This is a genomic window from Niabella aquatica (genome assembly GCF_054779315.1).
Map to the genome: position 1 here is coordinate 1 of NZ_BAAGYM010000018.1, position 57,671 is coordinate 57,671.

The following is a 57,671-nucleotide window of genomic DNA, read 5'->3' on the forward strand; positions in this document are numbered from 1 at the left end:
GTAAAAATACTCACCCAACAAACAAATGATGAATTTGACACCCTCTCTTAATGTACGAAAATAATCGTACAATGACTATCTTTTAATTTTCGGGAACACCCTATTGAAAAGCCCGAATAGGAAAAGCCTGTGCCATTTGATTTTATAAAGTGCAATAAAAGTTCCTGCCGTTGCAATGATTCCAAAAAAGGAAGCAATATTTGTTACCCCGTCATGGTTCATATTAGTAAAAAGAAAAAGTGCTGTTATCATAGATAGTGTTCCTGAAATTTGAATGATACGTTTCAGTTTCTTGTGAATGCATATGTGCTCAGGAAGCAAAAACCAGAAAAATGTAAGTGTTAAACAAAGAATGAACATTCCTGTAATGGCAATGGGTTTTGCAGGATTGTATTGACCATTAATTGCATTTTTATTTAGCAGGTTGCACCAGTAATTATTCATCCAGCTAAAACCTGCTGAGTTTTTGTCAACCTGTGAACCCCCCGGATAAAAAAGTGTCGCAACTATATACAGCACAACAAAAAGAATAGTACCGAAAAGCGGTGCCAATACCCAAATACTGTTTTGTTTCTTCAATTGCTATATCAGGATTTTGTTTCCTGTTCCTACTATTTTTACTTCATACTGGTAATCCACCATACATTCCCGAAAGGATCTTCTATGCCTCCGCTGCGTCCGTAATCCTGGTCTGCAAGCTCGTTAATGATCTTAGCACCGTTTTGTAATGCTATTGCGGCTGTTTCATCGGCATCTTCTACATATATAAAAAGATTGGCATTAGCTACTCCATAAAATTCGTTCACGTCTGCAACCATAATATTACAGCCGTTTATCTGTACTTCGGCGTGCATAATAAATTTATTGTCATTGTCGCGGTAGCTTTTAAACATTTCGGTAGCGCCAAATACATTTTTGGTAAACTCAAGGAAGCCGTCTGCATTTTTTAAAATGAGATAAGGCATTAGCGGCTGGTGCCCTTTAGCTATTTTCATAATGATTAATATTTATTTTTAATACAAAATTTGGACATATTACCGGTTGCAGATAACCCTTTCCCTCCTTTGCGGAGGAAGGTCTGAAGCACTTTTCAAGCACAATTTGCCAAGATTAAGACCAGGCAACAAATACCAGATGCCGCTATAAAGGTAGGCTTTATCGCACTAAGTATTTAAGGAGCAGGAATTCTATATTGAAAAGCCAGGGCAGTGCCAGCGCTGCTGCCCAAATAATAACAGTGAGTATTTTACCATTTAATGAAATATCCAATAAAAGATTCCTTTGTAAGGTATTATCGACCTCTGCGGCTATTTTGTCTTCTTTTTCGTGATAGTGATACGGTGCGCTAACAGGTATGTGCTGAAGCGCTGGTGTATGACGTACTACAACAGATCGTATATCCCAGTAATCTTTATCGCTTAACTCTTGGTAGGTTTTGTTGATATTGATGCCTGACTCTTCGATCTCTTTTTCAAGCCTGCCGGAGCTTCTGCCTGCAAAGAACCTGTAAATAAGCATTACAGGTAAGATCAGTAAAATATAAAACCTGCTGATGAAGGCAATAAACGCAGTAATCGCAGCAGATATGAAAATAAAAATATTGCTCAAAATACCTTCTTCCTTCAGAAATACACGATTGAATAGTTGGCCTCCATCTAAAGGATAAACAGGTAAAAGATTCAACAGGTTCGCCCAGATCAGTAACTGTGCAATCAATTGCAGCGGTACACCGTCTATATACCAGGATGGATGATCTTTTGATATAAAGTGAATAACGACACCCAGCAAGACGCCGGGTAAAGGCCCGGCCAGTAATATTACGGCGCTTTGCCGTTGGCTTATTTCTTTTTTGCTTCCTTTTACAAAAGCACCAATAAAAGGCAGGAACAGCATACTGACATCAGCATAGCGATAGTATTTCATTGCAATAAAATGGCCTGCTTCGTGCAACAGCACTACTCCAAAAATAACCAGCAACAGGTCCCACCTGCGCAAAAGTAAGTAGCCTATACCGAGGTACAGGATAATACTGTATAATCCCTTTAGAAATACGGTCCTGTTTTCTGTTGGATTTAAAGGAAATTTAGGCGGATAGCCGGCAGTTCCCTCCGGCGCTATACGCTCATGTTCCTGTTCTGACATATTACACAAAGAGCGGTTTTATTTTTTGATAGAGTGTGTCTGGCATCCGGGACCGCTGCATTGTTTTTGCTGTCATGAAAAACAGTAATACACTTCCTGTGGCCAGCAGCTCTTTTTTTTCATTATATACTTCCTGCAGAAATAATATTTTATGATCTTCAGGGAGTGTATTCAAAATCACCTTTATGGTTAGCAGGTCATCATACACAGCGGGTCGCAGGTATTTGCAGTTTACTTCCACTACAGGCATAATGATCCCTTCCCGCTCTATGTCGGCATAGCTGAATCCTAAGCTCCTGATCCATTCGGCCCTGGCTGCTTCAAAGTATTGGAAATAATGACTATGATACACCACGCCCATCTGGTCGGTTTCGGCATAGCGCACCCTTATTTTAGTTTCATATTGATACATAGAACTATTTGCCTATCTTTTTATCTAAACTATACCTGCCGGGCCCTGTAAGGAAAATAACAATAAAAACCGTTAAGAAAATTCCCGACAGTTCCCCTTCTCCATACAGTTCTCCGCTATGAGCAAAAAACAAAGCAACAACCATGGCTATAATTAGTGGTAAAGTGGCGAGCCTTGTTAATAAACCGATAATGATGAGGCCGGCACAAAATACCTCGGCAAAAACAGTAAGTCCTAAAGACGCTTTTGCACCGATATGAAAAGGATCGGCAAAACCTTTAGCCACTATAGCATTGAAGTTGGTGATCTTTTTTAAGCCGTGGTTCATTAACATAGCAGAGCCTGATATTACCCGCAGCAGCAAAAAGGCGATACTTACTGATGGCTCGGAATATTTACTGGTCATTAACTTCATAATTGTTTATTTTGAATAAAACAAACTTAGGGAATTTTAGCAGGATTCCTGTTCTTCTACCAGGACAGACGCACAAATTTAATCTGACAGATTGAGGTCTTTATAATATGGAGCGTGGTACGCCACGAATACGCGAATTAATATAGAAGATGGTTTTTAGTTAAAATAATATTAAATAATGCGCTTTTAACACCTGTTTCGTGTCCGATTAATATCAGGGTGGCCAAAATTCTGCAGGTTGATGCGTCCACCCTTTTAGAACAAAACTCAAAGGGCAATAAAAATTGAATTGCTATATTCGTTTTCAAATTGAGATGGAAAATGTTTGACCTTCTTACAAAATATTTATTTGAGTATAACAAATTGCGTGTTCCACAGGCAGGTTTTTTTGAGCTGGAAAAAAAAGAGGCGGATGCCAACTTATCCGCTGAAACGATTGCAGCTCCTGCATGGGAGGTAAAGTTTATTGCAGATAGTGATACGGCTGGTCCTGTTCCTGATGGCTTATGTAATTGGCTGGCAGTAAATAAAAATGTTACCAAAGAAGAGGCAGCCCGTTTATTTGAAGCGTTTGCAAATAACCTTAATGAGCGGTTGAAAAATGGAGAAAATGTTCGGTGGGAGGGACTGGGAGCATTGCAGGAAGTGGATGGAGCAGTACAGTTTACACCTTCGGCAGCTCATTTTTCTCCCTTTACCAATGTGACAGCCAAAAAAATTATCAGAGAAAATACCAGTCATGCCACATTGGTGGGCGATAAAGAAACCACCACTGCCCAAATGCGGGAACAGCTTCTCTTGCAAGATGAACGGAAGGGGAAGGGTACAACAATAATGTGGGTATTGCTTGCCGCTGCTTTAGCTGCCGCCGCATGGTATTTTTCGCAAAGCGGGTGCAATAAACCGGCTACAGGTAACAGGCAGAAAGTAGAAAGCATCAAACCAGAAGATACTTATAAGCTTCAGTAGCTGGTGCTAACCAGCAATATTGTTAAGTCTATTTTGTTATTTGGAAATCTTATCATGTGGACAGATTGATGTAAATCATCAGTTGAAGAGTAAGGGGCAAGGCCATACGAGTATAGGCGGAACGTTCACAAGGCCGGGGATGACGTACTTTATTCAATTATTCCGTTTGAAATAATTTATTTCGTCACCATTCCTGCTCTGCAATGGTATGGATCAGTTTTTTTTCACCTACGATCCACACCATATCGCCTTCTTCAAAGATCCAGGCAGATTCGGGATTCAAATATCTTTCCCCGTTGCGCTCTATACCTACTACCAGCCCGTGTGTAATATTCCGGATATCGCTTTCGCGGATGCTTTTGTTAACGAGGGGAGAACCCGCTTCTATGATCAGCTGCTCCAGCCGCATTTCTATTTCCCGGGTGTTTTGAATAACCTTTTTATCGGGCCTCAGCAGGGCATTCATTCTTCTTTCCTGGCTATCGGTGCAAATAATATATAGCTTATCATGCGGATAGATTTTTTCATCGCGCTCGGGCGGAATGATCGTATGAGCTCCACGCCTGATCATGGCCACGTTTATACCAATACGCTCACGCCATTGAAGGGCTTCAAGCGTTTGTCCTATTACGTTCACTGCTTCCGGGGAAACTTCGAACGTGGTAAGGTGCGCATCCCAGGGGGCAAGGCTCTGGTTCCTTTTCTGGGCGGCCTGCTCTGCTATTACCTTTTGCTGCTCAATTTCCCGGTTGTTAAGGTTTTTCACAAAGCGGTCCTCGATATTGTCATACATTTCCTGCAATCGTTTCCTGAAAATGAGTATCGATATTAAAAGTGCGATACCGAAATACAGGGCAATATCCAGAGAGTAAATGCTTCTTAACAGGAGAACGGTAAAGAATAAAGCCAGCAATACTTTTATAATACGCATGATCCATATAGGACCGTGATATTTTTGCTGCGTATAAATGCGGGCAAAAGGCTCTGTTTTCTCATTTCTAATCATTAACGCCCATATAAACGGTCCCATTGCTGCGGCAGTAAGCACAGCAGAGAAAAAACGCCCGAAATTATAGCTCAGCTCTTTTAGCCAGGGTAAAAGGAAGGTATTGTTAAGGGCTATAAGGGCAATAACAACCGCAGAGTAAACAATAGTGTTAATGATAAAAAATTTAAGCACATGGTTCCAGTCATTTATAGCTCTTAAAGCCGTAGCCTCTGAGCTATACCGGTTAAGCCTGGCCTGCCATTTGGGTGAAAGGTGGCTGTTGATCCAGTTGTATATTTTGGTGCTTGACAAAGTAAGCGATGGCGCAATAAAAATAGTGAGCGCCGAAACAGTAATAATAATCGGGTAGAGCTCGCTGCTGACTACATTATACTTCTGGCCCAGAGAGGCAATAATAAAAGAGAACTCACCAATCAGTGCAAGGCTCATCCCGGTTTGAATGGATACCCTGAGGCTGTTCCCTGATATAAAAGCTCCTAAAGATATAACAATACTTTTGCCGGCAATTACTGCTGCGGTTATAAGTAATATAGGCAGCCAGTGGTCTTTGATTACATGCAGATCGATCAGCATACCTACCGAAACAAAAAAGATCGCGCCAAACAGGTCCCTTACCGGAATAACAAGATGCTCAATCCTTTCTGCTTTAGTAGTTTCTGCCAGCAGCGATCCCATAATGAAAGCTCCCAATGCGGCAGAGAACCCGGCTTGTGAAGAAAGATACACCATCAGGAAACACATGGCTACGGCAACAATCAGCAGTATTTCGTCTGATAGAAAATTCTTGGCCCTTTTTAAAAGGGAGGGTATAAAAAGAATACCGCCTACAAACCATACAATAAGAAAAAACACCAGTTTTAAGACAGACATGCCCAGCTGCCCTGCATCAAAAGTATGGGTAGCTGCAAAAGTACCCAGCAATACAAGCAACACGACCGCAATCAGATCCTCGACCACTAAAATGCCGTACACCAGCTGTGCAAAATTCCGTTGTTTTAAGCCCAGGTCGGCAAAGCTTTTAACGATCACAGATGATGACGAAATAGTTAAGCAGGCACCCAGGAAAATGCAATCCATCAGGGGCCAATGCATCAGCTTGCCCAATCCAAAACCAATAATAGCCATACCTATGGCTTCAAAACCGGCTGCCGTTGTAGCCGAGCTGCCCATTTTAGCCAGCTTTTTAAAGCTGAACTCAAGTCCCAGGCTAAACAGCAGGAATATAACCCCGATCTCACCCCACACCTGCACATCAGTCATTTCATATACCTGGGGAGGAAAAATTTTGAAGTTGGGGCTTATGAGTATACCCGAAACAAGATAACCCAGAATAAGGGGCAGCTGTAATCTTTTAAAAATAATGGTTATAACAGAGGCCACGCCCAATATCAGGGCCAGGTCTGTAATTAAATGAGGTAAATGGTTCATAAAATTTATAATGTCGGCTTCAGTGCTACTATCATCTTCCTTGTGTCACTCTCTTGTGCTTTACAGCATCTATCATCCATAAAATATTCGAATAAAAAATAGTCAGCATTGACTGTTTGGTTTCCGGCGGAATATAATATTTTTTTTTGAAATGCTATGTGATTTTTAAAACACAGAGCAAATGCCGCTTACATGCAAGCCCGGAACCATTCATTGATCACTAATATTCCCTTTCCATCTGCCCGGAGATCACAACAATATTTCTGTGTATTTTAGTAAACCCTGTAAATTCCTTATGTTTAAAAAGTGTTAGGAATTCTCAAAACCAGGTCGTTATTTTTGCCACGTTTTAACAACCACATACAACAGAAAACATTAATGGGCAAGCCGCATTACGAGGCGCTGGATGGCCTGAGAGGCATAGCCGCCATAGCAGTGGTGATTTTTCATTGCTATGAAATCCTGACTCCTGATTTAACTCAAAACCCTATAGCGCATGGCTTTCTTGCTGTTGATTTTTTCTTTTGCCTTTCGGGTTTTGTAATAGGCTATGCTTATGATAGCCGCATATACCAGATTGGCGTAAAAAGGTTTTTTATCAACCGGTTAATCCGGCTGCAGCCATTGGTTGTGCTGGGCACGGCTTTAGGTTTGGCAGGATTATTTTCAGATCCCTTTACCATATCGCCTGTGCAGGAGTTTGGATGGTGGAAAATAATCATAGCAACGGTTTGCTCTGTATTGATGCTTCCATGTCCTGTATTGGGCAGGTACGGGAATGTATTTCCGTTAAACGCGCCGGCCTGGTCCTTATCAATGGAATATTTTATAAATCTTGTATATGCGCTAGTGCTGGTTCGCCTCACGAAAAAACTATTATTGATTTTTTTAATCATTGCAATAGCATTTATTATTTGGACAGGCTGGCACAGGGGAAACCTGCTGGGGGGATGGAATGATATTACTTTTGCAGATGGTTATGCAAGGGTAGTATTTTCTTTTATCGCAGGGCTGGTGGTATACCGTTTCAGGCTCACCATAAAAAATAAACTGCATTTTTTCTTTTACGCTGTTGTATTAGCTGCTGTTTTCTTGGTTCCGCATGTTGAAAACGATTGGATTACAGAAGTATTTCTGGTAATCCTGCTATTTCCACTGCTGGTAGCCTGTGGCGCCGGTTCGCATGTTTCGGGCAGGGTTAAGAAAATCTGTACTTTTTTAGGGGCTATTTCTTACCCCTTGTATATGACACATTACTGGATGATATGGATATTAGGCAACTATGCTGCTACTGATCCCGGTGAGCGTAACCTGTATTTATTTTCAGGGATTATATTGATACTTGCGCTGATCCTGGCATGGGCAACGTTAAAATTCTTTGATGAGCCTGCTCGCAAGTGGCTGACAATGAGATCTAAAGGAAAAATATCGAATCCGGAATCTTAAATCCGGAATTTATCTTACCTTTGCAATCCGTTAAAAAAAAGCGGATATTTCCTGAAGAGGCCCGAAAAGGGTTCCGCCGGTGCGGGAACGCCTCAAAGGTGTAACAATTAAATTAAACATTTACCATGCCTAAGGTAAAAACAAACTCAAGCGCAAAAAAGCGTTTTAAAGTAACAGCTACTGGCAAGATCACTCACCAAAAGAGTTTCAAACGTCACATCTTAACAAAAAAATCTACCAAACGTAAACGCCACATGCGTATTGACGGTGTAGTCGCTAAGCCCAACTTAGATTTTGTAAAACGTTTATTAAGGCTGAAATAAGCTCAGGCTTTCAGCTTTTAACTCTTTAACATTTAAACTTATTTAGATATGCCACGTTCAGTAAATGCAGTTGCTTCTAAAGCCCGCAGGAAAAAAATATTAAAACAGGCCAAAGGTTTTTACGGTAAACGTAAAAACGTATACACCGTTGCTAAAAACGTTGTAGAAAAAGGTATGACTTACATGTATGTAGGTCGTAAGTTAAAGAAAAGGGAATACCGCACTTTGTGGATCGCTCGTATTAACGCTGCTGTTCGCGAAGAAGGGCTGACCTACTCTCAATTCATCAACAAATTACAAACCAAAGGTATTGAGCTGGACAGGAAGGTGCTGGCCGATCTGGCTATGAACAATTCTGAGTCTTTCAAAGCTTTGGTAGCTTCGGTGAAATAACCGGTGCATATATTATTGCAGGAATTTTAAAATGGGTGGTGCTGTTGCGCCACCTTTTTTTTACTAAACCTGGTCAGATCGGGACGATCAGACCAGGTTTGTCCGGATGATGCCAGGTGCGACATTTTGAAATGCATCCAAGTTTAACGGCAGGCAATGTTGCTGTGCGAAGTCCGTCCCCCGCCAGAATGACCTTGTCGGGCTGGCGTACCGATCCGGGTGGATGGTCTTCGCTTCGCAACTCTATTCTGTCGCCTGTGGCTGCCTTTTTGAGCCGAAAAGGTTCCACATGCGCCCTTATTTGTATATAAATCATAACCTGTCCTGCCCATAGCGGGAGTTCAGACATATTTCCCTAATTTAGCGGTCAATTTTGTAAACCAATAAGTGCCGGAGCAGCCGGTGTTATGGCTAATGAATAACTCTTATTTAGGGCTGGTAGAACAGACCTTTAACTTTCCGCAGGAGGGAATTGACGTTAAAAAAGGCGACCTTATTTTTAACGGCATAGATTATAAGGCTTTAGTGAAGAAATACGGCACCCCGCTAAAAGTGAGCTACCTGCCTAAGATCGGAATCAATATTAACAAGGCCAAACAATACTTTGCCAATGCCATGAAGAAGTACAAGTATGAAGGCAAGTACTTTTATACTTATTGTACCAAAAGCTCCCATTTTTCGTTTGTGGTAGGCGAAGCGCTTAAGCATAATATACACCTCGAAACATCGTACGCTTATGATATTGATATTATCAACCAGCTGTATAAACGCCGCAAAATAACCAAGGATATTAATATTGTATGTAACGGATTTAAGCAAAAAAATTATACGTCGCGCATAGCAAAGCTGATCAACAGCGGGTTTAAAAATGTGATTCCTGTGCTGGATAATAAGGAAGAGCTGAATTTGTACAAACGCAGTATAAAAAGCAAAGAACCTTTTAAAATAGGTATCCGTATTGCTGCGGAAGAAGAGCCTACTTTTCCTTTTTACACATCAAGACTGGGTATTCGCGCCAAAGATGTACTGGAGTTTTACGTGGATGAGATAGAGGGAAATGAAAATAAGTTCCAGTTGAAAATGCTGCATATTTTTTTGAACAAAGGGATTAAAGACGATATTTATTACTGGAGTGAGCTGCGTAAAAGCATCAACCTGTATTGCCAGCTAAGGAAAATATGCCCGGAGCTGGATTCACTGAATATTGGCGGAGGATTTCCTATTAAGCACAGCCTGGCTTTTGAGTACGATTACCAGTTTATGATCAATGAGATCATCAGCAATATCAAATCTGCCTGCAAAAAAGCCAAGGTGCCTGTGCCTAATATTTACACGGAATTTGGCAGTTACACAGTAGGCGAAAGCATGGCCCATATTTACAGCGTGATAGGGGAGAAACGCCAGAACGACCGTGAAACCTGGTATATGATCGATTCTTCTTTTATCACCACGTTGCCCGATACCTGGGGAATCGGTGAAAGATTTTTAATGCTGCCTATTAATAAATGGGACAATGAATACCAGCGTGTGGTGCTGGGTGGCATCACCTGTGATGGTCACGACTACTATGACAGTGAGGAGCATATTAACGAGGTGTTTCTGCCCAAGATTAAAAACGACAATGGGGTAGGCAACTCGCCGGTAAGGCCTGTGGATGCGCTGGACCTTGAAAAGAAAGAAAGCACTGAAAACGATGAACCATTATATGTAGGCTTTTTCCATACCGGCGCTTACCAGGACCAGATAAGCGGTTATGGAGGTATTAAGCACTGCCTCATTCCTTCTCCCAAACACGTGATTATCGAATACGATAAAAACGGGGAGCTGGAAGAATGGGTGTATGCCAAAGAGCAGTCAGCTCAAAGTATGCTGAAGATACTGGGGTATTTGAGATAAATTTCTATTGCAGGCTGAACGTGCTTCTTCGGTACTCGCTGTTTATTGCTTGTTTGAAATTTCATATTTAATATTGTCGGTTTACTGGTTCACAATTTAAATCAGCTATGATTCACACGAAATCACTTTTAATATTGGCAGCTATTGTCTTTCTTTCCTGTAACAGAAATGCGGCGCCACTTGTAAGCACCATGCACACCGAGGGCCTGCATCACAAATGGGAAATAACAAAAATGAAGGATCGGGAGCAGGGACTAACGGCGTACATAGATCTGAGGGATGTGTATAGAGCAGGCGCAAGCGCCGGATGCCGCTATTTTTCTTTCACACCAAAATTTGGTCACGGCAACAGAATAAAGGTAGATAATATATCTGTCCATCTTTCCCGATGCATAGATAATAATACAGATCATCTGTTTCAACACCATCTTGAAAAAATATATTCTTTTGCTGTTTCGGGAGACCGGCTAAAGCTCTTTGCAAAAAACGGAGCGTTGCTTTTTGACGCTGAAAAAGCAATGGATGATGAAAACAGTTCCGTTACACGTAAATGGTATATTCAGCAAATGATCAACGGTGATAATGAACAGATGCTGAAAGATAAGGCCTATCTGGATCTCAGAGATCCGGACAAAGCTTCTGCCAGCGCAGGTTGTAACCGGTTTTCTTTCAGTGCTGCGGCCGACAGTACTTATCGTATCAGCATCAGTACAGCCATAAGTACCCGAATGTTTTGTAAAGATGCGGCTATGAATGAAGCCGTATTAACAAAAGTTCTGCCATTGGTGAATAAATACCAGGTGATCGGCAACAAACTAAAATTGTTTGATAAGGAAGATGTACTGTTGATCGAGGCAGTGGCAGAACCCGGGCAGCCGCTATAATTTCGAACATCTTCCTGCTTTGGTAAGCTATAGCGTTTTTTTGTTTGCAGGCTGTACTTTTATAAATCAAAAGCTACGGGCCGACTGTGACAGAAAAGCCGGATTATCCCATGTAAAAAGATCTACAGGATACAGCGCCTCTAAAAAACGAGAGGCTGTTCTGTAAAGATAGCCGCCTCTCAAACCAATTCTGCGATTACAGCTGTTATCTTATTGTTGCTTTGATTGCCTGCGATGCTGATGTTTGCCCGTCGATATCCACCTGTACAATTCGTACAAATATTTTTTGATCATTTGATATTTCTATAGCAGCGTCTGATTTGCTGCAGGAAAATAAGGTAGCGCTGATTAGTATAACAAAAAGCCTTGTTACTATCCTGTACCTGTTCCTTTTATAATACATGATGCTTCCTCCTGCCAGTAACGCAAGTGCAAGCCCGCCAGCTATAGCTTTAGCAGGAAGCATGTAGGAAAAATCATAGCTCAGTTCTCTGGTCGAGTTGCCATTAACAGCTGTGCTTTTTACTTCACCGATCTTTGTAAAATTCCTGCCATCGTCAGATACTTCAATGTTGAAGTGATGATTATTAGTTTCAGAAAGAGTAGACCATTGTACTACCAGGGTATTATTAACAATTTTGGAGCTGATTGCACCAAAAGTAACGGGCAGGGACTGGATGTCCTGTTTTAAAACGGGATTGCTGCCAGCACATGGAGAGGAAGTGCCTAAAGTAGCCTGGCCAGTTTTTTTATTAGAGATAGAACCATTACCGGCATCGGGGGCATTTAAAGAAATACCGGTGCTTTCTGTAAGCGCATTCGAGCTCTGAAATGTACCTGTTACTTTAATATACCCGCTTCCTTCTACTACGTTACGCTCACTATAATTATAAAAATCCCTGGTATAGATTGCTCCCGGACAGGCCATTGTATTAGGCCTGTTATGAAATTCAACCCTTCCCAAAGCATTAATAAATCCTTTGATGCTATTATTGGGATTTTGAAATTTAAAATCTGTGGTATTTACTATTCCTCCCTCATTTAGTGTAAAGTTGCCGCCATTGCTGATAATACTATTCACAACATTTAAGGTACCGTTTACGGTCAGTTTTCCGCTGGTTACAACATCTGCAGCCGAAACAACGCTGTTTTCGTTTATAATAAAACCTGCCTGCCCGGGATTCAGGGCTAATTTACCCACCCGGAATGATGCTGTACGGTCAATTGTTACCACAGGTGCAGGGGCAGACCAGCCATTCATTTCATAGGTGCCGGTAATTTGTATAGCCGAGTTATAAGGATAGGTAATGCTTGTCTGGGTTTTGAATGAGCCATTTATGGTAAGTTTAGCGCCTTCAGCAAGTACAAGGTTCCCGTCTAACTGAAAGGAAGTGGAATTAATGCTAAGCTCACCCTTAACGATTAAGTTACCCCCGGCATAAGAAGCATTACTAAACGTTACAACAGCGCCTGGTTCAATAGTTACAGTTTTTCCGGCAGGCCATTGAATGCTATTCGCTGTATGTGTTCCCGGTCCGAAAGTATAACCTTCTGCCTGCCATCCGTTTTGGGCATGGGAGAACATAAATAAGTGCACAATGTTTAACAGCAAAAATATTTTTTTCATTTGAAAATGTTTTGAGGACTGGTTCTTTAAAAGGGTTTAGTGCTTAAGCAATGCGAAACTATACAGGGGAAGAAAGGGGTAGAAGTGGTATTCGATGAACCGGCTGTTTTATTAGCCGGGCCCTTTATTTTTTTCGATGAGGCATTTTAGCTTTTTCTCATAACGATATATATGCTGGTGTTTCCAGGTATTTATAATGGCGCCGGGGATGGTTAAACTTATAGTATCAATGGCGGCTGATCTTAAAAGGCGTACGACAAATCGCTCTTTTTGATACAAACTTTTATTATGGCAGGAATTCTGCTCCCTCTGCTTTGAAGAGGGGTCGGGGGTGAGGTCTGACTAAACAGGTTTAAAATATGTGAATTTGTCGTACACCCATCTTAAATTAGCAAATCTCAAATCTCATATTTTCCTTACCTTTGCACCCTTAAATTCAAGGCTTATAATGCTTTATTCGTAAGTCATTGTAAATCATTTGTTTTTAGAAAGTAAAAGTTTATAATTCAATTAAGAATAATCATGGCAGATTTAAAATTTCAAAGAAACTTTGGTATTGCCGCTCATATTGACGCTGGTAAAACCACTACAACAGAACGTATTTTACGTTACACCGGTATGATTCACCGTATTGGTGAGGTGCACGATGGTGGTGCTACTACAGACTGGATGGAGCAGGAAAAGGAGCGTGGTATTACCATTACTTCTGCTGCCGTAAGCTGTAAATGGAACTTCCCTACAGATAAAGGGAAAGCTGTTGCAGGAACTACTAAAGAATATTCTTTTAACATTATCGATACTCCCGGCCACGTAGATTTTACTGTAGAGGTAGAACGTTCTATGCGGGTACTGGATGGCCTGATCGCGCTGTTCTCTGCGGTAGATGGCGTAGAACCGCAATCTGAAACAGTATGGCGCCAGGCTAACCGTTACAGGGTTCCCCGTATTGGTTTCGTAAATAAAATGGATCGCCAGGGTGCTGATTTCCTGAACGTGGTAAAACAGGTTCGCGAAATGCTGGGCTCAAAAGCGGTGCCTTTACAATTACCTATTGGAGCAGAAGATAACTTCCAGGGAGTAGTAGATCTTATTCGAATGAAAGGTATTATCTGGGATGTGGAAACAGAAGGGATGACTTACCAGGAGATTGACATCCCTGCCGACATGATTGAGGATGCAGAAGAATGGAGAGCCCATCTGGTTGAAGCGGTTGCTGAATATGATGATGCCCTGATGGAGAAATTTTTTGATGATCCTAACAGCATTTCTGAAGATGAAATACATACTGCCATCCGTAAGGCTACGATCGACCTGAGCATTGTACCGATGATGTGCGGTTCTTCCTTTAAAAATAAAGGGGTACAAACTGCCCTGGACGCGGTTTGCCGTTACCTGCCTTCTCCGGTAGATGTTGAGGCTATTGAAGGAACAGATCCTAACGATCCTGAAAAGAAATTAATACGCAAGCCTGATGCAAAAGAGCCTTTTGCAGCGCTGGCTTTCAAAATCATGACAGACCCCTTCGTAGGGCGCCTGGCATTTTTCCGTTGCTACAGCGGTCATTTAGACGCGGGTTCTTATGTATTGAATGTACGCAGCGGTAAAAAAGAGCGTATCAGCCGTATCATGAAAATGTTCGCTAACAAACAAAACCCCATCGATTTTATCGAGGCTGGTGATATTGGTGCAGCAGTAGGTTTCAAAGAAATTAAAACCGGTGATACCCTTTGTGATGAGAACCACCCGATCACTTTAGAGAATATGTTCATTCCTGAGCCGGTGATCTCTGTGGCAGTAGAGCCTAAAACACAAGCAGACGTTGATAAAATGGGTATGGCTATTGCCAAGCTGGTGGAAGAAGATCCTACCCTGCGTGTAAAAACAGATGAAGATACGGGTCAAACCATTCTAAGCGGTATGGGTGAGCTTCACCTGGAAATCATCGTAGACCGTATGCGCCGCGAGTTTAAGGTAGAAGTAAACCAGGGCGCTCCGCAGGTGGCTTATAAAGAAGCATTCAACACCACTATTGAGCACCGGGAAACTTTGAAAAAACAAACCGGTGGTCGCGGTAAGTTTGCCGATATCCAGTTCAGCATTGGTCCTGTTGATGAAGAATGGCAAAAAGAAAACCCTGATAAAAGCTACCAGTTTGTAAACGATATTTTTGGTGGTGCTATTCCGCGTGAATTTGTACCGGCTATCCAGAAGGGTTTTGAGTCTGCCATGACAAGTGGTGTACTGGCTAACTATCCGGTTGATAATATGAAGATCCGTGTATTTGATGGTAGCTTCCACCCCGTGGATTCTGATTCTATGTCTTTCGAACTTTGTGCCAAACAAGGGTTCCGTGAGGCAGGCAGAAAGGCTAAGCCGATCCTGTTAGAGCCAATTATGAAAGTAGAAGTACTGACTCCTGAACAATATATGGGTGATGTAACTGGTGACCTGAACCGTCGTCGTGGTATGATGGAAGGTATGGATACACGCGCAGGTGTGCAGGTAATTAAGGCGAAAGTTCCGTTGAGCGAAATGTTTGGTTATGTAACTCAATTACGTTCTTTATCTTCTGGCCGTGCCTCTTCTACTATGGAGTTCTCGCACTATGCACCAGCTCCTAACAATATTGCGGAGGAAGTGATTGCGAAAGCAAAAGGTAAAGTAACGGCATAGTGGGTGAATAGTGAGTAGGAAATAGGTAGTTACTAATTATAAAATAATAAACCCCGGCTGATGGCTGGGGTTTATTGTATTTTAGGAAGTTCTATTGAGTACATGATGAAAATCTATCATTTGCTGTTGCGTTTTACTGGATGCTTTCGTCTAAAGATGAACAAAACTTTCAGAATCTTAATATTTGCATATGAAAAATATAATACTATTTATAGGTGTTTGCATAATGGCCCTGTCAGCATGCAGCAAAAAAGGGGTTAATAAACAGTATTCTTATGAAGGTGACTCCTATTTGCCGATGGAAGTGGGAAACTACTGGCGCACAAACGATGAAAATTACATCAAAATAACCGATACGAAAATGATAGACAATGGACTGTTCTATGAATTTTCATCCCGTATTGGCGGAGATGTCTTTGGCAAAAATTACTATCGGATAGATAAAGACAACAATCTTATCGAAAAGTTTCCTGATCACCCGGGCAGTGTCTATACCCATGCAAAATTTGGAGCAAAAGTTGGTGATGTGTTTTATACTACCGGAAAAAAAGATTGGAACGACCTCTATGTAAAGATAACTTATAAGGGCGATGAACAGATAACCTTTGAATACGATATGATCAATCACCCAAATTTGAAAGGGCAAAAAAGCTATAGGAGCTTTAAAAGAGGGTTCGGATTTGCCCAGAACTGGAAGGAAGTGAAAATTGGCGACAAAGTGTATAAATTCTGATTAGCTTGGTGTTGCTATACATCTGAATAATAAAAAAGGTATCAACCCTGGTTCACACGCCGGGGTTTTTTGTGTTAGATATATCTATTGTATATTGTATTCGACATTTTTTATATAATTTTGTATTTTTAAATCGACATTTATGGAACCTTTATTTGTTTTTCAGGAAAATATATTAAAAGGTGTCACAAATAATTTCAGGAGATCATTGTTTTCAGAAATAAACTGGGAGCAGCGTATGATAGGAATAAAAGGTTCACGTGGCGCAGGTAAAACTACCTTAATGTTGCAGCATTTTAAGTTTGATCTGAAAATGCCTGAAAATGCCCTTTATGTGACTGCCGATCATACCTGGTTTTACAATCACAGCCTTTTGGATACGGCAATGGACTGGTACCGGCAGGGTGGAAGGTTGTTAGTAATAGATGAAGTTCATAAATATCCTAATTGGTCGCGGGAATTAAAAAATATATATGATGGAATTCCGGAAATGAAGATTATTTTCTCGGCCTCTTCTGCATTAGATATTTATCGTGGCGAAGCAGATTTAAGCAGACGGATAATCAGTTATCTGCTACCGGGGCTGTCTTTCAGGGAATATCTTTCTTTTTCTGAAGGATACTCTTTTGAACGGATTGGTTTTGCTGACTTATCTGTAAAACACCGGGATTTTGGCAGGTCGGTTCTGGAAAGAATACAACCATTGCCCTATTTTAAAAAATATCTTAATAACGGCTATCTGCCTATTATAGCTGAGGGGGAAAACGAATATCTGTTAAAACTTTCACAGGTAATTAATACCATAGTAGATACTGACCTTGCGTATATCGCTTCTTATAATAGCGGCACAGCTATTAAAGTAAAAAAGCTACTTTCTGTAATAGCCGAATCCACACCTTTTAAGCCCAACATTTCGGCACTTGCCAGAAAATTGGATTTAAGCCGGGATAGTGTTTATCAGTATCTCTACCAGTTAGTAGATGCCCGTCTTTTAAATGTCTTATCAGCTGCCGGTAAGGGAGTGTCTCAATTACAAAAACCAGATAAAATATATCTCGAAAATACCAATCTTATATATGCTCTTACAGAAAAACCTGAAATCGGAAATATCAGGGAAACCTTTGTGCTAAACCAGTTGCTCAATGCAGGGTTCCTGGTAACAGCGCCTCTATCAGGTGATTTTTTAGTAAATGACACGGCAATAGAAGTTGGTGGAAAAGGGAAAACGGCCACACAGGTTAAAGAAAATAAGCATTACATTATTGCTGCCGATAACATTGAAATAGGTATAGGCACTAAAATACCTTTATGGATTTTTGGTTTTTTATATTGATGCCTAGCCCTTTCTTATTTCATATTTAGCACAGCAGAACGCTGTAAATGGCAGCAGCACGATCATGGCCCATCCCCATAAGAGTGTAAACTGCCCTGCAATTATTGAAAGCAACGCTGCATAAAAGGGATAGCTCAGCAATAAAACGCCAAACATTACAGAGTCGTAATGATCTGTTTTGCCGAAGAAAAGCTTAACAACCAGTTTGGCAAACCAGTATAAGGGCGCGTGCAGCAGAGCTCCGGTTAAAGCCGGCGATGCTAAAAGCAGCTTTACCGTGATTGGTGTGCTGCCGAATGTACTTTCCAATGCAGTCTTATCGTTTTTACCGATCTCAAAAACCAGCGGCTGTAATTGTTCCCTTAATGTTTTATTAAATAATGCGTTCCGCTCTCCATCAGTGATTGGTGCTGCAAACTGCCCGGCTTCTAAAAAATTGCCAAAGTGTACAATCACTTTTTTCCCGTATTTCCTGAAAGAGCTGTAATTAATTCCGGCAGGCAATACTTTTAGCGGAATTCCTTCATCCCATGCCTTAAATGCCAATCTTGCGGTCCCTTTTTTAAGCGGTCTTAGATGCCATTCGTTTATACAAAGTCCTTCGCTGAATATCAGCACAGCTTCTTTTTGTTTAAATAGCTCAATACAGGTATTAAAAGTTTCATAGTTGATGTTCAGATTTTCTGAGCCTTCTCTTATGCGGTACACGGGCAGCATTTTAAGGGAACGCAGCAAACGAAATATACCTTTATTTTTAAATGCATCTCCCCGTGCCAGTGATGTAACAGGAATATCAAAAAGAATATCAAAAATAATAGCATCTAAAAAAGAATTAGGGTGGTTACTTGCTATAAGCAACGGCCCACCGGTTTTTAGCAGTTCTTTTTTATCAACATTTATAGAATGAAAAAATAAATGAATGATGAAGCGAACATATATTTTAAGCGCATGATAAATCAAAGTTGAACCTGTTAAATGTCAGCAATTTATATAAATAACAAGAAATGTTTTCATTTTCTTAAATTTTTTGAAAATTAAAACGAATCATGACAGTACATGACAGTTACAGGTATTTCATTACTTACTTTCGGTTTGTAAAGGATTTTTGCTTACTATATCGAAAATAATCATTCATGAACGCTTTACTGGGAGTTATTTTTCATTTTATCGGTGGTTTTGCATCGGGCAGTTTTTATATACCTTATAAAAAAGTAAAGGGCTGGGCCTGGGAATCTTACTGGCTTATAGGCGGATTGTTTTCATGGTTAATAGTGCCCCCCATTGCTGCATGGCTTACTATTCCCAATTTTACAGAGATCATCAGCCACGCTAACAGCGCTACACTGGGTTTTGCATTTCTGTTTGGTTTGCTTTGGGGCATTGGAGGACTAACCTATGGTCTTGGCGTAAGGTACCTGGGTGTATCGCTGGGCAGCAGCATTATTCTGGGGCTCTGTATGGTTTTTGGGGCGCTTATTCCTGCTGTTTATTACCAGTTCTCACCTGAAACAGGAAAAGATACAATAGGTTTGTTAACCGGTACCACGTGGGGTATAGCCGTTTTGTCGGGATTGCTGGTTTGTATAGTGGGGATCATCGTTTGCGGAAAAGCCGGTATGATGAAGGAAAAGGAACTGGCGGGAACCGGTGTTACCAACTCAGATCCTCATGCAGTAGGAAATGCGGACAGTGAGGCACATCTCTCTGGTAAAGACGAATATAAATTTGGCTTGGGAATAGTAGTGGCTATTATTTCAGGTGTTTTAAGCGCCTGTTTTAATTTTGGTATAGAAGCTGCCAAACCCATGGCAGAGGTAGCTAATGAATTGTGGAAAGCGGCTCATCCCGGACAGGGCGAGTTTCTTTATCAGAATAATGTTTCCTATATCATCATTCTTTGGGGAGGGCTTACTACTAACCTGATATGGTGCCTTATTTTAAATGCACGTAATAAAACTTTTGGAGATTATACCAATAGCAGAACACCTCTTCTCCGTAATATCATTTTTTGTGCTTTGGCCGGTACTACCTGGTTCCTGCAGTTTTTCTTCTATGGTATGGGTGAAAGTAAAATGGGGAACGGCCCAAGCTCATGGATATTGCACATGGCATTCATTATACTTATTGCCAATATATGGGGATTGATATTAAAAGAATGGAAAGGCGTGAGCAAAAAAACACTGAGAACCGTGGTATTAGGTATTATTATTATCCTGGCATCGGTATTGTTAGTAGGCTGGGGTAATTCATTGAGATAGTGCTTTTTTTCTGATGGCTCTATGTATAGGTTTGTCGGTAATCCATCCCCTGTTTAAATGGAATCTTAACTTCTATCTATAAAAAATAATGAGGATTATAAAGGCAATCGCTTTCCGGTGAGCCTCAACAACAACTTGAATTATGGCAACAGACACTAAGACTTTTAAACATGTTAGTTATTTATGGGATGAAGCAAAAGCTGCCGAGCTCGCAGGCGATGAAGTAGCATTGCTGATCTATCGCTCAAATTTGCTGGGTGCCGATTTACGGCTTACCAACTATGGTGGAGGAAACACGTCTTGTAAAGCAATAGCGAAAGACCCGCTTACCGGCCAGGAAACTGAAATTATGTGGGTAAAAGGCAGTGGAGGCGACCTGGGCACATTAAGAAGAAGCGGCCTTGCCGCTTTATATGTAGACAAGCTGCGCAGTCTTAGAAATGTGTATCGCGGTCTGGAATATGAAGATGAAATGGTAGAGCTGTTCAATCATTGTATTTATGATCTGAATTCCAAAGCTCCTTCTATTGATACGCCGCTGCATGGCTTTCTCCCTTTTAAGCATATAGATCATTTACACCCCGATGCTGCTATTGCAATTGCTGCAGCAAAAGATGGTAAAAAAATTACCGAAGAATTATTCGGAGGTACTATTGGCTGGGTGCCCTGGCAAAAACCAGGCTTCGAGTTAGGCTTAATGCTGAAGCAATGTCTGGATGAAAATCCTGGTATCCGCGGCATTATGTTAGGCTCTCACGGTTTGTTTACCTGGGGCAATACAGCTTATGAAAGCTATATCAATACTTTGGAAGTAATTGAGAAATGCGCAGCATATATTGATCAGAACCTTGGCAAAAAAGGCCCTGTTTTTGGTGGTGAAAAAATACAGGCTTTACCTAAAGCAGAACGCCTGGCGAAAGCTGCTGCCCTGGCGCCTTTACTGCGTGGCTTTTGTTCTTCCCATATAAAAATGATCGGACATTTCACCGATGATGACCGTGTTTTGCAATATATTAATTCTAATGATCTGGAAAGGTTGGCGCCGTTAGGGACTTCCTGCCCCGATCACTTCCTGCGTACCAAGATCAGCCCGTTGGTATTAAATCTTTCTACAGGTGAGAACCTGGACGACATAGCTGCGGTAAAGGAAAAAATTGCTCCTTTGTTTGAGGATTACCGCAAAATGTACGCCGACTATTATAATACCTGCAAACATTCCGACAGCCCTGCCATGCGCGACCCTAACCCGGTTATTATTATTTATCCCGGCGTAGGTATGTTTGCTTTTGCAAAAGATAAACAAACGGCAAGGGTAGCCGCTGAGTTTTATGCCAATGCGATTAATGTGATGCGCGGTGCCGAAGCGATTTCTGAATACACTTCTTTGCCGAGGCAGGAAGCCTTTAATATTGAATACTGGTTACTGGAAGAGGCCAAACTACAACGTATGCCCCGGCCAAAACCATTAAGCGGGCGTATTGCTTTAATCACCGGCAGCGGTGGTGGCATAGGAAAAGCTATAGCCCGGAGGTTTGCGCAGGAAGGAGCATGTGTGATTATTAACGATATTAACCAGGAAAGAATAGACGCTACTACGCTGGAGTTTCAGAAGGCTTTTGGAAAAGATGCTACAGCTTCAGTAACCCTGAATGTGACAGATGCAGAATCCATTGCTGCAGCGTTGGATGCCACTGTGCTGGCTTTTGGAGGTGTGGATATAGTAGTGAACAATGCCGGTATCAGCATTTCAAAAAGTATAACAGAACATTCGGTTGAAGAGTGGGACAGGCTATACGATATATTGGTGAAAGGGCAGTTTATGGTTTCAAAAGCTGCCGTGGCTGTTATGCGTAAGCAAAACTTATCTGCAGGACAGGAGGGTATTGGCGGAGATATCATCAATATCGTTTCTAAAAATTCGATTGTAGCAGGCCCTAATAATGCAGGCTATGGTTCTGCCAAAGCGGCCCAGGCGCATCTTTCCAGACTATTGGCAGCGGAGCTGGGCAGTGATAGGATACGTGTGAACACAGTGAATCCCGATGCGGTTATTTCTGATTCCAATATCTGGGCAGGAGGTTGGGCCGAAGGTCGTGCCAAAGCCTATGGTATTACTGTAGAAGAGCTGCCCGCTTATTATGCTAAGCGCACTTTAATGAATGAAATTATTTTACCTGATGATATCGCTAATGCCTGCTTCGTATTTGTAAGCGGCCTGCTCAATAAATCTACAGGTAATATACTAAACGTAGATGGTGGCGTGGCACAGGCGTTTGTAAGGTAAGCAAGATCTATAAGCTTTTTTAGACCTATAGATCTGAAAGGGTGGTTAAAGAATCTTCATATAGCAAAGCAATAAGGGTTGGTGATTGTCCAGTCAGCTAACCCGTTTTTTGAGTAAAAGGAAAGAGGCGGATATAATGGTATATGCCGGGTTATTAAAAAACGTATAAATTGAACTGATTAAATATTTTGAATTATGATTTTAAATAAATCGCAGATTGATGCACATAATGAGAAAGGGCTGGCCCGGCACAAAAAAAGCTTTGATTACATATCGGGTGAGTTGGCTGATACCGAAGGGGTTATTAAAAAGCTGACAGATTTCCAGGTAGCAATACCATCGTGGGCTTTAGGTAATGGTGGCACACGTTTTGGCCGCTTCAGCGGTGGCGGTGAGCCGGCTACCCTTGAAGAAAAGATGGAAGATATAGGATTACTACATCAGCTTAACCGGAGCAGCGGGGCTGTTTCCCTGCATATTCCATGGGATATTCCTAAAGATGCAAAAGCAATCAAAAGCCTGGCCGCCGATTTTGATTTGAAATTTGACGCCATGAACTCCAATACTTTCCAGGATCAGAAAGATCAGGTGCTGAGCTATAAGTTCGGGTCTATGCAGCATGTGGATAAAGCGGTACGCCAGCAGGCCATTGATCATAATATCGAAGTGATTAAATACGGGGAGGAGCTGGGTTCGAGTTCGCTTACTATATGGCTGGCAGATGGTTCCTGCTTCCCGGGCCAGCTCAATTTCAGGAATGCCTTTAATAATACCCTGGAAAGCCTGCAGGCAGTATATGCCGCGTTGCCTGAGAATTGGAAAGTATTTGTAGAATATAAGGCATTTGAGCCTAATTTTTATTCTACTACCGTTGGCGACTGGGGCCAATCCCTCCTGTATACCTCGAAGCTGGGCAATAAGGCTTATACTTTGGTGGATTTAGGTCATCATTTGCCCAATGCCAATATAGAACAGATTGTTGCTTTATTGTTGAACGAGAAAAAGCTGGGCGGGTTCCATTTTAATGATAGTAAGTACGGCGACGATGATCTGACAGTGGGCAGTATTAAACCTTACCAGTTGTTTTTAATTTTCAGAGAGCTGGTAGATGGAATGGACGCGCGTGGTATGAACCATGCTACGGATCTGGGCTGGATGATTGATGCCAGCCACAATGTAAAAGATCCGCTGGAAGATTTATTGCAAAGCGTGGAAGCCATCCTGCTGGCGTATGCCCAGGCATTACTGGTTGATGCAAAAGCTTTAGGCCAGGCACAGCTGAATAATGATGTAGCGCTTGCCCAGGAAATTTTACAAACGGCTTACAGAACAGATCTACGTCCCTTGCTGGCGGAAGCAAGATTAAGAGCCGGCGGAGCGTTGCAGCCATTGCAGTTATACCGCGATGCCAATGTGAGAAAGGAATTGATCAACAAAAGGGGTGCCGTTACTGTTGCAACAGGGTTATAAAGAAGCCTCTGGGCCGGGCCAAAAGGCTCCTTGATGTCATATTGAGACTGATGACATATAACAATCAAGGGTTTAACCTTCGTCAGGCTCAGGCTGACAGCCCTTTTAAGACTGCATATTGTTTTTGATAAACAAAAACATTTATGTGCTATATAAATTTGTTTATAATTAATTACTAATTATCCTTGATTCCTGTAATTGCCATATTCGATATAGGTAAAACAAATAAAAAGTTTTTCCTTTTTAATGAAGATTATAAAATTGTAGAAGAGCTGTCTGCCAATTTTGATGAGATCGAAGATGAAGACGGGTTTGCCTGTGAAGATATCAGGGCGCTTAGCAAGTGGGTGATTGATACACTCCACCAATACCTGGTCAACGATACGTATGATATAAAGGCGATTAACTTCTCAACCTATGGTGCCAGCTTTGTGCATTTGGATGAACAGGATAACCTGGTTACACCGTTATACAATTATCTTAAGCCATACCCGGATCGTATCGCGGAAAAATTTTATAACACTTACGGAACCAGAGAAACCATAGCATTAAGCACGGCTTCCCCGGCTTTAGGGAACCTCAACTCCGGGTTGCAATTATATTCATTGAAGCATTATAAACCCCTGCTATATAATAGAACTACCGTTTCGCTTCACTTTCCGCAGTACCTGGGCTTCCTTGTAAGCGGTCAGAAATATTCTGACATCACCAGTCTGGGATGCCATACCGCTTTATGGGACTTTGCAAAAAACGGCTATCATCATTGGGTAACCGCAGAAAGCATTGATAAAAAACTGGCTCCTTTGTTTTCTTCTTCCACAGCTAGGAATGTGGTATATAATGGCAGGCCGCTGAAATGTGGGGTAGGACTGCACGATAGCTCTGCGGCCTTTATTCCTTATATTCAGAATATTGATGAGCCTTTCCTGCTGATTTCTACGGGTACCTGGTGTATTAGCATGAATGCCTTTAATGACACTCCTTTAACAAAAGCAGAATTAGAACAGGATTGTCTGTGCTATATGACTTTTGAAGGGAATACGGTGAAATCTTCCAGGCTATTTGCCGGTTATGCGCATGAGCAGGCTGCAAAAAAGCTGGCGCAGCATTTTAATGTGGTTCCTAATTATTTTGAAAAAATAGCTTACGATAAAGAGCTGATAAAAGAAGAGCCGGAGCTAAACGATCTGCTGGATTTTGATCCTTCCTCCTACAGTACTTATGAAGAATCCTATCTCAATTATATCAGACATACGGTAAACGCTCAGGTACGATCCACTAACCTGGTGCTGAATAGCCAAGTAAAAAAGATGTTTGTAGATGGCGGATTTGCCAAAAACGAAACCTACATGCAATTGTTAGCCGATGCCTATCCGCAGATAGAAGTATATGCTGCTTCGGTGTCGCAGGCCACGGCAATGGGGGCCGCCATGGCTATTCATAAAGACTGGAACCATCTGGAGCTTCCTGCCAATGTGGTAAGTACGAGGAGGTATTATGCGTTGGATGGACAGGAGTAAATTGTAAAGACATTGTTGTCCTGCTCTGTATTGTCAGGTTTATTCGTCGTTCCTGATTTTTCATTGTTTAATAATTTTCCAATGTCCGCCTTTATCGCTACCAATGCGTTCAATCTTACCTTCGGTTTTTAGTTTTTGAATGTGTTTTTGAATGGCAGAAGAATTTATCCCCAATATTTCGGAAAGCTCGTTTCTCGTTATTTTTGGATTTCCTTTTATAAGTTCCAGAACTTCTGACCACCTTTTCTGACCACCTTTTCTGACCACCTTTTTCTGACCACTTTTTTTCCCGGGGCCTTCATTTATAGTGTTAATGTATTGAACGTGCATTTCTCTGTTTTTCAGGATATTGTTTTCGCCAAGCAATAGGTTTCCGAAAAAATGCAGTAAAAATTTATCGGTAGCGTGAATGTTCTTTGTGAGGTTGCTGTAATTGGCTCGTACCAGGGCATTGCGGAAATACCAAGAATGTTGCTCAAATAATTCGTTATTTACTTTAAAGCCAAATGTACGCAGGTATTTTATCAGGAAAATGGCCGTTGTTCGGGTATTGCCTTCTCCAAAAATGTGTATTTGCCACAGGTATGAAATAAAATGCGCTATGTGCTCTATAATTTCCTGCTGACTTAGTCCTTTGTAACTAAATTGTTTCTCTTGCTGAAAATCATACTCCAACGTGGCTTTTAAACTGTCTGCGCTTGCGTATAAAACCGTTTCGCCATTTAAGACCCATTCCTGTTTTGTGATGTTGTAATCACGGATTTTACCTGCGTATTTATAAATTCCCTGAAACAACCTGCGATGAATAGTAAGATATTCGGCAGGCGAGAACGTAAAGGTCTGCTCGCCCAAAATTTCGGCAATACGGGCAGAAACCTTGTCGGCTTCTTCGGTACGGTCCCGGTTTCTATTGGGATCATTTTTTACGGGGTGCTGTTTATAATAACTGTCTATTCGCTGTTTTACTTCTTCAATGGTAATATGGCCTTCAATGTTTTGCCTGGCAGCTTCTATGAGATAATCAGAGGGTTTTAGCCCATCCACTTGCTGCAAGCCGATAGCTGCTTTCCAAACTTTTGCTTTTTCAGCTTTGTTGGGCTCGCCCTGCCGTAAGTATTCTTCAAAATTATCCATTTCCTGAGCTATGAATTTCTAATTGAGCTGTTTATTATGTGTTATGCTTTTGGATGTATTACCTATTTGATCGTTTACAAAATTACTTTTAAAATAACCATATTCATTATCTATGATCAATTTTCTATCAGGGTATAAATTGGAGAATTCGCAGGTGGTTTTATCCTTTATTGGTATTGTATTACCTACCCGTCGCGCAGGAGGGATCTTTCGTGTATTTTTTCATTCAATAACTCTTCTGTTGCTTGTTTTGCGCTGCGGTCGTTAATCTTACTCCTAACGTTTTGGGGCTTGGCGTTCGGGCGTGAAAGTCTGCAGGAACTTTCACGGTTGAACGTCAGCCCGCCTGACGCCAAACCCTTGTTGGCGGTTCGTTTTTTATGTTTTCGCAACTAAGAAAAATTCTCCGCTTGCTGGAACAAAATTGTCGGTTCTGTCTTTAAAATATTTTTCTGTCATATCTTTTGTTGAAATGGTTTGGATTTCTTTCAAACCTACTTCCTGTGCAAGTTCTACAATCTCGTCAACACAGAAAAAACTTACAAAAGGTGTTCCAGAAGCTGCTGCTCCTTTTATTGCAATTTCTTGCATTGGCTTGTCTTCTTGGTCAAGTTGTTCCAATGGTAAATAAAATGCTATTGCAATTGTTGAACCTGATGCAAGTGAAGTCATTTTTCTTAGTGTGTCTGTAATTGCTTCTTTGGTAAGATAAAGCGTAACTCCCGTGCAAGAAACAAAAGTCGTTTGTTTAGTGTCAAAACCTTTGTTTAAAAGCGCTGCCCACCAAGACGATGTTTCAAAGTCAACAGGAACGAAATGAAGATTGTAGGAGATTTTGTAACCGTTTTCAATTAGTTTTTCTTCTTTCCAAGCTAATGTGTCGGGTTGGTCAATTTCATAAATGTCAACCTGCGAACTGATTTTAGTATTTCGTTGAGCAAAACTGTCAAGTCCCGCACCAAGCAAAACATATTGCTTTACGCCTTTTGCAATTTGTTCTTTGGCTAAGTCCTCAACAAATCTGGCACGAGCAACAATAGAAGCCCGAAGTCGCTTGGTATATTTCATATCGGGACGTTCCTGCCAATCTTTTTCGGGTTTGATTAAGTCATATCCAACTTTGTCCTCAATGATGTAGGGCTTGTCGTCTGTCAAAACGTGTAATGCTCGCCATAAAGCTGTCCGCAATGCTGTATTGTCTGGTTGTTTTATTGTCATAGAATTTGTCTTACGCACGGTGTCCGTAAAATGACCGCCAATGCTCAAATATACAAAACACCTTCCGTTAATCACACCAACTCCCGGCAGACAGGTGTACGACAAATCGCCCTTTTTGATACAAACTTTATTATGTTAGGAATGCTGCTACCCTCTCCTTTGGAGAGGGGTCGGGGGTGAGGTCTGGCTAAACAGGTTTAAAATAGGTGAATTTGTCGTACACCCCGACAGACTTACGTAATAGCCGCACGTCTTGTAAAAAGGCCTCCTAAAAAATATTTGTTTGTTTTTTAATACTGCATTATCTTGCAGGCGTTCATGTATATCAATCATACACATATTAGCGAACTTACTCCTGTAGCCGTGGCTACAACTACAACTATTATTACAACCCGTTAAGGGTTGTACTTTGCCATATCACCACCTGGGCCTTTCGGGCCGCTTCTGAGAAAAAATCATATATCATTTCATTTTAATTATTATAAACCATGCAGGTTTTGAAATTTGGCGGCAGTTCTGTAGCCAATGCAGAAAATATAAATAAAGTTGTAGCTATTGTAAAGCATGCAATGGAAAAAGGCAACACCATTGTAGTGGTTTCTGCTCTCGGAGGTGTTACAGACCTACTGCTGAATGCAGCGGTTACCGCAGCAAAAGGTGACGAAGAGTACAGGCAGTTCATTTCCGAAATTGAAAAGAGGCATTTTGATGTAGTAAAAAATCTGATACCGGTGGCTCATCAAAGCCACTTGTTAAGTCTTGTAAAAACGGCTATCAATGAAATTGAAGACATCTGCAATGGTATTTATTTACTCAGCGAGATAACCCCGCGCACAAAAGACAGGCTGGCCAGTTATGGGGAGTGGCTTTCATCGCAGATCATTGGGGCAAAGCTGCAGTTCGATGGAGTGGAGTTGCAATGGAAAGATGCTAGAGAGCTGATTAAAACCAACAGTAATTATACGCATGCTCAGGTCAATACCGATGTTACAAAAGCCAATATAATTGCTTATTTTAAAGAAGCGCAAAACAATGCGTTTATTCTTCCCGGGTTTATTGCATCCGATGCCGAAGGCGTCACCACAACAATTGGCCGTGGCGGATCTGATTATACAGCTGCTATTATTGCTGCTGCTTTGGATGCGGATGTGCTGGAAATATGGACCGATGTGAGCGGTATGATGACAGCCGATCCCCGCCTGGCTGCTAATGCAAAGGTGATTGAAAAAATAACTTACGGAGAAGCGATGGAGCTTTCTCATTTCGGTGCAAAAGTGATCTATCCGCCTACCTTGCAACCGGTAATGAACAAAAATATTCCTGTATGGATCAAAAATACTTTTGTTCCAGGAGATGCGGGTACCCTTGTTTTAAATCATGAGCGGCCTGGCGATAGCAGTTCCGGCGGGAATATTATCAGGGGTATTTCAAGCATCAATAACCTGGCTTTGCTAAGCCTTGAAGGTAGCGGTATGATAGGTATTCCCGGTTTTTCAAAAAGGCTGTTCGAAGCATTAAGCGCCGAACAGATCAATGTAATATTAATAACACAAAGCTCATCCGAACATTCTATATGCGTTGCTGTTGATGCGGCTAAAGCCAACATAGCTAAATTGGCTGTGGACCGGGCATTTGCCGGGGAGCTGGCCTTACGCCAGGTAGAGCCTTTGAGAGTTGAAACAGGCTTGTCTATAGTAGCATTGGTAGGTGAGCAAATGAAAAGCCATCCGGGTGTAAGTGGAAAAATGTTCAGTGCCCTTGGAAGAAACGGTATTAACGTACGGGCGATAGCACAGGGCTCATCAGAAAAAAACATCAGCGCAGTGATATCCACTGCCGATGTTCGCGAAGCCATCAATGTTTTGCATGAAGACTTTTTTGAAACTACTTACAAGCAGGTGCATTTATTTATTGCAGGAGTTGGAAATGTAGGGGCTAAATTATTGCAGCAAATAAATAAACAGTTAGACGCTCTGCAAAAACACCTCAAAATAAAGATCAATGTTATTGGTATCAGCAGTAGCAGGAAAATGCTGCTGAATGACAAAGGAATTGATCTGAAGAACTGGGAGCAGGAGTTGGAGCAGGGCGAAAAAGCTTCATTGCCCGTATTTATTGGTGAAGCGGCAGAAAAGAACCTGCGTAACTCCATTTTTGTGGATATTACAGCAAATGCTGAAGTGGCAGGCGTTTATGAAAAGTTATTGCAAAAAAGTATTTCTGTGGTAGCCTGCAATAAAATTGCCGCTTCTTCCGATTACAGGAATTACAGGAAACTAAAGGAGCTGGCACAGGAGTATAACTGCAAATTTTTATTCGAAACCAATGTAGGCGCAGGATTACCGGTTATTGGTACATTGAATGATCTGGTACATAGTGGAGATGAAGTGTGTAAGATAGAAGCCGTATTAAGTGGCACATTAAATTATGTTTTTAATAATTATGACGGATCCCAGACATTCTCAGCAGTAGTGCGCCAGGCACAGGAAGAGGGATACACAGAGCCTGATCCAAGACTTGATTTAAGCGGCACCGATGTAATGCGTAAGATACTCATCCTTGCCCGGGAAGCAGGCTATGAAATGGAAATAGAAAATATCAGCAACAATAGCTTTATGCCCGAAGCATGCATGCAGGGCAGCGTGGAAGCATTTTACGAATGTATGCTGAGCTACGAGGCGCATTTTAAGAAGTTATATGATGATGCAAAAGCAAAGGGCTGCAAGTTGAAATTTGTTGCTACATTTAACGGGGGAAAAGCATCTGTAGGCCTGCAGCACATAGCTCCTGAAAATGATTTGTACCATTTATACGGAAAGGATAATGTGGTGTTGTTTTATACATCCCGCTATACCGATCAGCCGCTGGTAATAAAAGGTGCCGGTGCCGGCGCTGATGTTACGGCAAGCGGTGTATTTGCAGATATTGTAAGAGCGGCAGTATAAAAAGGTGTACGATGTATGGAATACGGCGTACGAATCAAAACGGCCATACATCGTATACCGTACATTAATAATAAATTATGCGTATAAAAATAAAATCTCCCGGAACAATAGCCAACCTGGTGTGCGGCTTCGATATATTGGGCCTGGCCATTAACGAGCCTTACGACATTATGGAGTTTGAGATAATAGACGAGCCAGGTGTGATTATTGAAAATAAAGATGATTTTAATTTGCCTACCGATCCTGAGAAGAATGTTGCCGGTGTTGTTTTGCTCGCTGCACTGGAAAAAGCAGGTGTGAATAAAGGTATAAAGGTATCTATAGAAAAGCATATAAAGCCAGGCAGCGGTTTAGGATCCAGCGCGGCAAGTGCAGCCGGCGCAGCCGTTGGAGCTAACAAAGTGCTGGGTAATATTTTTTCGCAGGAAGACCTGATACAGCTGGCTATGATCGGCGAAAAGCTGGCAACAGGAGTAAAACACGCAGACAATATTACACCCTGTATTTTAGGCGGTGTTACGTTGATACGTTCCATTCACCCGTTAGATATCGTGCCGCTTGCCAGCCCCGACCTGTTTGTAACAGTGGTGCATCCTCAAATAGAGGTACGTACCTCCGATGCCCGCCAGATATTACGTAAACAGGTTTTCCTGAAAGATGCCATCAAACAATGGGGTAATATAGCCGGTCTGGTTGCAGGCTTTATGAGCAATGATAAAGCGCTCATTGGCCGTTCGCTGGAAGATGTCATCATAGAGCCGGTTCGCAGCATTTTAATTCCGGCATTCGATGAGGTAAAGGCGAAGTGCAAAGAAGCGGGCGCATTAGGAGGGGGTATATCCGGTTCCGGCCCTTCTGTATTTATGCTTAGCGAAACCGAAGATATTGCCAGGGAAGTGGGAACCATCATGAAGGCGGAATATGATAAGATCGGTATAGAAAATTATGTATATGTAACTACTATTAATAAAAACGGGGTAGAGGTGGAAATGTAGAATATTGAATGTAAAATGTAGAAGTGATTAAACTATCTTCATCTTCAACTACTTTTCAACTTTCCTCCTGTCATCCGTCAACTATCAACTAAAAATGAACTACTATAGTCTTAATCATCAATCACCGATTGTTTCATTTAAAGAGGCAGCCATACAGGGGCAGGCGCCCGATAAGGGCCTGTACTTTCCTGAGCAACTGCCTGTTGTGAGCAAAGCATTTATCAACAGTATCGAAAGCGTTTCAGATGCGGATATCGCTTTTGAAGTAATGAAACCTTATGTTGCCGGTTCTATTGAGGATGAAGACCTGTACCATATTGTAAAAGAAGCAGTGAATTTCCCGGTCCCTTTGCAACCTATAAATGCGGGCATCTCATCTTTAGAACTTTTCCACGGCCCCACGTTGGCGTTTAAAGATGTAGGTGCAAGATTTATGAGCCGATGCCTGGGTCATTTTTTAAAGAACGAAGATCGCGAGGTTACGGTACTGGTAGCTACTTCGGGCGATACTGGAGGAGCTGTAGCCAATGGTTTTTATGGAGTAGAGAATGTGAATGTGGTGATACTGTATCCTAAAGGCCGGGTAAGTCCGGTGCAGGAAAAGCAGCTTACAACACTGGGTAAAAATATTACGGCGCTTGAAATAGAAGGTACTTTTGATGATTGCCAGCGCCTGGTAAAAGAGGCATTTGCTGATAAAGATATTAATGAAAAGAAATTTTTGACCTCGGCTAACTCGATCAACGTGGCACGCTGGTTGCCACAGCAGGTGTATTACTTTCTCGCTTATAAGCAATGGAAGCAAAAAGATATTCAACCTGTGGTTTGTGTGCCCAGTGGTAATTTCGGGAATATTTGCGCGGGTCTTTTGGCAAAAGTTACCGGCCTTCCTTTAGGGCATTTTATTGCGGCCTGCAATGTAAACGATATCGTATCTCATTATCTGCAAACACAGGAGCTAAAGCCTAAAGAAACAACAGCTACCTTGTCCAATGCAATGGATGTAGGCAACCCCAGCAATTTTGTAAGAATTATTGAACTATTTCATAGGCAGTTTCCCGAGTTAAAGAACAACTTATCTGCTTTTACTATTACTGATGAAGACACTAGCAGTACTATTAAAGAAGTCTATAGGGATTACGGGTATACTTTAGACCCTCATGGGGCCGTAGCATATTGCGCTTTGGAGCGTTATCTTAATACGCACCTGACGGAGGGAAGGGAGGCTGGTTTTATCCTTGAAACAGCACACCCGGTCAAATTTCCCGATGCAGTAGAAACTGCAACCGGGCAAAAAGTGATCATACCGCCGACGCTGGAAGAAATGATGAACGGGGAAAAAGCTTCTTTGCTAATGCGTCCCGATTTTGAAACCCTGAAATCGTTTTTATTGTAAAGGGAGACATGAGCGATGCATTCCACATGGTCGCAGGGAGCAATCCTTTTCTTATATGTTACCCGAAGCTTAGGGAACCCCTCATATATTCAGGAGACCGGTTTGTTTGAAATGAGCCTAAATGAGCAGCCGCCGGATTTGCCTGTGATTTTGGTTGTATATTCGTAGCTCTACTGAATCGCGTTGCTCATGGCTGTATTTTTAAGGATATCAATCATCGTGGTTTGCTTTCTTTTTCGCAGTACCATTATTGCCCAGCCTGTGAGCTTTGAGTATCTCACCGCCAAAGATGGATTACCACAAAGCACTATACGGGGTATTGTAAAAGACAAGTATGGTTTTATGTGGTTTGGTACCTGGAATGGGCTTTGCCGGTATGACGGGTATTCATTTAAAATATACCGTACTATTCCCGGCGATACCTCATCTATTGCCAGCAACCGTATTCATTATCTTCATAAGGATAGTGAAGGAACTATCTGGGTATCTGTATTTAACCAGATTGTATGCCGGTACAATTATAATACAGATGATTTTACAAGATATAAATTGGCAGATATTCCTCTACCTTTCAGAGATTCCGTTAACCGCCAAAGGGATATGATTGCGCTGCAAAACGCGTCAGATTTTTTACGAAGCGTGATCGGCCCTTTTCATCTTGCGGGAACCAAAGAAAGCATTGTATTTGAAACGCCTGTTGGTGTTCAGGGAAGTTTGAGCGATAATAATGTAAACTGCATGTACCGGGACGAAGCAGGTATTTTGTGGATCGGAACGGCTAATGGCGGAATTAATAAGGCCGATCTTAATGCGGGTAAGTTTCAAAGTGTTCCTGTTTATGCAGATCAGCATAAAATCCTGTACATGGCAATACGGTCTATGTGGGTAGATGAAAAAGGCGTTTGGCTCGGAACGGAAGATGGAGGTTTGTATTATATCGATCATCAGATGCAGGCGCCACATAAAGTGTCTGAGCGACTGGCAGGTGAAAATATCAAGGCAGTTCTTAAAGACAAAAATGGAAATGTCTGGATCGGGAAAAGATCAGGCCTCGATAAATACAATCCTCAAACCGGGCAAATTACCTCTTATTTTAAAACGTCTGTAAGCTCCTCAGAAAGCCGCTTTTACGCTATAGCAGAAGACCCTGTTACTCATGATTTATGGTTTTCTTATTACAATGGCATATTAAAATATAACCCCGATTCCAGGGTCTTTGAGAAGCAGCCCCTTGAATCCTATGGCCGCTCGGGTGCTGGTTGCCTGTTTTTTGATTCCAAAAACAATCTTTGGATCGGTACAGAATATTCGGGCCTTATCCAGCTAAAGCGAGATCCCAAAAACAATACCTGGACGGATACAGTTGTGTACACCAGCGTAGCATCTGACAAAAGATCGCCCGATGAGCGGGTATATGCCGTAGTGGAAGACTCAGAAGGCTCCATATGGGTGGGTGCAGCGAATGGCCTCACCAGGATCAACCCGAAAACCCAGGCTGTTAAAACCTATACGGTTAAAGATGGTTTGGTTGATCATTATATTACGCAGGTAATGGCACAGCCGGGCTATATCTGGTTCGCTCATAAAAACGGGCTATCCAAGTTTAACATAAAAACGGGCCAGATTCAGAATTATGCGGTCAAAAAACCGGGTCAGGATTTTGAGTTTATGGATGGATCGGGCTTTTTTGATCGTTCAACGGGACAAATGTATTATGGTACCACAAAAGGGTTTATTCACTTCAATCCCCAAGAAATTGCAGATAACCCATTCCTTCCTGTTACTGCCTTCACAGCCCTGCAGGTATTAAACAAAACTGTAAATGTGGGCGATACTATCAATGGCCGGGTGATGCTTCCAATGCCGTTGCATATGGCCCCATCCATTACACTTACCCATGAGGATAAAAGCTTTTCAATTGAATTTGCCGCACTTCATTATTCAAACCCGGCAAGGAACCAGTATGCGTATATGCTTGTGGGTCAGGATAAAGACTGGATATATACCGATGCCTCCCGGCGTATTGCCAGCTACTCCAACCTCTCTCCCGGGAAATATGTAATGATGGTAAAAGCTTCTAACAGCGATGGGGTATGGAACCCCATGCCTGCAACACTCGAAATAATAGTATTGCCCCCGTGGTGGAAAACCTGGTGGGCCTATACTATTTATACGTTGCTGCTGATTGCTTCCGGCTATGGCTTATTCAGGATCGTGCAGGTGCGCCAGCAGTATCATCGTGAAATTTTAACCGAGCGGTTAAAAGCCGAGAAAGCCCAGGAGCTCGACCAGCTCAAGTCCAGCTTCTTCACTAATGTGTCTCATGAATTTCGTACACCGCTCACCCTTATTATTGATCCTTTAAGGTCGTTGCTTGCCAATAATAACGCCGCTGAAAAAGAAAAGCTGCACTATAATGTAATGTATCGCAATGCCCAGCGTTTGCTTACACTTATTAACCAGTTTCTTGATTTTCGTAAGCTGGAATCGGGTAAAATGAAACTAAGCCCGCAGCGGCAGGATATAGTAGCCTTTGTAAAAAATACGGCGGCTGCCTTTGACTATAAAGCCCAGGAGCAGCACATACACTTTTCCATAAAAGCCACCCCGCAGCAGATTATGATAGGTTTTGATGCTGATGTGGCAGGGAAGGTTTTATATAACCTTATTTCAAATGCTTTTAAGTTTACACCCCCGGAAGGGTCTATTGAAGTAAGAATCATAGCAGAAAATGAAATACCGGACGAGGTTATTCTTTCTGTAACCGATAGTGGCAGGGGTATTCCTGCCGATAAAATCGACAAAGTATTTGAGCCTTTCTTCCAGGTAGAAGGAGAAGGGCAGCATGCGGGCAGCGGTGTGGGATTGTCGCTCACTAAAGAGCTGGTTGAGCTGCATAAAGGAAAGATAACTGTAACCAGCCGGCCTGGGATAGCTACGTGTTTTATGGTGCATCTTTCAAATCTTGAAGCTGGCAGCAGACAGGCAGGTAATCACTCTGCGTGGTTGAATAACAAGCCTGAGCCTTCTATGCCATTTGTACCAGCAGATAAAGAATCTTCTGCTGCATTGCCTATAGTGCTGGTGGTAGAAGATAATGATGATATCCGGAATTATATCAGGCAGGGACTGTCTCCGTTCTATTCGGTACTGGAAGCGGCTCATGGAGCAGAAGGTTTTGATAAGGCGACCGTTTCTATTCCCGATCTGATTGTAAGTGATGTGATGATGCCGGTTATGGACGGGCTTGAATTATGCAAAAAACTCAAAACAGACGAAAAAACCAGCCATATTCCGGTTATACTGTTAACAGCCCGTCAGTCTGATCAATATGAATCTGAAAGCTATGAAACAGGCGTTGATGCCTACGTGGTAAAGCCATTTAATATGTCTTTACTGCTGGTGCGAATACGAAGCCTTATTGAGGGCCGTACGAGGCTTCGCCAGCTGTTTAGCCAATCGCCCGAGTCCTATTCAAACCCTGTAGGATTAAGCACGGCTGATAAGGCTTTTTTGGCAAAAGCCACCCGTTTGGTAGAAGACCACATGTCAGATGGTGACGTAAATGTGGAATGGCTGGCCGGACGGCTGTTCATGAGCCGTACCCAGCTATATCGCAAAGTAAAAGCCGTCACCAACCAGTCGGTACATGAATTTGTAACCGGTATCCGGTTGCATAAAGCTGCCGGGTTGCTTTTACAGGGCCAGCATTCTGTAACCGACATTGCTTTTATGGTAGGCTATGCCGATGCTACCAGTTTCAGCCGCATGTTCCAGAAACAATATGGAACCACCCCCAAAAAATATAGCCAAGCAGGCGACGCCTCATAATGCCCTGCGGTTGATCTTTTTTATCAAGTTGTTGAAAATCAATTTCCTGCTTTTCTGTTCTGTATCAAAATGCCGATTTTTTGGTATGTTTTGCACGGCTTTTTATTCTTTTCGGGGTTAGTTTCGTCAGGCAGGAATACCTCAGGTTTACCTGAAAAGATAAGATATATGAAAAAAACGATTGCGCTGCTATTATTTGCTATCAGCATATCGGGTACAGGGAATGCCCAGTTCTTCCAATTTGATTTTGGAAAAGGGAAAGCAGGCAAAAACTATATCAAAATTCTGCCCGGGACCATATATACTCCTGAGCGGGGTTTTGGAATAGATCTGAATACACAGGCTGTAAGCAATACAAAGGTGGGTAAAAAGGCACTTACCGACGGGTTTCTTACAGGCTCTAAGCCTTTTTACTTCTCTGTAAAATTGCCCGAAGGTAATTATGATGTAAAAGTTACGGTAGGAGATGATGACGGTGCAGGTGATGTGGCTATCCGCGCCGAAAACAGGCGGATGTTTATAAACCGGCTTATTACCGGCCAGGGTGAGCATCAAACAGTTTCCTTTACCGTAAATGTGCGTGACAGCTTCATTGCAGGAACGAACAGGAAAGTGCGCCTTAAAGAAAGAGAGCATAACTATTTGCACTGGGATAATAAGCTGACCCTTGAATTGAACGGTAATAACCCTAGGATCAATGCTATTGAGATTACACCCAATAAAAAAGCCCTCTCTGTATTCCTGGCAGGCAACTCAACCGTAGTAGATGGGGCAGGGGAGCCATTTTCTGCATGGGGGCAAATGTTTCCTGCTTTTTTTAAGCCTGGTAAAGTAGCTATTGTGAACCTTGCCGAATCGGGTGAAACCCTGAGTGGCTTTATAGCAGCACGGCGTTTTGCAAAAATGCTGAATATGATGAAGTCCGGAGACTATGCTTTTGTGGAGTTTGGTCATAACGATCAGAAGCAAAAAGGAGCGGGTGTGGGGCCTTTTACGACCTATAAGAAAGACCTGGAATATTTTATAGATGAAGTAAAAAAGAAAGGCGGCATTCCTGTGCTGGTTACTTCGGTACAGCGCAGGCGATTTGAGCAGGGCAGGATCGCCGAAACCCTGGGAGATTACCCGGATGCAGTTCGACAAACAGCCAAGGAAAAAGGCGTTGCATTAATAGATCTTAATGCTATGAGCAAAACTATGTTTGAGGCAATGGGAGAACAGGGCTCATTAAGAGCTTTTGTACATGTGCCTGCAGGCACTTATCCGGGGCAGGTTCAGCCCATTGCGGATAATACCCATTTTATGCCTTATGGAGCTTATGAAGTAGCCAAACTGATAGTAACCGGTGTAAGAAATGCACACCTTGACCTGGCAAAACAACTGAAGGCTGATGTACCGGCCTTCGATCCGCAAAAGCCGGGCACATACGAAAGCTTTTACTGGCCCGAAAGTCCCGGAAGGGATGCTGCCAGCCCTGACGGAAATTAGTTAGAAAGCGTATTTAATAACTTAAAATCTGAAATGATGAAGATCAACGGTCTCGAAACCCGAAATTTCAACTTTGATTTAGATGTAAATCCAGATTCCAAAACGTTTTTGTATCTGCAGGTAAAAAAAATTATCAAGCAGGCCATTTTAACCGGACAGATAGAAAAAGGTGGAAAGCTGCCTTCTGCAAGAGATATTGGAAAGGGAAATATAATATCGCTTGCTACGGCAGAAAGAGCTTACCGTGACCTTAGAAAAGAGGGGATGATTATCAGGAAAAAAGGTGACGGGTATTTTGTTTCCGAAAGCCTGGAGCTTTCGCGCAGGTAAAATTTGCGTTTGATCATGACTATATGTTTCATTGCTGTAAAGCATCTGTACCGGCATAATTATATATTATTAGCCGGCAGTTGTTTATTATGCTAAAATTCTTTTAAAAGCTTTGCTGTTCGTGCAAATCATTTTACCTTGCTACCGTCATGCACGATTTAGAACCTTTTTATAACTGGCAGCACATTTATGTGAGTGAAGAAGATGAACGCTCTCCTTTTTACGGCGCAGAGCACTCGCAGTTTGAATATACAGATACTGTATATAATTATTATATCCATCCGCAGTGGGATTATTTTGGTAGCAGAACGCTTTACCTTAAAGTGCTGATGGCCGATTATGACGAAGGCTATGCCATAATAGAAATGATAGGAGAGTGGAATGACGCGGTAGAGAATGATATCATGAACCTGAAGCGGGATGTGTTGGAAGCGTTTATGAGCGAGGGCATCTATAAATTTATACTCATTGCAGAAAATGTGCTGAACTTTCACAGCGGGGATAAAGATTATTATGAAGAGTTGCATGAAGAGCTTTCTGATGAAGAAGGCTGGATCGTTTGCCTGAACATGCCTGAGCAAACACAATACGATTTTAAACGGGCCCGGCTCAACCAGTTTATTGAATTGATGGAGCTGGGCAATTGGAGAACTTATAAACCTTACCATCTTTTTAAAAAGATCAACGAAACTTTATCCAGAAGGTTATCTTAAATCGTTATTGACAACTATCATGTCTGAACAGTGCGTAAATGATAATTATCATGCCCTGTCTGCCGTTACAGCGCTTACCTTTGAGCCGGTCCTTTAAGGATCAGGGAAACTATCCCGCACATAACTGGAATTAATAAATTATGAGCGCAATCGTTTTCGTCATTTTTTTGTCATGTTATTGATAATTCTGCGTTACATTTGTGCCATTCACTAATTAGATTTAGCTTATATGAACTGGTCCCGATTTTTTACTTCGAGTGTTGGAAAGAAACTAACGATGGCGCTTTCAGGCCTTTTTTTAGTAGCGTTTTTATTGGTACATGCAGGGTTAAATGCCTGCATTTGGGCTAACGATGAAGGCGTTATGTTTAATAAAGCAGCTCATTTTATGGGTGCTAATGCAATACCCAGGGTGTTGGAGATCGGTTTATTTATATTTTTCCTGATACATATTATCCAGGGTTTGGTACTTGAGGTGCAAAACCGCAGTAAACGCGGTGTGGGCTACGCAGTTAAAATGGGTAATAAGGGAAGTAAATGGTACAGCCGTGCAATGGGCATTCTGGGCTCTATAATTTTAATATTTCTTGTAGTGCATCTTATCGATTTTTTCATCCCTTCGCGTTTTGGTGGTCTAACCGAAGTTTTGATTGATGGCAGGTCCTATCATAATTTATATGGTGAAATGAAATACAAGTTTGCAGAGTATGAGTACCGCCATATTATTGTAACAATATATATATTAGGTGTGATAGCTTTATTCTGGCACCTCGTACATGGTATCCAGAGCGCTTTCCGTACATTTGGTGTTACCAATCATAAATATATATCTATACTCACCTGCATAGGCTGGGCTTTTGCAATAATAGTTTGTGGCGCATTTATCATGATGCCGATTAGTTTTTTAGCAGGATGGCTTTCTTAGGTGGACTGGACGGTTGGCAAAGAACAGTGGCAGTTTAGATAATGAAACAGAAGAAAATATAAATTTTTGAGGCATATATCTCAAATCAGAAATCTCAAATCTCAAATTGAATGATGCTCGATTCAAAAATACCTGCGGGTAAACTGGAAGAAAAATGGAATGATTATAAAGGCCATTGTAAATTGGTAAACCCTGCTAATAAAAGAAAGCTGGAAATAATTGTTGTGGGTACCGGCTTGGCAGGTGCCTCGGCAGCGGCCTCTTTAGCAGAACTGGGGTACAGGGTAAAGGCTTTTTGCTTCCAGGATTCTCCGCGCAGAGCGCACTCTATTGCTGCGCAGGGAGGTATTAATGCGGCGAAGAACTATCAAAACGATGGAGATTCCGTATTCCGCCTGTTTTACGATACTATTAAAGGGGGCGACTACCGGGCGCGCGAAGCCAATGTGCATCGGCTGGCCGAGGTAAGTACCAATATTATAGACCAATGTGTAGCGCAAGGTGTTCCTTTTGCACGGGAATACGGTGGTTTGCTGAACAACCGGTCTTTTGGGGGTACACAGGTAAAAAGAACTTTTTATGCTGCAGGTCAAACCGGCCAGCAGTTGCTGATAGGGGCATATCAGGCTTTGGAAAGGCAGGTGGCATTGGGCAATGTACAACAGTATAACCGTCATGAAATGCTCGATGTTGTAGTGATTGATGGAAAAGCCCGCGGGATCATTGCACGTAACCTGGTTACCGGCCAGCTGGAAAGGTACTTTGGACATGCCGTACTGCTTTGTACGGGTGGTTACGGGAACGTATTTTATCTTTCTACCAATGCTATGGGTAGCAATGTAACGGCTGCATGGAAAGCACACAAAAAAGGGGCTTATTTCGCTAATCCCTGCTTTACGCAAATTCATCCAACCTGTATTCCTGTATCGGGAGATCACCAGAGTAAGCTGACGCTGATGTCAGAGTCCTTAAGGAATGATGGCCGTATCTGGGTGCCTAAAAATATGAATGAAACACGCAAGGCCAACGATATTCCCGAAGAAGAAAGAGACTATTTCCTTGAAAGGAGATACCCCGCTTTTGGTAACCTGGTACCGCGCGACGTGGCAAGCCGGGCTGCTAAAGAAAGATGCGACGCCGGCTATGGTGTAGGAACTACCAAACAGGCAGTGTACCTGGATTTTAAATTCAACCTGATTAATAAATACGGGAAAACAGAAGCCAATAAATTAGGTATTCAGAATCCTGATCAGGAAACTTTGATACGCCTGGGTAAAGAAGTGGTGAAAGAGGAATACGGTAATCTTTTCGATATGTATGAAAAAATAACCGGGGAAAATCCTTACGAAGTACCGATGCGTATTTATCCCGCAGTGCACTATACTATGGGCGGACTTTGGGTAGATTATGAACTGATGACAACAGTAAAAGGCTTGTATTGCCTGGGAGAAGCTAATTTTAGCGACCACGGCGCCAACCGCCTGGGTGCTTCTGCTTTGATGCAGGGCCTGGCAGATGGTTATTTCGTAATCCCCTATACTATTGGTAATTACCTCGCAGATGAAATAGCTGTTAAGCCAATACCTACAAATGACACGGCCTTTGTGGAAGCAGAGGCAGCAGTAAATGAGCGCATTAATCAATTAATGAATATTAAAGGCACCCAATCGGTTGAAAGTTTCCATAAGCGCCTGGGGAAAATTATGTGGGAAAAATGTGGTATGGCACGTAATGAGCAGGGGTTAAAAGAAGCTGTAAAAGAAATACAGGAACTGCGAAAAGAGTTCTGGAAAAATGTGCGCATTCCCGGAAGTATTCATGAAATGAACCCCGAACTGGATAAAGCCAATCGTGTGGCAGATTTTCTTGAACTGGGAGAACTGATGTGTAAAGATGCCTTGGAGCGCAGAGAAAGTTGCGGAGGACACTTCCGTGAAGAAAGCCAGACCGCAGAAGGAGAAGCCTTAAGAAATGATAATGAGTTTATGTATGTAGCAGCCTGGCAATATAACGGCGAAAGCAATTGGGAGTTGAATAAAGAATCGCTTAACTACGAGGTGATTCAACCCAGCCAGCGAAACTATAAATAGAGAGAGCGGAAGGAAATGTGGGAATGAGAAAATGTGAGAATGTGGAAATGAGAATAAGAGTAGATAGATATTGTATCCTATCACTTAAATGTTCACATATATGGAACAGAAAAACATCATTGTTGAGAAGTGATTAGACTTTGGGGTTGAAATTGTAAGGTTCTGTGAGTTATTGGAAGACAAAAAGAAGTATGTTGTTGCCAAACAATTATTACGCAGTGGTACATCGGTTGGCGCTAATGTATTTGAATCGCAACACGCGGAAAGCAGGGCAGACTTTGTTCATAAAATGAAAATAGCAATCAAAGAAGCCAACAAAACATTGTATTGGCTTTTGATTTGTGAACGAAGTGAAAATTATCCTGTAAATAGTTCTTTAAAAGAAATGGCAGAAGAGTTGATAAGAATTATATCAAAAATAATAATTTCAAGTAAAGGCACATTTAGCGCAAGATTACTGTTGGGTATAATATCTGCTCCAACGTTTCTGTCTGTAAAAATAAAAACGTTATTGTTGGGTATGTGATACATTGTCGCATTTCCACATTTATCACATTATCATATTTACATTAGAATAATATGGAACATTATGAAATGAACCTCACTTTAAAAGTGTGGAAACAAAAAGATGCAAAAAGCCGGGGTAGTTTTGAAACCTACCAGGTAAAAAATATTTCTTCAGAGATGTCTTTTCTGGAGATGTTTGATGTGTTGAATGAGCAATTAATACATGAAGGCAAAGAACCCATTGCTTTTGATCATGATTGCCGCGAAGGAATTTGTGGTATGTGTTCCATGTATATTAATGGCCGTCCGCACGGGCCCTGGCATGGTACAACAACCTGCCAGTTGCACATGCGTGCTTTTAAGGATGGAGATACTATAGTGGTAGAACCCTGGCGCGCCAAGGCATTTCCTGTAGTGAAAGACCTGGTCGTAGACCGCACAGCTTTTGACCGTATTATACAGGCGGGTGGCTATATTTCTGTAAATACCGGCGTTACCATCGATGCCAACACACACATGGTTGGTAAAGAAATGGCCGATAAATCTTTTGCGGCGGCAGCCTGTATTGGATGCGGGGCCTGTGTGGCAGCTTGTAAAAATTCATCAGCATTATTATTTCTCTCTGCCAAGGTATCGCACCTGGCATTGTTGCCTCAGGGGCAGCCCGAAAGAAACAAACGCGCTATCGCAATGGTAGCTCAAATGGATAAAGAAGGTTTTGGCAGCTGTACTAACACCGGCGCCTGTGAAGCAGTTTGTCCTAAAGAGATTGAAATTACCAATATAGCACGTCTGAACAGGGACTACGCCGGCGCTGCATTGGCTTCCGATACGCACAAAGAATGATCATTTGCAATAGATGAATATAACAGAAGCCGCCGGTATAACCGGTGGCTTTTTTAATGAGGGAAGTGGAACTATTGTCCTTCTTTATTGCTGATTTTAACTATATGGCTATATAGGGCAGTATTGTTTTTTGCTACCTGCTTAATTTGCAGAAAGTAGGTTTTGTTCTCGCTGGCTATATCCTTATCGCGTTTGCAGGAGGTGATCATGAATAGCAGGACCATGGCTGATAGGAGCATGAACCACTTGCGTTTAGGAGAAAAGCCAAAAGACAATAAGCCTATGAACCCAATGTAGCCGAGTGTGTTTGTAGCGACCCCAAAATCAATATGAAAGATATAGCTTAGCAAACCGGTATTGTTTTCCTGCATACCATGGGATTTTACAGCACCTATGCTTTTAAAATTAGTCCCGTCTTTACTAAGCAGTATATCGTAATGATCAATATCGGTTTCCTCACGAACCTGCCAGGTTACATTTAATTGATTGTTTTCAACTTTTGCCTGCAGCGGTTGAGGTACCAAAATGGTTTGCCCAAAGGAAAAAGAATACGCTGCCAGCAGTAATAATGAAATTACGATGATTTTTTTCATGGAGCTGTTTTTATACATAAGTAACCTTGTAAAGGTATCGAAAATTGTGCAGGCGAAGGTATATAGAACTTTGACACTTCTCAGGGTTTATTGGTTCAGCGCTTTTGTAACTGATAATTCTATTCAATCCTTAAAAGCAGTAATTTTGCACCCTTATGGAATTGTCAAAAAACTTTGAGCCGAAGGGCGTAGAAATTAAGTGGAACCAGTTTTGGAAGGATAAACAATATTTCAGCAGCGTACCCGATGAAAGGCCTCCTTTTACAGTAGTGATACCGCCACCCAATGTAACCGGTGTGCTGCATATGGGCCATACCCTTAACGAAACGGTACAGGATATTTTGGTACGCCGTGCCCGTATGAGCGGCTTTAACGCCTGCTGGGTGCCGGGCAGCGACCATGCGTCCATTGCTACCGAAGCAAAAGTGGTGCAAATGCTACACGAAAAAGGTATTGACAAAAACACCCTTACCCGTGAAGAATTTTTGAAATACGCCTTTGAGTGGAAAGAGAAATACGGCGGTATTATTTATAACCAGATTGTGCGTTTGGGTTGTAGTGTAGACTGGAATCGTGTAACGTTTACAATGGATGATGATTACTATAAAGCGGTAATTAAAGTTTTTGTTGATTTATACAAAAAGGGGCTGATCTATCGCGGTGCCCGTATGATTAACTGGGACCCGGTGGCTAAAACGGCATTGAGCGATGAAGAAGTAGAATACCGGGAGATGCAGAGTAAATTATATTATGTACGATATAAACTAGACGATAAAACCTCAGATGGATATATCACTATTGCTACCACCCGTCCTGAAACCATTTTAGGTGATACGGCTATTTGTGTTAATCCGAATGATGAACGCTATCAATACCTGAAAGGAGCGTACGCTTTTGTACCGCTTATCAACCGCCGTATCCCTATTATTTTTGATGAATATGTAGATATGGATTTTGGTACCGGCGCGCTGAAAATTACGCCGGCCCACGATATTAATGACTACAATCTCGGGCTGAAATATAACCTCGAAGTAATTGATACATTGAACGATGACGGTACGTTAAGCAAAGCGGCACAATTATATATTGGTGAAGACCGCTTTGAGGTGCGTAAAAAAATAGCTGCTGATTTAGAAGCCTCCGGTAACCTGGTGAAAACGGAAGATATTACCAACAAAAATGGTTTTTCCCAAAGAAGCCATGCCGTAGTAGAACCTAAAATTTCAACCCAGTGGTTTTTAAAGATGCAGGAGTTGTCAGGGCCTGCATTAAAAGCTGTTGTGGAGGGCGATATTAAAATACATCCCGGCGACAGGTTTTTGGCCACTTATAAGCACTGGCTGGAAAATGTAAAAGATTGGTGCATCAGCCGGCAGTTATGGTGGGGGCAGCAGATTCCCGCGTGGTATGATGATGCGGGCAATGTTTATGTAGCAGAGAGTGAAGAAGAAGCCAAAAACGAAAAGCTAAAAGCCGAAGGCAATAACAGCCTTGAGCCTTCTGCCTTTACGCTTAAGCAGGATGACGATGTTCTGGATACCTGGTTTTCTTCCTGGTTATGGCCAACACAGGTTTTTAAGGGTATTACAGCGCCCGGCAATGAAGAGCTGAAATATTATTACCCGACATCGGTACTCGTTACGGGACAGGATATTATTTTCTTCTGGGTAGCACGTATGGTGATGGCAGGGCTGGAATATGAAAAAGAAATCCCTTTTAAGGATGTGTACTTTACTGGGATGGTGCGCGATAAGCTGGGCAGGAAAATGTCTAAGTCTTTAGGTAATTCCCCCGATCTGTTAGAGCTGATTGACAAATATGGTGCAGATGCCGTGCGATTCGGGATTATGATCGCAGCACCTGCTGGAAATGACCTGCTGTTTGATGAAGCTTCCCTGGAGCAGGGCCGTAATTTCAATAATAAAATATGGAATGCGCTGAAGCTGGTGAAAATGTGGGAGGAAAATCCGAATGGTATTATTAATGATGAAAAACCGGCAGACAATGATTTTGCTGCTAAATGGATGCGCAACCGTATTGATGAGGCCAAAGCGGAGGTAGAAAAACTGTTTAAAGAATTTAAGCTAAGCGAAGCGCTTAAAACGATTTATTCTTTAATATGGGATGATTTCTGCAGCTGGTACCTCGAATGGCAAAAGCCTGAATTTGGCAGTGCTACTATTAACGCTAAGCTGCAGGCCACTATTGGCTTCTTTGAAGAGCTGCTGCAATTGCTGCATCCTTATATGCCTTTTATCACAGAAGAAATTTATCACCTGTTAAAAGAACAGGAAGATGATCTTTCTGTAAAGCAGTTTAATGCGATAGGTAATGTAGACCGTGCTATCATAGCACAGGGTGAAATATTGAAAAACGTAATAAGCGCTGTACGGGACGCGAGGGTAAAGAATAATATTAAGAACAAAGAGGCTATATCCTTATATATCCAGTCGGAGCATAAAGCCGGTTATGAACCGTTATTAAACATCTTACAAAAGCAGATCAATACAGATGCTATCGCTTTTACTGATAATGCAGTTGACAAATGTATCAATGTATTGATACAAAAAGATAAGCTTTATATTGAAACAAAAACAGCAGTAGATACCTCGGCACAAAAAGAGCAGTTGCAGAAAGATATTGTTTATTTTGAAGGATTCCTGGCGTCAGTTGAAAAAAAACTGGGCAACGAACGTTTTGTGCAAAATGCAAAACCCGAAGTGGTAGAAAATGAGCGCAAGAAAAAGGCAGACGCTGAAGAGAAGATCCATGCATTGAGAGAAGCGTTGGCTGGGTTATGAGGTCATTCATTTGCAGTGGTACAACCTGTTATCATTTCTCACGTTGAACTATTGTATTAAATAATAATTTTTAGCTTGGTGCATTTTGCTTTTAGCATTTATATAATTAAATTCATTTCGTGAAAATCCCACAGCCGTTTTTACAAACTAATTCCGTCAGTGAATCGCATATGCAGTTCAGATTTAAAGAGAACCTGCACCCTGAAATCTTTTTTCATGATCTGGGAAATATATGGAATAGTGATGTACTTGGTATTGGCGACCCTACATTGTATGAAAGTCATGAATATGGGGCTGGCACAGGTTCTCTGGTAATTGGCTTCAGGCCCGAATTCTGGAGGGAGTTTGGTCATGGTGGCGTTCCTGAAAATCTGCATTCTTTTACAGAAGATATTGTAGGTATAAATGGTATGAAAGCGCCTGCTGCACAATTGGATTTCTGGATATGGGTGAACCAGCACGATCAATCAACATTGTTCGATGCCCAGCAGAAAATTCTTGCGATATTAGCGCCTTACGCTACTTTGGAAAGTGAACAAAGCTGCTTTACCTATCACAACAATGTTACTTTTGACGGGTTTGCAGACGGTGTAGGTAACCCGAATATTTTTCGATCGAACGATGTAACATTGATCCCTGATGGGCAGCCGGGCGCGGGCGGTACTACATTGCTTGTGCAAAAATGGATCGTACAAATTGATGAAATGAAAAAGCTGAAAGTGGGTGAAGCAGAAAAAGTGTACGGACGCACCAAATTAGGCAGCCATGAGCTTTCGCCTCAGTCAGACACTTCTCATGTAGCGAGAAACCAGTTTTATGATGCAGCAGGTAATACCGTTGATATTGTAAGAAGAAATGCTTATTTCGCATCGCTCAAAGAGGCGGGCGTTATTTTTGTAGGGTTAAGCAATAATATAGATGTTACCCTGGGAATGTTAAAACAAATGTATGGGGTAGGCCCGGATGGCATTAATAAAACGGACCGCTTACTGGATTATTCCACAGCAGTATCTTCTGCCAGTTATTTTATTCCGAGTATTACAGATATGCGGGCTGTGGGTATAAATCCGAAAGATGAAGATTAAACATTGTATTATTGCGCTATACGGATATCTTCACAGTTGTATGCTGTAGCCTCTATATTGGCTGGAGGAAGCGTCCGCACTCTTTATCCACTATGCTGTCGCCTCCTTGCGATAAAAATTATAATAAAAATGTATGGCAAAAGCACCTGCATGCGTTCAAAGATTTAATACGGAATGAGGTTGACGTTTTTAATGCTACTCACATTATATCTGGTGAAAAATTCTTTAAAAAACTTAAACGATACTGATCATGAATTCTACGAGGTTCTTTTTGCTTTTTGTGGTATTGGGTAATTGGTTGAATGCAGCAGCGCAGATTCCCTTTACAAAAGACGCAGATACCTATCGCATTGCTTACACGGCTGCCAGTAATGGTAAAACAAGGGCAGGAGAGAATAAGATTCTGGTTTTTGCTAATAATAAGCAAACAATAGTGACTACAGAAAAAGATTTCAAAAATGAAGGGACACTTCCTTCGGAGCTTTTTATTGCAGATCACAAAACTTTGTATCAGATCTTATATGCTTTTTTAAAAGATAGTAAGGTTATAAGCGCTACAGATTCTACTTCTGTCAAAAAACAGCAATTTGAATTTTTGGATGAACAGAAAAAAATATTAGGTTATGAATGCCGGAAAGCCAAAACAGTTGTGAATTCAAATACCATTGAACTTTGGTATACTACTGCGCTGAATGTAAAGGGCGCACCTACGATACTGGGACAAGATCTTGGATTGGTGCTTCAAATGGTACGCAACGGTAATTTTAGCCTTACAGCAGATGCGGTTCGGAAAGTGAATTTTGAAATGCCGCATCATTGGGCTGTGGCCCAACCTGCGGTGCTGGATCTGCTAAGCTATCGCGATGAGATCTGGCAAAGCCGCTTTACTACTATCCCGTTATTTACAGATCAGATCGTTCATTTCAGCGATAGTGCTGCGGCAACACCGGGTATAATGCGTTTTGCCAACGGTACCGTTGTTGTAAAGAAAGTGCAGTTCCCGGAATTTGGAAAAGGCAAAAGCATTTTTCTTGATCTTAAAGAACAGTCCAATGGTGATGCTTACGATCGCACCGGTACGGTATTCTTAATTCCTGCTGGTAAAGAAATATCCTTTTTGCACGGATTGAAAAATGGAGCAAATACATTGCCTGTTTATGAAAACGGAAATGGTAAAAAGTACCAGGGTGTAGTAGTTGGTAATAATTATGACCCGCCTGTCGAACTGATGCGTTTCTTTACGCCGTTCGGGGTGAAACAGTTTAATTATCTCCGGCTTAAGGGTAAAGAATGGGAAGATGCTGTGTATTACCGCCAGGATATCAGCGCGTATAGCCCCCTCCTGGATGGCAAAGATGTGTATATCGGTGTTTTTATAGGTAACTATGATAAAGGAGGTCATAAAATCACCGCAAATATTACATTGCATGAGGATGATAGCCAGGCCCCCGGAAAAGTAGTGCCTCTTTTCAATACGCTTAATATAATGGAAATGGCGGGGCAGGAATATGCCACTATGTTTGACAATGATAAAGGTTTGGTGGCTGATTTTGAGCTGAAAGAACCTGTTAATAACGCAGTGCTAAGATATACTACAACAGGTCATGGCGGATGGGGAAACGGCGATGAGTTTGTGCCAAAGCAAAATACCATTCTGCTTGATGGAAAAGAAGTTTGGGGCATGGTTCCCTGGCGTGAGGATTGCGGTTCGTATCGCTTATATAATCCTGCATCCGGTAATTTTTCAACCGGGCTATCCTCTTCGGATCTGAGCCGGTCTAACTGGTGTCCGGGTACGGTTACCAATCCTTATATTATCAGTCTAGGAAACCTCTCGGCCGGTAAGCATACCATACAAGTGAAAATTCCGCAGGGCAAACCCGAAGGCAGCAGCTTTAGTGCCTGGAATGTAAGCGGGGTGCTGGTGGGCGATTAAGATGCTTACAAGTAATGATTCGGTATGGATACCCCCAAAATACTACCTCGGTATCAGACCTGTAGGTAATAAAAATTCAAAGAACAGTTTGCGCTGATCGCCGGGTAAGGGAGTAAGCAAATAGCCTGCCCTGAAACCCAACGTTAGCGGGTGCTGGTTCCACCATTTCGTATCAAAATAAACTTCAGCACCGGCGCTTTGCAAGGCCGTTTTCTCTGTGGCTTTTTTATTAGATGCCACAACATAATCATAAAATAAATTACCCCTTACCCGCTGCAGGTAAAAGATATTGGCAAACCCCCAATCAGGATAAGCAACCGGAAAATGATAATTAGCTCTTGCCGTATATACACCGGCAGAATCTCTTGCTGCATAACCTCTTGCAAATGCTGTACGGTTGCCAAATACACGATCAGAATTCCCTGAATACTGGAACGCGCCGTTCAGTACCACGCTATGTGCCGGGAATATGCCGGGCAGGTATACATTAAGCCCTGCATAGCTTTGCCAGATTTTATTATAGTTTAATGCATGTCTGAACTGTGCATTGGCACTATACCCCAATCTCGGATAAATATCCTGGGTCATGGCCTGCACCTGTTGCGCCCAGCTAATGCGATGCGTCAGGTAGCTGAATTTCAGGGTATTAAAATTATTTTTATCGGGCCCTTTATTAAAATCAGTACGATAAAAATAATTGCTGCCTATGTTAAATGATTGATAAGTCCGGTTGCCAGTCCAGCTTAAAGGAATGTTTATGCCCACATAGCTATTCCATTCGTTCCACTCCTTAATTTTTTGTGATATAACTGACTTGCGGTTGAAAGTATATTCAGAGCCAACGGTGATATAAGGGAAAAGCCCGCCGTATACCATGTTGCCGCCTGCGGTATGGGTTTTATCATTCTCATTATAAATATAATAGAGCTGTGTTTCAGTGGTATTCAAAATGTTATTTCCGTAAAGGGTAAAGCTGAATTCAGGATCGGAATAATTAGGCCGCCAGCTATGGAAGTTCACGGGATGCGTTAGTTTTGAGTAAGATTTTACTTTATACATCCCGGACGGGGTATTAATAATATTTTCTTTAGTAACTAAGCTATCGGCAATAACCCCGGTTTTAGACTGTATCAATTGCTGCATGGGGTAAGGCCGCCAGTCTGCAAAGCCGGAGCCGGCCTGCTGTAACTGGTAACCATCGGCCGTGAAAATGCCCCATGTTGTTTTATCAAAATCATTGTTGACAAAATAGCTGCCAACACCTGATGTTTTCATATGAAACAGGCGTTTATTTCTGATATCATAATAAAAAAGCTCATCTTTTAAATGTTGGGATGCGCTGAAATATACTTTATCTGCCTTTACATAAATAGCACCGATTATTGTAAACGACGGTGGCGTCAGGTTTTCAATATCTCCGGTATATATATTGATTTTGGCGATATTAGTGGTAGCATCTTTATTGCGCAGCACGGTTATAACCGTGGAATCATCGGTTATTTTGGGGCTTGAGAAATAAGCCACGGTTTCTTTTCTGATTTCTTTAATCACTTTCCCGTTGTCTGCGCGTAAAAGAACCAGGCTGGATTTTCCGTTCAGTGCCACATGGCTGGCTGCCACGGTTTTCCCGTCTGGCGAGATATCGGGTGTGAAATACCGGGTTTTAGAACTGAGGCGTTTTTGTTTACCGGTATTTATATCCAGCAATTTGATCACACTGTAGCTGGTCCACCTCCACCTGGGATGAGATTCATAGGCAGCATATACAATCTTGCCGTTATTGTAGCCATATTGCTCATCAATGCTGATATCCCTGAACCTGATCCTTTTTTCCCCGCCCAGTGTTTTTATATAAAAAGCAGGGCGTTGGTTGTAAGATGATTTAAGGTATAATAAGTTTTGTTTGGATACCTGGTAAGGATAAAAGTAATTGGTAACGGTTCGTTTATTAACCGGGAAAACATTACTGGAGTCTGCTTGCTGTTGCGGCGTGTGCAGGTTGTAAATGTTCCTGTAATAATTAAAGGCGCTATCCCTGAAAATTTTATAATTCACCCCTGAATGCCTCTTTACTGCCTGCTGCATAGGGTAAAATAATCCTTTATAGGCGCTTGCATCGTGGGTTACTTTCCGCCAGAAATCGTAACGATACTTATTCACGCCGTAATTAACTAAAAGATATCCCAGGTCGTAATGGTTGGGAACATAGTCTTTCAATGATCCGTTCCTTAGTTTCATCCAGCTGTATTTTTTGCCGGACTGCCATAAGGCCGGGTAAGCTTTTAAAAAAAAAGGCAATGTGCCCCGCCCGTGTGGGGCTAAAGCTGTTTCGCTGAAAACAGCATCTCCCTCAAAAAACCAGTTAGGCACAGCAGCATTTATAGCCAGCGCATAACCTTCCTGCCCGAATAATTTTTTCATTACAGCGCTTACGCCATTGTTAAAATTATTGTATTGCTGCACGTGCCGATACTCATGAACAGTTAATTGTGTGGGCCACGAAAGACTACTGGGATCGTAATTATCAGCAGAGGGAGTGATATAAAATTCGCTGCGGAAAGGCCCCTGGCTTACATACCCATTAGTAATGACCGGCTGGTTTTGCAGCATGATCTCAATTTTGTTAAGCTTATTCCCTAAACTAAAGCGCTTTTGACCTGCCAGTCTGTTTACATATCCTGCTACTTTACGGGCTATGGAATCCAGTCCTTCAGGAAATATGATCCGGGCTGTATCTGAGTCGATCTGCAGCCATTGGATAGAAGGCCTGTTTCCCCCAAATTGCTGTCCTGTTACCCGCACCGGAAAATACAGGCAAAACGCAATCCCCAATAAAACGCTGACGCTAAGCTTCATTTGCAACGGAAGGGTACTACAGGTACTTTTAATGATTTTTATAAAAATATAAAATTAACAGTTACATACTCCCGAAATTTGTCAGTAGGTATGTAATAAATTATTTTTACAATTATTTTTAATAACCTTTCCTGAAGAAATTTCGAAAAATATCGCTTATTGTACTGGCGTCCATAGTAATTTTGTTGACGGCTGTATGGATTGCTATACAAATAACCCCCGTGCAGAATTGGCTGGTACATAAAGTTACATCACATCTTTCTAAAGATCTGAAGGCTCATATTTCCATAAAGCATGTAGAGCTTTCATTATTTAATAAAATGGATCTGCAGGGAGTACTGGTAAAAGACAGGCAGCAGGATACCATTTTAAGTGCCGGGGCTATAACGGTGAATATTACCGATTGGTTCTTCTTTAAAAAGAATATTGAACTGAAGTATATTGGATTGCAGGATGCTTATATACACCTGCAAAGGAGCGATTCTGTATGGCGCCATCAATTTCTGGCAGATTATTTCTCAGGTCCTGATGAATCACCGAAAAAGAAGGAAAATACGATCAACCTGGCTTTGCGGGAAATTGATCTGAAAAATATATGGGTAAAGCAGCAGGATGGGTGGATAGGCCAGGATATGACGGTGTCTCTTGCTTCGCTGAATACCGTTTCGCGAAAGGTTGATTTTAAAAAGAAGCTCATCGATATTCACTCACTTAATATTAACCAGCCTTATTTTGCGATTCTGGATTATGAAGGCAACCGGCCGCCCCGCATAAAGAGCAAGGTGCCAAAGCCGGTGGTAACCGATACTTCTACGCTGGATGTAAATAGTAATAAATGGAAGATATTTGTAAATACGCTTACACTCAAAAACGGTACGTTTAAAAGCGATAACCACTCACGGCCCTTAGATCCTGCTGCCTTTGATGGCAAGCATATTGAGTTTGCAAAAATTTACGGCAATTTTAAAAATGTAAAATGGGAAATGGATACGGTAACTGCTTCCATTCGGCTAAGTACGATAGAGCGTAGCGGTTTCGAGGTAAAGCATCTTATTGCCCAGGCTAAATTTACGCCCCATGAAATGACCTTTGAAGATCTTGATATTCAAACCAATGATAGCCGCCTGTCTAACTATTTTAGCATGCGTTACGACGATTTTGACGATATGAACGATTTTGTAGAGAAGGTTACAATGGAGGGGCGGTTTGAAAATACGGAGATCAACAGCGATGATATCGCTTATTTTGCCCCTGATCTGAAGACCTGGAAAAAGCGGATCAGGCTGAATGGAAACATTAAAGGCCCTGTTTCCTCTTTGATAGGGAAAAACCTGGATATCCGTGCTGGAGATAACACCCATTTTGCAGGTGATGCTAACATAACAGGGTTGCCGGAAATAAACAGCACCTATCTGGATATAAAAGCTAATGAGTTCAAAACAGTATATGCAGATGCCATAGCTTTTATTCCTCCCTTGAGAAAAGTAAATAACCCCGATTTAAGTAAGCTGGGCTATGTTAATTTCAAAGGCAATTTTGCGGGGTTTATAGATGATTTTGTAACCTTTGGCACCCTGCAAACAGCATTGGGCACTATAAAGGCTGATGTGAACCTGAAGCTTAAAAATGCAGCATATCCCATTTATTCAGGAACCGTTTCTACACATGATTTTAATTTAGGACCCTTAATAAAGGATAATAATGTAGGGTATGTAAGCCTTAATGCTACTTTGAAGGGCGCGGGCTTTAACCCACAAAGCGGTAATGTTGCCCTGGACGCCCGTATACAATATGTTGATTATAAAAACTATCGCTACCGGGATATTACGCTCGACGGGGAATTAAATAAGAAAATCTTTGACGGGTCGGTGATTGTCAATGATCCCAATGCCCATCTTAACATGCATGGCCTCGTAGATATGAGCCGGAAAATACCTGAATTTAATTTCATGGCGAACGTAGATACGCTGAATTTGTACAATACCAAACTGTTCAAAGAAAATATTGCTTTCAGCGGCAGGGTAAATGCACAATTTTCAGGTAATACTATTGACGACTTTTTAGGCAGCGCTACTATTGCCGGTGCCTCCCTTACCAGGAATGGGCTGCCGCTTTCTTTTGATTCATTATCTGTAAGCTCATCAGTCGAAGAGGAGCAGAAGCATTTAAGCATTGTGTCCAACGAGTTTAGCGCCAATGTATATGGTGTTTTTAATATACGTGATCTGCCTAATTCTGCATTGGCTTTTCTCAGCAGATATTACCCGTCTTACATAAAAACACCGGCTGCTAAAGTACCTGAGCAGTTCTTTACTTTCGATATAAAGACCTATAATTTTACAGCTTTTGCCACCATTATTGATAGCAGTTTATCGGGATTTAATAATAGCCGTATTTCGGGGAGCATTAACACCACCCATAATAATCTTTCACTGGATGTAAACGTCCCCCATTTTAAATACAGGCAATTTGAATTCTTCAATACAGATATTGATGCTGCCGGAACTTACGACAGTCTTACTTTATATGGCAGCGTATCAGATATTGGGATAACAGACAGCCTGAGGATACCCCTGGCTACTTTTAATATACAGGCACATGAAGATGTGTCGCTGGTAAGCATTTTAACAGGTTCAGGTAATAGCAGGTCGGTAGATGAAGCACGCCTGAATGCTGTTGTAAATACTTACAGCAATGGTGTGCGTATAAAATTTAGTCCATCGGGCTTTATGCTTAACGGCAAGGCCTGGAGCATTGAAGACAAAGGCGAGCTGGAGTTTAGAACCAATGCCCCGGCCCATGGGCTGCTGGTATTAAGAGAAAGCACGCAGGAAATAAAGATCGAAACCCTGCCTTCTGACATAGGTAGCTGGAATGATGCAGCCATTACTTTTAAGAGCATAAATATCGGCGATATTGCACCTTACCTGCTTCCTCATAACAGGCTGGAAGGTTTGGTAGATGCGCATGTGCTGGTTGAAAACCCCGGTAAAAACATGAAGATCAGCTCAGGGGATTTTGTTGGAAGAGCTATAAGACTGGATAATGATTCCATAGGGGATCTGGGCGCTACTATAGTGTTTGATATGCCAACGCAGGAGTTACAGGTGAATGGCAGCACCCTTGGCCAGGGCGATAAAAGCCTTGCTTATAACATTAAACTTTATTTAAAGAGCCAGGAAACCCAGGCTAATAATGTTATTGCCTTAAAGCCAAAGAATTTTGACCTCAGGTATATAGACCGCTTTCTCAATACCTTGTTTTCAGATATCAGCGGAAGTGTTACAGGCGATTTCCAGGTAAAAGGCCCCCTTAATGCAGTAACCGTCGTCGGTAAAGGGCGTTTGCAGGATGCCGGTTTAAAAGTTAAATTTACCCAATGCTATTATAAGATACAGAACAGGGAAATCGAGCTGAGCGAAAATGAGATCAACCTTAATGGAATAGTACTGGAAGATACGGTTACAGGGAATCCCGTTTATTTAACCGGTAGCATTTTACATAGTGCTTTTGACGATATGTTTTATGATATTACAGTATCTACACGTAAGCCCGGCACACGCGATGCCCGAAACAACAGGCCCGTACAGGTACTGCATACCACGTATGCCGATAATAAATTATTTTATGGCAATGTAAAAGCAACAGGTTCTTTTGTACTGGTAGGTTCGGAAGATAACAGCTTTATGAAAATCGATGCTATTGCCACTGATAGAGAAGAAAGCAGCTTTACGATTGCATCGGCCAACAGCTACGCAGGTAAAATGCCCGAATGGCTGGTAGAGAAAAAACATGGGGTTGAAGTAACAGACAGCCTTATAGAAACGCAGGGAAGCGGGTCGAACATGTCCTACGAACTGGATGTAACGGCCAACCCCAAAGTGCTGATGAAGTTTGTAATGGATGATCTTACCGGTGACCAGATAGTAGGGCGGGGTTATGGTGCCCTGAACATTAAGGCAGGGACAACCGAGCCTCTTGCTATAAGGGGAAGGCTGGACATAGAAGAAGGTACTTATAATTATACCTTTAAATCGTTTTTCCCTAAACCTTTCGAAATTATTAAAGGTACAGAAAACTATATATCCTGGACAGGCGATCCCGTAAAAGCCAACATTAATATACAGGCAAAGTATAAGGCTGAACGGGTAAGTTTTGCACCGCTGGCCGGGATTAATATAGATCAAAGCTATGCCAATACAAGAGAGAACGTGTATGTGTATGCTGCCCTTACGGGCCAGCTCTTTAAGCCGGAGTTTAAGTTTGAGTTGCAGTTAGATCCTAACAGCCGGTATAACAACGATTTTAATGTAACCAATGCCTTACAGCAAATTGAAAGAAGCCAGACAGAAGTAACCAGGCAGGTTACTTATCTGATTGTGTTCAATAGTTTTGCCCCGCCTCAGACAGGTGTATCCAATATTGGTATTGGGGCAGCGGTAAACGAGCTTACCTATAACACGATATCAAGTTTATCAGGATTGCTGTTTAACGAGGTGAACAAAAAGCTGAATACAGCCCTGGCTTCATTATTTGGGCAAAACGTACGATTGAATTTCAGTGGATCGGTTTATAACCGTAATGTCTTTGGCGTTAATACCGGTAACTTTAATATCAACCAGGCTAATGTAAGTGGCTCTCTATTAGTGCCTTTCTTCAAAGACAGGCTTGTCATTTCTTTGGGAAGTTCGCTCGAAGTGCCCTTACAGTCTACCCTGCAGCAAACGGTACAGTTTCTGCCCGATGTTACGGCCGAGTGGCTGCTGA

General features: G+C 41.9%; 38 protein-coding genes and 1 pseudogene (1 of these 39 running past the window's edge). 28 read left to right on the forward strand and 11 right to left on the reverse strand.

What is annotated here, in order from left to right; all coding sequences use genetic code 11:
* Positions 1 to 617 precede the first annotated feature (617 nt).
* The 4 genes from ACYVBM_RS14935 to ACYVBM_RS14950 form a co-directional block, all read right to left on the reverse strand.
* Positions 618 to 995: a VOC family protein gene (locus ACYVBM_RS14935; RefSeq protein ID WP_460686485.1), complete on the reverse strand. Its 378-nt coding sequence runs from the start codon at positions 993 to 995 to the stop codon at positions 618 to 620.
* Positions 996 to 1,155: 160 nt separating this feature from the next.
* On the reverse strand, positions 1,156 to 2,142 hold the full coding sequence (locus ACYVBM_RS14940; RefSeq protein WP_460686486.1) for a site-2 protease family protein: 987 nt from the start codon (positions 2,140 to 2,142) through the stop codon (positions 1,156 to 1,158).
* Position 2,143: 1 nt separating this feature from the next.
* On the reverse strand, positions 2,144 to 2,554 hold the full coding sequence (locus tag ACYVBM_RS14945) for an acyl-CoA thioesterase (protein WP_460686487.1): 411 nt from the start codon (positions 2,552 to 2,554) through the stop codon (positions 2,144 to 2,146).
* A gap of 4 nt (positions 2,555 to 2,558) precedes the next feature.
* A complete protein-coding gene (locus tag ACYVBM_RS14950; RefSeq protein ID WP_460686488.1) occupies positions 2,559 to 2,969 on the reverse strand; it encodes a DoxX family protein in 411 nt (136 codons plus the stop codon).
* A gap of 321 nt (positions 2,970 to 3,290) precedes the next feature.
* Between ACYVBM_RS14950 and ACYVBM_RS14955 the strand changes: the two genes are divergently transcribed.
* Positions 3,291 to 3,938 carry an HU family DNA-binding protein gene (locus ACYVBM_RS14955; protein WP_460686489.1) on the forward strand — a complete coding sequence of 216 codons (648 nt, stop codon included), beginning with the start codon at positions 3,291 to 3,293 and terminating at the stop codon, positions 3,936 to 3,938.
* A gap of 184 nt (positions 3,939 to 4,122) precedes the next feature.
* Here ACYVBM_RS14955 and ACYVBM_RS14960 read toward each other — a convergent pair whose 3' ends face one another.
* A complete protein-coding gene (locus ACYVBM_RS14960; RefSeq protein WP_460686490.1) occupies positions 4,123 to 6,375 on the reverse strand; it encodes a cation:proton antiporter domain-containing protein in 2,253 nt (750 codons plus the stop codon).
* A 306-nt stretch (positions 6,376 to 6,681) separates the two neighbouring features.
* Between ACYVBM_RS14960 and ACYVBM_RS14965 the strand changes: the two genes are divergently transcribed.
* From ACYVBM_RS14965 to ACYVBM_RS14985, 5 genes are all read left to right on the forward strand, one after another.
* Complete coding sequence (locus tag ACYVBM_RS14965; protein ID WP_460686491.1) at positions 6,682 to 7,821, forward strand: acyltransferase family protein; 1,140 nt, start codon at positions 6,682 to 6,684, stop codon at positions 7,819 to 7,821.
* A gap of 125 nt (positions 7,822 to 7,946) precedes the next feature.
* Positions 7,947 to 8,144, forward strand: a complete 198-nt coding sequence (rpmI, locus tag ACYVBM_RS14970; protein ID WP_460686492.1) for a 50S ribosomal protein L35 — start codon at positions 7,947 to 7,949, stop codon at positions 8,142 to 8,144.
* A 48-nt stretch (positions 8,145 to 8,192) separates the two neighbouring features.
* Positions 8,193 to 8,537: a 50S ribosomal protein L20 gene (gene rplT / locus ACYVBM_RS14975; protein ID WP_460686493.1), complete on the forward strand. Its 345-nt coding sequence runs from the start codon at positions 8,193 to 8,195 to the stop codon at positions 8,535 to 8,537.
* A gap of 414 nt (positions 8,538 to 8,951) precedes the next feature.
* On the forward strand, positions 8,952 to 10,433 hold the full coding sequence (locus ACYVBM_RS14980) for a type III PLP-dependent enzyme domain-containing protein (RefSeq protein WP_460686494.1): 1,482 nt from the start codon (positions 8,952 to 8,954) through the stop codon (positions 10,431 to 10,433).
* 107 nt (positions 10,434 to 10,540) lie between these two features.
* Positions 10,541 to 11,317 (forward strand): META domain-containing protein, encoded by a 777-nt coding sequence (locus tag ACYVBM_RS14985; RefSeq protein ID WP_460686495.1) that lies wholly within the window; start codon positions 10,541 to 10,543, stop codon positions 11,315 to 11,317.
* Between the two features lie 205 nt (positions 11,318 to 11,522).
* On the opposite strand, the gene ACYVBM_RS14990 is transcribed toward ACYVBM_RS14985, so the two are convergent.
* A complete protein-coding gene (locus ACYVBM_RS14990) occupies positions 11,523 to 12,944 on the reverse strand; it encodes a hypothetical protein (protein WP_460686496.1) in 1,422 nt (473 codons plus the stop codon).
* Positions 12,945 to 13,466: 522 nt separating this feature from the next.
* Between ACYVBM_RS14990 and fusA the strand changes: the two genes are divergently transcribed.
* The 3 genes from fusA (at position 13,467) to ACYVBM_RS15005 (ending at position 17,683) form a co-directional block, all read left to right on the forward strand.
* Entirely contained in the window at positions 13,467 to 15,617 is a 2,151-nt protein-coding gene (gene fusA, locus ACYVBM_RS14995) for an elongation factor G (protein WP_460686497.1), read from the forward strand.
* Positions 15,618 to 15,807: 190 nt separating this feature from the next.
* Complete coding sequence (locus ACYVBM_RS15000; protein WP_460686498.1) at positions 15,808 to 16,350, forward strand: hypothetical protein; 543 nt, start codon at positions 15,808 to 15,810, stop codon at positions 16,348 to 16,350.
* 142 nt (positions 16,351 to 16,492) lie between these two features.
* On the forward strand, positions 16,493 to 17,683 hold the full coding sequence (locus ACYVBM_RS15005; protein WP_460686499.1) for an ATP-binding protein: 1,191 nt from the start codon (positions 16,493 to 16,495) through the stop codon (positions 17,681 to 17,683).
* A 3-nt stretch (positions 17,684 to 17,686) separates the two neighbouring features.
* On the opposite strand, the gene ACYVBM_RS15010 is transcribed toward ACYVBM_RS15005, so the two are convergent.
* Positions 17,687 to 18,643, reverse strand: a complete 957-nt coding sequence (locus ACYVBM_RS15010; protein ID WP_460686500.1) for a 1-acyl-sn-glycerol-3-phosphate acyltransferase — start codon at positions 18,641 to 18,643, stop codon at positions 17,687 to 17,689.
* Between the two features lie 173 nt (positions 18,644 to 18,816).
* Here ACYVBM_RS15010 and rhaT point away from each other — a divergent pair, with 173 nt between their 5' ends.
* The 4 genes from rhaT (at position 18,817) to ACYVBM_RS15030 (ending at position 25,215) form a co-directional block, all read left to right on the forward strand.
* The gene (gene rhaT / locus ACYVBM_RS15015) at positions 18,817 to 19,941 is read left to right on the forward strand and encodes an L-rhamnose/proton symporter RhaT (RefSeq protein ID WP_460686501.1); all 1,125 of its coding nucleotides are present in this window, start codon (positions 18,817 to 18,819) and stop codon (positions 19,939 to 19,941) included.
* A 142-nt stretch (positions 19,942 to 20,083) separates the two neighbouring features.
* Complete coding sequence (locus ACYVBM_RS15020) at positions 20,084 to 22,225, forward strand: bifunctional aldolase/short-chain dehydrogenase (protein ID WP_460686502.1); 2,142 nt, start codon at positions 20,084 to 20,086, stop codon at positions 22,223 to 22,225.
* 195 nt (positions 22,226 to 22,420) lie between these two features.
* Entirely contained in the window at positions 22,421 to 23,695 is a 1,275-nt protein-coding gene (locus tag ACYVBM_RS15025) for a TIM barrel protein (protein ID WP_460686503.1), read from the forward strand.
* 185 nt (positions 23,696 to 23,880) lie between these two features.
* Positions 23,881 to 25,215, forward strand: coding sequence for an FGGY-family carbohydrate kinase (locus tag ACYVBM_RS15030; RefSeq protein WP_460686504.1), 1,335 nt, complete (start codon positions 23,881 to 23,883; stop codon positions 25,213 to 25,215).
* 60 nt (positions 25,216 to 25,275) lie between these two features.
* Here the strand turns inward: ACYVBM_RS15030 and ACYVBM_RS15035 are convergent, their stop codons facing one another.
* Together ACYVBM_RS15035 and ACYVBM_RS15040 are read right to left on the reverse strand one after the other, a co-directional pair.
* Positions 25,276 to 26,349, reverse strand: coding sequence for a Fic family protein (locus ACYVBM_RS15035; RefSeq protein ID WP_460686505.1), 1,074 nt, complete (start codon positions 26,347 to 26,349; stop codon positions 25,276 to 25,278).
* 378 nt (positions 26,350 to 26,727) lie between these two features.
* On the reverse strand, positions 26,728 to 27,567 hold the full coding sequence (locus ACYVBM_RS15040; protein ID WP_460686506.1) for a class I SAM-dependent methyltransferase: 840 nt from the start codon (positions 27,565 to 27,567) through the stop codon (positions 26,728 to 26,730).
* A gap of 488 nt (positions 27,568 to 28,055) precedes the next feature.
* On the opposite strand from ACYVBM_RS15040, the gene thrA reads away from it, so the two are divergent.
* From thrA to ACYVBM_RS15095, 11 genes and pseudogenes are all read left to right on the forward strand, one after another.
* Entirely contained in the window at positions 28,056 to 30,512 is a 2,457-nt protein-coding gene (gene thrA, locus ACYVBM_RS15045) for a bifunctional aspartate kinase/homoserine dehydrogenase I (protein WP_460686507.1), read from the forward strand.
* Between the two features lie 77 nt (positions 30,513 to 30,589).
* Complete coding sequence (locus ACYVBM_RS15050; RefSeq protein ID WP_460686508.1) at positions 30,590 to 31,507, forward strand: homoserine kinase; 918 nt, start codon at positions 30,590 to 30,592, stop codon at positions 31,505 to 31,507.
* Positions 31,508 to 31,601: 94 nt separating this feature from the next.
* On the forward strand, positions 31,602 to 32,903 hold the full coding sequence (gene thrC / locus ACYVBM_RS15055; RefSeq protein WP_460686509.1) for a threonine synthase: 1,302 nt from the start codon (positions 31,602 to 31,604) through the stop codon (positions 32,901 to 32,903).
* A gap of 189 nt (positions 32,904 to 33,092) precedes the next feature.
* Complete coding sequence (locus ACYVBM_RS15060) at positions 33,093 to 36,734, forward strand: two-component regulator propeller domain-containing protein (protein ID WP_460686510.1); 3,642 nt, start codon at positions 33,093 to 33,095, stop codon at positions 36,732 to 36,734.
* 168 nt (positions 36,735 to 36,902) lie between these two features.
* Positions 36,903 to 38,222, forward strand: a complete 1,320-nt coding sequence (locus ACYVBM_RS15065; RefSeq protein ID WP_460686511.1) for a rhamnogalacturonan acetylesterase — start codon at positions 36,903 to 36,905, stop codon at positions 38,220 to 38,222.
* A gap of 33 nt (positions 38,223 to 38,255) precedes the next feature.
* Positions 38,256 to 38,552 carry a GntR family transcriptional regulator gene (locus tag ACYVBM_RS15070; RefSeq protein WP_460686512.1) on the forward strand — a complete coding sequence of 99 codons (297 nt, stop codon included), beginning with the start codon at positions 38,256 to 38,258 and terminating at the stop codon, positions 38,550 to 38,552.
* 149 nt (positions 38,553 to 38,701) lie between these two features.
* A complete protein-coding gene (locus ACYVBM_RS15075) occupies positions 38,702 to 39,265 on the forward strand; it encodes a hypothetical protein (protein ID WP_460686513.1) in 564 nt (187 codons plus the stop codon).
* Positions 39,266 to 39,494: 229 nt separating this feature from the next.
* Complete coding sequence (locus ACYVBM_RS15080) at positions 39,495 to 40,190, forward strand: succinate dehydrogenase cytochrome b subunit (RefSeq protein ID WP_460686514.1); 696 nt, start codon at positions 39,495 to 39,497, stop codon at positions 40,188 to 40,190.
* A 110-nt stretch (positions 40,191 to 40,300) separates the two neighbouring features.
* Positions 40,301 to 42,280, forward strand: a complete 1,980-nt coding sequence (locus ACYVBM_RS15085) for a fumarate reductase/succinate dehydrogenase flavoprotein subunit (RefSeq protein WP_460686515.1) — start codon at positions 40,301 to 40,303, stop codon at positions 42,278 to 42,280.
* Between the two features lie 148 nt (positions 42,281 to 42,428).
* A pseudogene (locus tag ACYVBM_RS15090) lies at positions 42,429 to 42,806 on the forward strand (four helix bundle protein); the annotation flags it as partial.
* A gap of 53 nt (positions 42,807 to 42,859) precedes the next feature.
* A complete protein-coding gene (locus ACYVBM_RS15095; protein WP_460686516.1) occupies positions 42,860 to 43,633 on the forward strand; it encodes a succinate dehydrogenase/fumarate reductase iron-sulfur subunit in 774 nt (257 codons plus the stop codon).
* 71 nt (positions 43,634 to 43,704) lie between these two features.
* Here ACYVBM_RS15095 and ACYVBM_RS15100 read toward each other — a convergent pair whose 3' ends face one another.
* Positions 43,705 to 44,226 (reverse strand): hypothetical protein, encoded by a 522-nt coding sequence (locus ACYVBM_RS15100; RefSeq protein WP_460686517.1) that lies wholly within the window; start codon positions 44,224 to 44,226, stop codon positions 43,705 to 43,707.
* Between the two features lie 155 nt (positions 44,227 to 44,381).
* On the opposite strand from ACYVBM_RS15100, the gene ACYVBM_RS15105 reads away from it, so the two are divergent.
* The 3 genes from ACYVBM_RS15105 to ACYVBM_RS15115 all read left to right on the forward strand — a co-directional run bounded on the left by ACYVBM_RS15105 (position 44,382) and on the right by ACYVBM_RS15115 (position 50,048).
* A complete protein-coding gene (locus ACYVBM_RS15105) occupies positions 44,382 to 47,027 on the forward strand; it encodes a valine--tRNA ligase (protein ID WP_460686518.1) in 2,646 nt (881 codons plus the stop codon).
* 119 nt (positions 47,028 to 47,146) lie between these two features.
* On the forward strand, positions 47,147 to 48,112 hold the full coding sequence (locus ACYVBM_RS15110) for a Dyp-type peroxidase (RefSeq protein WP_460686519.1): 966 nt from the start codon (positions 47,147 to 47,149) through the stop codon (positions 48,110 to 48,112).
* Positions 48,113 to 48,362: 250 nt separating this feature from the next.
* A complete protein-coding gene (locus tag ACYVBM_RS15115; RefSeq protein WP_460686520.1) occupies positions 48,363 to 50,048 on the forward strand; it encodes a PNGase F N-terminal domain-containing protein in 1,686 nt (561 codons plus the stop codon).
* Between the two features lie 42 nt (positions 50,049 to 50,090).
* Here ACYVBM_RS15115 and ACYVBM_RS15120 read toward each other — a convergent pair whose 3' ends face one another.
* Positions 50,091 to 52,904: a TolB family protein gene (locus tag ACYVBM_RS15120; protein ID WP_460686521.1), complete on the reverse strand. Its 2,814-nt coding sequence runs from the start codon at positions 52,902 to 52,904 to the stop codon at positions 50,091 to 50,093.
* Positions 52,905 to 53,125: 221 nt separating this feature from the next.
* Between ACYVBM_RS15120 and ACYVBM_RS15125 the strand changes: the two genes are divergently transcribed.
* Positions 53,126 to 57,671, forward strand: partial view of a translocation/assembly module TamB domain-containing protein gene (locus ACYVBM_RS15125; RefSeq protein WP_460686522.1) — the 5' portion only. 287 nt of this gene lie beyond the right edge of the window; the window shows 4,546 of its 4,833 coding nt (coding positions 1-4,546); the start codon lies at positions 53,126 to 53,128; its stop codon lies off the right edge, out of view.

Excerpts from the sequence above, each read along its gene's own strand:
- ACYVBM_RS14955 (WP_460686489.1), top strand. The coding sequence starts at position 3,291 with ATGTTTGACCTTCTTACAAAATATTTATTTGAGTATAACAAATTGCGT.
- ACYVBM_RS15070 (WP_460686512.1), top strand. The coding sequence starts at position 38,256 with ATGATGAAGATCAACGGTCTCGAAACCCGAAATTTCAACTTTGATTTA.
- ACYVBM_RS14985 (WP_460686495.1), top strand. The coding sequence starts at position 10,541 with ATGATTCACACGAAATCACTTTTAATATTGGCAGCTATTGTCTTTCTT.
- ACYVBM_RS15040 (WP_460686506.1), bottom strand. The coding sequence starts at position 27,567 with ATGACAATAAAACAACCAGACAATACAGCATTGCGGACAGCTTTATGG.
- rhaT (WP_460686501.1), top strand. The coding sequence starts at position 18,817 with ATGAACGCTTTACTGGGAGTTATTTTTCATTTTATCGGTGGTTTTGCA.
- ACYVBM_RS14940 (WP_460686486.1), bottom strand. The coding sequence starts at position 2,142 with ATGTCAGAACAGGAACATGAGCGTATAGCGCCGGAGGGAACTGCCGGC.
- ACYVBM_RS14950 (WP_460686488.1), bottom strand. The coding sequence starts at position 2,969 with ATGAAGTTAATGACCAGTAAATATTCCGAGCCATCAGTAAGTATCGCC.
- ACYVBM_RS15025 (WP_460686503.1), top strand. The coding sequence starts at position 22,421 with ATGATTTTAAATAAATCGCAGATTGATGCACATAATGAGAAAGGGCTG.
- rpmI (WP_460686492.1), top strand. The coding sequence starts at position 7,947 with ATGCCTAAGGTAAAAACAAACTCAAGCGCAAAAAAGCGTTTTAAAGTA.
- ACYVBM_RS14980 (WP_460686494.1), top strand. The coding sequence starts at position 8,952 with ATGAATAACTCTTATTTAGGGCTGGTAGAACAGACCTTTAACTTTCCG.
- ACYVBM_RS15115 (WP_460686520.1), top strand. The coding sequence starts at position 48,363 with ATGAATTCTACGAGGTTCTTTTTGCTTTTTGTGGTATTGGGTAATTGG.
- ACYVBM_RS15080 (WP_460686514.1), top strand. The coding sequence starts at position 39,495 with ATGAACTGGTCCCGATTTTTTACTTCGAGTGTTGGAAAGAAACTAACG.
- ACYVBM_RS15035 (WP_460686505.1), bottom strand. The coding sequence starts at position 26,349 with ATGGATAATTTTGAAGAATACTTACGGCAGGGCGAGCCCAACAAAGCT.
- ACYVBM_RS14935 (WP_460686485.1), bottom strand. The coding sequence starts at position 995 with ATGAAAATAGCTAAAGGGCACCAGCCGCTAATGCCTTATCTCATTTTA.
- thrA (WP_460686507.1), top strand. The coding sequence starts at position 28,056 with ATGCAGGTTTTGAAATTTGGCGGCAGTTCTGTAGCCAATGCAGAAAAT.
- ACYVBM_RS15060 (WP_460686510.1), top strand. The coding sequence starts at position 33,093 with ATGGCTGTATTTTTAAGGATATCAATCATCGTGGTTTGCTTTCTTTTT.
- ACYVBM_RS15065 (WP_460686511.1), top strand. The coding sequence starts at position 36,903 with ATGAAAAAAACGATTGCGCTGCTATTATTTGCTATCAGCATATCGGGT.
- ACYVBM_RS14990 (WP_460686496.1), bottom strand. The coding sequence starts at position 12,944 with ATGAAAAAAATATTTTTGCTGTTAAACATTGTGCACTTATTTATGTTC.
- fusA (WP_460686497.1), top strand. The coding sequence starts at position 13,467 with ATGGCAGATTTAAAATTTCAAAGAAACTTTGGTATTGCCGCTCATATT.
- ACYVBM_RS15005 (WP_460686499.1), top strand. The coding sequence starts at position 16,493 with ATGGAACCTTTATTTGTTTTTCAGGAAAATATATTAAAAGGTGTCACA.
- thrC (WP_460686509.1), top strand. The coding sequence starts at position 31,602 with ATGAACTACTATAGTCTTAATCATCAATCACCGATTGTTTCATTTAAA.
- ACYVBM_RS15000 (WP_460686498.1), top strand. The coding sequence starts at position 15,808 with ATGAAAAATATAATACTATTTATAGGTGTTTGCATAATGGCCCTGTCA.
- ACYVBM_RS15050 (WP_460686508.1), top strand. The coding sequence starts at position 30,590 with ATGCGTATAAAAATAAAATCTCCCGGAACAATAGCCAACCTGGTGTGC.
- ACYVBM_RS15105 (WP_460686518.1), top strand. The coding sequence starts at position 44,382 with ATGGAATTGTCAAAAAACTTTGAGCCGAAGGGCGTAGAAATTAAGTGG.
- ACYVBM_RS15100 (WP_460686517.1), bottom strand. The coding sequence starts at position 44,226 with ATGAAAAAAATCATCGTAATTTCATTATTACTGCTGGCAGCGTATTCT.
- ACYVBM_RS14960 (WP_460686490.1), bottom strand. The coding sequence starts at position 6,375 with ATGAACCATTTACCTCATTTAATTACAGACCTGGCCCTGATATTGGGC.
- ACYVBM_RS15120 (WP_460686521.1), bottom strand. The coding sequence starts at position 52,904 with ATGAAGCTTAGCGTCAGCGTTTTATTGGGGATTGCGTTTTGCCTGTAT.
- rplT (WP_460686493.1), top strand. The coding sequence starts at position 8,193 with ATGCCACGTTCAGTAAATGCAGTTGCTTCTAAAGCCCGCAGGAAAAAA.
- ACYVBM_RS15020 (WP_460686502.1), top strand. The coding sequence starts at position 20,084 with ATGGCAACAGACACTAAGACTTTTAAACATGTTAGTTATTTATGGGAT.
- ACYVBM_RS15085 (WP_460686515.1), top strand. The coding sequence starts at position 40,301 with ATGATGCTCGATTCAAAAATACCTGCGGGTAAACTGGAAGAAAAATGG.
- ACYVBM_RS15075 (WP_460686513.1), top strand. The coding sequence starts at position 38,702 with ATGCACGATTTAGAACCTTTTTATAACTGGCAGCACATTTATGTGAGT.
- ACYVBM_RS15095 (WP_460686516.1), top strand. The coding sequence starts at position 42,860 with ATGGAACATTATGAAATGAACCTCACTTTAAAAGTGTGGAAACAAAAA.
- ACYVBM_RS14945 (WP_460686487.1), bottom strand. The coding sequence starts at position 2,554 with ATGTATCAATATGAAACTAAAATAAGGGTGCGCTATGCCGAAACCGAC.